This is a genomic window from Paraburkholderia sp. J69-1 (assembly GCF_905220255.1).
GTDB lineage: Bacteria > Pseudomonadota > Gammaproteobacteria > Burkholderiales > Burkholderiaceae > Paraburkholderia.
This window is the reverse complement of sequence record NZ_CAJMZG010000021.1, coordinates 115,344-173,014: the sequence shown is the minus strand read 5'-3', so window position 1 is coordinate 173,014 and position 57,671 is coordinate 115,344. Positions and strand designations below refer to the sequence as shown.

The following is a 57,671-nucleotide window of genomic DNA, read 5'->3' as shown; positions in this document are numbered from 1 at the left end:
GTATAGAGATTGTGCAGCGTATGCGTGGCGTCTTCCGCCGCGCACAGCGCGTGATACTTAGGGAAATAGAACAGCATTTCCGCGGGCGCTTCGGTGCCGGGCGCCATCTGGAACACGACATCAAGTCCGTCGATGGTGCGCTTTTCCCCCGTCTTCTTGATGATGTCGGTCGGCGGAATCAACGTGACCGTGCCGTTGGACGTGGTCTTGCCCAGGCCGCCGTCAATTTGCCCCTTATCGCTGCGCGGCAACAGCGAGCCATACATGTAGATGGCGCGCCGGCTCATGGCGTTGCCAGCGAAGACGTTTTCGCTCACCGCCTCTTCCAGGAAGCCGTCCGGTGCGTAGATCTTCACCTTGCCGGATTTGACGTCGGCTTCGTTGACCACGCCCTTCACGCCGCCGTAATGGTCGACGTGACTATGCGTGTAGATGACCGCGACCACCGGCTTTCTCGGCCGATGCTGGTAGTAGAGATCGAGACCGGCCTTCGCCACTTCGGTGGAGATGAGCGGGTCGATCACGATGATGCCGTTGTTGGTCTCGACGATTGTCATATCAGACAGGTCGAAGCCGCGAATCTGGTAAATGCCGTCCACGACCTTGAACAGGCCGTTGTTCATGTTCAGCTGGGCGTTGCGCCACAGGCTCGGGTTGATCGAAGGCGGTGCGTTCTGGGCCTGCAGGAACTGGTAGCCGTCGAGCGTCCAGACCGTCTTGCCGTCGGGTGTCTTGACGTCGATATTCGGCAACGTGGCAATAAAGCCGCGCTTCGCGTCTTCGTAGTCTTGACGATCGCTCATCGGCAGGGTTTTCAGCAAGTCGGCGTTTGCCTGCTGGGTCGCGGGCGTCGCGTCCTTGTTGGTTTCGGCGGCAAGCGTCGCGCCGAAGCTCACTGCAAGCGCCACGAGTGGCAGGAGAAAGCGGGCTTTCATGGGCAACCTCACGTGATGACCTCGGGTGTTGAACGTCGTCGTTTGATCCATTTCCCAACCGAATCTCAAACGCCGCGTGGCGTCGGCTCCTTGTCCGGCGCGCCTTGCGGCGGATGCTGAGCGCTTTCCTCCGTGCGGCCACTGGAGGAAACCGTGTGATCCTGCCCTGGCCCGGCGATTCTCAGGAGACGCCCGGCATTGGCCAGCACGATAAATGTGCCGATGTTGTGCAGCACGGCGATCCATACCGCGGACACCAGCCCGAGCGCGGCCACGGCAATCACCGCCGCCGTCCAAGCCACGCCGATCATCGCGTTGAGCGCCGCCGTGCGACGGCAGCGGCGGCCGAGCTTGATACAGGCGGGGATGCGGCGCAGGTCGTCGCCCAGCAGGACAACGTCGGCAGCGGCCACCGCGATATCCACGCCGCGTCCGCCGATCGCGATGCTCGTCGCCCCGGCCTTGATCGCCAGCACGTCGTTGATGCCGTCGCCCACCACCAGCGGATGACGGCCCAGCGCGAGTTGCTGCGTCACGAATTCGAGCTTGTCTTGCGGCAGCGCGTCGGCGATCAGATGCTCGATGCCAACTTGCGCGGCGACCTCCTGCGCGACGGCCTCGCGATCGCCGGACAGCAGCGTTTGATGCACGATGCCGAGTTCGCGCAGCTCGGCCATGGCTTCGGGCGCTTCGGGACGCAGCGCGTCCGCGAACACAAACCAGGCCAGCAGCCGGCCATCGAGCGCGACGCCCGCCACGGAACCCGCGTAGCGCAATTCGGGCAGCGCAAGTTCGTGCACGTATTTGCGCAGCAGCGCATCGCGTCCGAGCACCGCCAGGCCTTCAGGTGTTTGCGTCGTCACGCCCAGGCCGCGCCACTCGCGGATCGCGTCGTCGGCATCGCTCGCGACCGGTGCGTGACCGCGCTCGCGCGCGTACGCAAGCAGCGCGCGGCTCACGGGATGCGCGCTGCCGCGTGCCATGCGCGCGGCCAGCGTCAGCGCGCCTGCCGCATCGACGCCCTGCTGCAGCGCCACGTCGACCACGCGCAGTTCGCCGTGCGTGAGCGTGCCGGTCTTGTCGATGACGAGCGAGTCGAGATCGGCCACGCGGTCAAGGAACGCCGCATTGTGCAGCAGCAGTCCGTGGCGCGCACCCACGGCGATGCCTGCAATGGCCGTGGCTGGCGCGGCGAGCACGAGCGCGCACGGACACGCCGCGACGATGACGGCCAGCATCGCGGAGGCGTTTTCCGAAACGAACCACACGAGCGCCGCGCCCAGCAGCACCAGCGCCAGGTAGCCGCCCATGTAGCGTTCGAGCGCTTCCGTGATGGGCGGCTTGGCGCGTTCGGCGTGGGCCAGCAACTCGACAATCTTGCCGAGCGTCGAATGCTCGCCGACTTCGGTCACTTCCACGCGCAGCGCCCCTTCGATATTGATCGCGCCGCCGTAGAGCGCATCGCCCGCCGCCACTTCGAGCGGCAATGATTCGCCGGTAATCGGACTGTTGTCGACCGCCGAGCGACCGCCTCGCACGATGCCATCGGTGGGAATGCGTGCGCCGGGCGCGACTTCCAGCAGGTCGCCGCGCGCGAGTGCTTCGATGGCCACGTCTTCGACGCCGCCATCGGTCCGCACGCGCATCGCGCGCGTGGCGGCCAGCTTCGTCAACGCGCGGATAGCTTCCTGCGACCCGAGCACGCTGCGCTCTTCGAGCGCGTGCCCGAATGTCATCACGACTGGCAACAGCGCGGCCGTGGCCATGTCGCCCGTCGCCCACGCCGCGAGCATGGCGAGCGCGATGAGCCGGTCGGTCACGCCATGCAAGCTCGGATGCCTGAGGCTGTGCCAGGCGCCCATGAAGACCGGCCCCGCGACCAGCAGTGACGCCAGGCCCGCGAGCACGTCGGCCACCTGCGCGCCCTGGGCCGTGAAATAGCGGCAGCCCAGCGAGAGCAGCAGCAGTCCCGCTGCCGCAAGGGCAAGAACGATGCGCCGGGAGATCGCCGCACGCTCTTCGGGCGCCAGCGCGACGCCGGGAAGCGCTTCGAGATCCGGCACTCCTGCGGCGGCAGCATGGTCATGGTCGTGGCCGTGCTCATGCCGATGACCATGCGTTGCGGCGTCGATACGCGTGAGCGGTTCCACATGGGCATTCATGGCGCCTTCCCTGGGAGCACGAGGCTCGACGTGTCGTAAGGATCGATCGTCGTGACGTGGCCCGCCTTCGAAAGAATTTGCTGAATGCGGTCGCGATAGGCACGTGCAAGCAGCCCCAGATCACTGTTCGCGCCGAGCGGCGCTTCGAGCTGCAGGATCGTCTGCGTTTCTGTCTGGGCCCTCGTCACGCGTTCTGTCGCGCTTGCCTGCGCGCTTTGCAAGATCTGATCGGCGAGCTGCTGGGCGTCCTGGCGCGTGGTTTCCGCGGCAGTGCGCGCGTCGGCGACAGTGCGCTCGGCGCTCTGCAAGGAACTGAGCACCGAGTTGAACGCATCGACCGCCGCGGCGGGCACGCTTGCCTGCACGTCGATGCGCGAAACCTCGATGCCCAGCCCCGCGTGCTGCGCTTCCAGTGCGTGCAGACGACGCTCGATCGCGCCCGCGATATCGTCGCGCAGGTGCTCGCGGCGCGCGGCCATCTGTACATCGGAGGCCAGCAGTTCGGGCCGCGCGACGAGGATGGTGTCGAGATCGCGCGACGCGCCGACCTCAGCGACCGCCGAAGCCGTCAGGCGTTCGATTGCCGGCGCGAGCAGCGCCTGCTGCAACACGTAGTCGTACGGCGAACTCACGCGGTAATAGAGCCGCGCGCCTAGCTGCACCACCGCATCGTCGCCGGTCAACACGTAGCCGGAACCCGCGAGCGCATCGGACAGCCGTGAGCCGTTGGTGCCCATTGCGGCATCCGGATGAAAGCCCCAAGAGGACATGTCGTTGAAGGGCAAGTTCGTATCGGTGGGGGGCGCGTTGCGTGCGGGATCGAGCGCGCGGGCGCGCGGGTCGCGATCCAGCGAGGCAATGCGCTGCTCAAGCACGCGTGCGGGGCCGGGCAGCAGCGCCACCGTTTCGAACGGACGCGGCCATGCGATTAGCAGACCCGCGCCCTGCACGCGCACGAACTTGCCGAAGCGCATTACGACAGCCTGACTGTCGGGCGGCACGCGCTGCACATTCGAGAACATCCACGCCAGCGCGGCGAGCACGGTCAACGCGGCGATGAACCAGAACGCCCCGCGCACCGCCTGGATGCCCGGTGCCGTGCGTGAAGGTAACGAGGCGGTCGTACTCATGGCTGGCGGCGCGCGCTCGCGGCGGCGCGAGGATCATGCGATGCCGTGACGGCTTCGAGTCCCGCGGGCCCCTGCACGAGCACACGGAACGGCGCGGCGTCCGTGCGCACGATCAGGTTGGTGTTGCCGTTCACGACGCTCGAAAGCGTGTCGAGCGAGCGCAGCATCGTATAAAGCTGCGGATTGCCCGCGTAGCTCTTGCCGTAGATGGCGGCGGCATCGCGACGCGACTGGGCTTCAATACCGGCGGCCTGTGCGTTGGCATCGGCCACGGCGACGCGTGCGTCGCGGTCGGCATCGGAGCGCACCTGAGCCGCTTCGAGCTTGCCTTGCGCGGTGCGTTGCGCCGCGACCGTCTCGCGTTCGGCGCGCATGCGCTCGACGGTGGCGGACAGCGTCGCGGCGGGCAGCGTCAGACGTTCCAGCCCGACCTGGACCGCGTGCACGCCATAGGTCGCGTAAAGCTGCGAGTCGATCTGGCGGCGCAGTTCGTTCTCGTACTGTTCGAGTTTTACGTCGCTCGCATTGCTATTGACGAGTGTCGAGAGATCGAAGCCCGAGGTGATGGTTTGCAGCGCCGAGCCGAGCAGCGAGCGGATCTGGCGCGCCGCCTCGTCGGGTTCGTTGCGCACGGCGCGCACGAAGTGGCCGACATCGGCGCTGTTATCGGGCACGCGCCACGCGACGTAGGCCTGCACCAGGATGCGCAGGCCATCGCGCGTGCCCACGTCCTGCAGTCCGCTCGACGTCGTGTGCAGCCGCAGATCGACCGGCACGGCGGTTTCGATCGGCGCGGGCAGCCGCCATGCCAGTCCCGGCTCCAGCTCGACGCGCACTGGTTCGCCAAAGCGCGTGACGACGGCAGCTTCCCCTTCATGAACCTGCACCACGCTCGCAGTCGCCACTGCAACCACGATACACAGCAGCGCCAATCCCACGCGCCACCCGAAGCCCCATCCGCCGCCGCTTGCGTGGCCTTCGTGAGGCTCGCCGTGATGGTGATGCGCGTGCCCTGCGTGTCCCGCGTGGCCGTGATGAATGTGAAGATGTGAACCGCTCAAGGTCTGCTCCTCAGGCTCGGTACAGTCTCTCAAAACAGTCGCTGGATACAGCCACTCAAAACAGCTTTTTGGCCCCGGCAGCGTCGCCCGTATTGAACGAGCGCAGGTCGATCGTCGCGCGCTTGTCGCTCACGAGGCGATCGTCGATCACCGTCAGGTTGGCGTTCTGCAATCCCTGCTGCAGATTGCGCAGGTAGTACTCGAAGGCGAATGCGGGGCCGCCCGCCTGCTGGGCCGCGATGTCCGCGCTGAAGGTCGTCTGCTGCATGTGCGCCGCAGAAAGTGTTTCTGCAGCGCTTGCATTGGCTTCGGCGACGCTTGCCTGTGCCCGTTCGTGCGCGGTGCCCACGAGCGTGGCGGCGAGGCCACGGGCTTCGGCGACACTCGCCGCCGTGCGGATCTGCGCGGCCTGCACGCCATGCCAGGCCGCCGAGGCGCCCGCTGGCGGATGCACGCTCTCGATCACCACTGCCGTCACTTCGATGCCGCTGCCGAGCCGGTCGAGCTGCTGTTGCGTCGCGTGGCGGATCGCATCGGCAATCACGGTCTGGCGCGCTTCGACAAGCGCGTCGAGCGTGTGCGACGCGAGGTAACGCACGATCTCTCGATTGGCGATCGCGCGCGTGACGTCGGCGATATTCGCCGCGCGATAGAGCGCAGCGCGCGCATCGGCGTCGCTCGCCCCGATGCGGTAATCGAGCCGCACATCGGCGCTGACGATTTCGAAATTCTGCTGCTGCGCATTCGCGCCCGCGATCACCTGACTGGTTTCCCAAGGATGCGCCACGTCCCAAAGCCGGTCGAGCTGTTCAGGCGCGCGCGCGTCGGCGGGAATCAGCAGTGCGGCGACGCTTGCGTCATTGGTAACATCGGCAACACCGGCAGCATCGGTGATATCCGAAACCACGATTTGATGAACTGCGCCGTTGTCGATGACGCGCGCGAGTCCGAACGGCCAGGGCAGCCCAATGTGCAGGCCCGGTTGCCACACGGCGCGCGGTGCACCGAAGCGCTCGTAGACGGCGCGCTGCTCCGGTTGCAGGATCGTGACGCCGCTCAGCAGCCACCCTGCCGCCACAAGCGCGACACCCGCGGCGGGCAACATGCGCAGCGTGCTATGCACGACCCAGCTTTGCCGCAAGTCGATACCGAAGCGGCTGCGCAGCGATTTGCCGAGTTCGGCGGGCGACCTTGGCGGGCGCACGAGCCAGTGCACGGCGGTGCTGTCCACCAGCGTGAGCGGCGACGCTGACGCACGCGGCGGCGTGAACCAGGCCAGTGTGGCGCGCAAGGCGTGTTCGCCAGCAACAAGCGCGGGCAGCAGCGCTATCGCGATCGCCAGCCAGCGGCTATCGCCACCGCGCCACAGGTACAGTCCGGCGCTGGCCGCACAGGCCAGCGCGACGACGAGCGCGATGCGCAATGCCCCGGCGAGAACGGTATCGGCATGCTGTACCGGCACCCGCGCCGCGATCACGCGCTCGATCAACAGCGTGACGAACGCCATCGCGAGCACAGCGCCGCACGCCAGCGTCATGACGTTGCGCACCTGCGGACCCGCTGCGGCGGCGTGCCGGTCGAAGACGAACACAGTCGCGGCGCAAAGCAGCAACGACACGAGCGCGCCTGCCAGCACGCACCAGGGCCACCAGCGAACGGTGCGCAACCGGCACCATGCCCACCCCGCTAGCGCGCGCCACGTTACGCGCTTGAGCAAATTCCAGCTCGCCGGACGTGCATCGCGCGACGTTCGCTTATGCGCCGCATCCACCGTTGACATCACATTGCGCTCGCAACCAATCGCCACGAGCATCACGTTCAGGCACGTCGCTGCGAGCGGTGCGAGCCATCGCAACTCGGCCCAGCTCGAACGCAGACACACGATGAACGTAAGCATGCCGAAAAGCAGCAGGCACGCGCCCGCGATCAACCGATAAGGTTGCGCGTTTCGCGCAGAGATGCCGTCACGAAAATATGCATTGCCCATTTCGCAAATGTCTTATCCTGCATAGCCATTGCGAACGAGTATCGTCGGACGAGTTTCATGTCGCCATAGGGATTTCGGGCAAAGCGAATTGCCCTTTCGGGCAATTCAAACAGCCGCGCATTTATTTGGCCTGCGAAAACCACTTCCCGTAAATCTGCTCGTAGGTGCCGTCCTCGTACATGGCGAGCAAGGTTTCGTTGATGGACTTGCGCAGCGGGCTGCCGTTGGCGACGGCGATTCCGTATTTTTCCGGCCTGAATACCGGCCCCACGACAGTGAGCGCGCCATTGCCGCGCCGTGCCGCCCAGTATTGCAAGGTCGGCGCATCGTAGACGATCGCCTGAACGTCGCCGCCCATGAGCATACGAAAGCCGTCGTTAGCATTGGTCACGTCCACATAAGACAGGCCGCGCTGCGTCAGGTATTGCGCGGCAATTGTCCCTGGCACGGTGGCGATCTTCTTGCCTGGGAGATCGTCCGGTCCGCGTATGCTCGATTGCAAACGCGCCACCGTCTGCGACGACGTGACCGTTGCCGTGAGTTGCGCAATCAGCACCACGCCAATCAGCCACATCGCAGGCACCAGAATGCGCTTGAAAATGCCGGGCGTTTCACGTTCGCCGTGCTCGCCGGTGGCGATGATCAACATGGTCACCCAGATACCCTCGCCGATCGAACGCCAGTACGGCTTCTGAAAATTGGCGTCGCGCTTGCGCTCCATCAGCCACACGAGATTGGCGAGAACAAATACGATGCCAACCGTGATTGCCACGAGCTGCGCGATCGCCAGCCACGGCACGGATTTGAGCAGCGCCATGACGGAATTGTCGTTCTGCGTCCGCACCATGATCTGGAGGCCGGAATCGAAATATGGCAGCGAAAAGTCGACGCTCTTTTCACGCGTCGGTGTCATGGTGATGGCTGCGATTGCGACATCCGCGTCGCCGCGCTGGACAGAGGCAAGCAGTTCGGGTTGCGTGCCGACCGGCCGCCAGACGAAATCGGCATGCAGGCGGCGCGCGACTTCATTCCAGATATCGATGCTGAAACCTTCTGGCGTCGCGGTCCACGGAATCACAAAAGGCGCGACAGGCGCAATCACGACACGCAGTGGACTTTGCACTCCGGGCTGGGCGGCCGCTATTGCGGGCGCCGCTTCGCTCGCCCCGGACGGCAGCGCTGTCGGCATCGCTGCCATCGACAGGACGAGCAGGGTCGCCCGCACAACCTGCCGCCAACCTGGCTTGTGCATCGCATTTCTCCCGAAGCTGCGGCGAACCGGTGGAGCGCACGAGTCGCCGATCACGTTGCACGCCGCGCCTCGCGCGATCTAGAAACTCAGCGCAGGCCAAGCGATGCGCCAGTGATGTCCTTGCCAAAAGCATAGCGTGCGACGATGCGCAAACGCGAAAACAGCTTGGTGATCGCACCGGTATCGATTTCGATACCGGCGCCCAGCGAGGTCAACTGGTTGAAGCCGAGAATGTCCGCCTGACTGCCCAGACAGGTCGAATGCGAGAGTTCAAGCACGTATCGCAGCGGCCGATGGAACACGAGCAAGCCGGCCGGCGCGCGCCAGCGTGCATAGAGGTTAGTCGACTCCGCGTTGGCAGAGCCCCGCACCGCGCTCGAAGAGCCGAAGCTCTGGAGGTAAATATCCGTGTAGCGCAGTTCGAGATCGAATTCATAGGATTCCTGACGAGGATACCAGCCGATCATCAGCGACCCACCCAGGCCGTAAGCACTCATCGAGCCGTCACGAATGAAGTCGATATTGCTGTCGGTTTTACGGTTGATGAGGAACTGCGCGGCGCTCGCGTCGCTCAGGACTTCGCCGAGCGAAAAATTGAAGATCGGCCGGATCACCAGATCCTTCTTTTCGTTGAGCGGAAAGTCCCAGCCGATCCCCCCAGTTGCCGCCACGTTCGTCCATCGGGTGGGCAACGCGCGCTGCTCCTGTCCGTCCGAGACAACGAAGGTCGGATCGTAGCGTGAGCCGCCGATCGCGCCTTCCAAATAAAGCGGAAAGCTCGGGCTCAGGGTGAAGCCGCCACCTACCTGGGTCATATTCAACGATGGATCGCCGGTCGCGCCATTGCGGATCCCGAGCGAACTCGCGGAGAGATCGGGCGTCACCGTAAAGGAGAGCAGCGCCAGCACGCCGTTCGCACGTTTCTGAACGTCGGGCCCTGTCCACACTGGCGTACTTTGCGCCAGCGCTGCGCACGCGACGAAACCCTGCGCCAGCGCAACCAGCAACGCGCCGACGAACGACACGGCGATCCCGCCGGAGCGCCTTCGAAAGATATCGCCGGACAGCTTCTGCATGCTCATCCTTGGGTCGGGAGCCACACCGTAGCTCCATCCAACTGGGTAATTTAACAACCGGGGATAAAGATTTAAAGGCGATTGCCCCGAATTGCCCCGAAGGGCAATCGAATTGCCCCAACTCCCTATCGTTTGCGAACGCGCTCTGGATGACACTCCATGAACATACAGCGGAGCACACCATGGCAGAAATCGAAACGCTGGCCCGGCGGCGGGAGATCGGACGCGCAGCACGCGAACTTGCGCGGCGCTCGCAGCACGCTGAAATTGGCGACACGAATCGCGACCCCGTCGACCTGCTCAAGCAAAATAGCGCCGACCGTGTCAGCGCGCTCGTCCCGCTGCGATATGGCCGCATGGGCGTCTCGCCATTCACGTTTTATCGCGGCAGCGCCATCATTCAGGCGCACGATCTCGGCGCAACGGTGAATACCGGCATCGCGTTCCCCATTTGCGGCGACGCGCATCTTTCGAACTTCGGCGGCTTTGCCACGCCTGAGCGGCAGCTGATTTTCGATCTCAACGATTTCGACGAAGTCGCGCCCGGGCCGTGGGAATGGGACGTCAAACGCCTCGCGGCCAGTTTCGTGATTGCGGGGCAGCATATGGGCGTGAGCAACGGGCCGATCGCTGACTTTGTGGCGACCGTCGCGCATGAATACCGCGACCGCATGCACCAGTACGCCGAGTGCAGCACGCTCGAGCTCTGGCACGACATCGTCACCTTCGAGCGCATGATCGATACGGCCGCCACCGACGAAGGCCGGCGCCTGCTGCTCAAGACCAGGGAAAAAGCCGCCACGCGAACCAATGAAAGCATGCTTTCCAAAATGGCCGTCCAGAAGGACGGCCGCTGGTTGTTGCAGGATGCGCCGCCCGCCCTGTTCCATCCGGGCGGCCCCAACACGTTGCTCGGCAAGGAAGAAGCGTGGACAGATACCAAAGCCTGGGAGGGCAAACTGGCCGCGGCATTCGACGAGTATCTCCGCACGCTTCCCGCCGACCGCCAGGCGCTGATCGGGCAATTTCAGCTCCAGGACGTCGCATTCAAGGTCGTCGGCGTGGGCAGCGTCGGGACGTTTTGCCTCGTGATGCTGTTCGTGGACGGACATGGCGCGCCGCTATTCCTGCAGGTCAAGGAGGCGCGCGAGTCCGTGATTGCACGTTACTTCCGCTCCGAGCCAATTGCGCATCAGGGACAGCGCGTGGTGTCCGGGCAGCGTTTGCTGCAAGCTGCGAGCGACGCGTTTCTTGGCTGGACTACCGGGCCCGCAGGGCGCGAATTCTATTTCCGGCAATTGCGGGACATGAAGGTATCGGCGGAAGTCGAGCGCATGAGCAACACGCTTTTGCAGGGCTACGCGCGCATCTGTGGCTGGGCATTGGCTCGCGCGCACGCGAAAGCGGGCGGCAAGGCAGTCGAGATTGCAGCGTATCTGGGCAACGGCGAGCGCTTTTCCGATGCGCTGACCGAATATGCCTTTGGTTATGCTGTGCAAAACAATAAGGATTACGACGTTTTTATGCGTGCCTGCCGGTCTGGAAAACTGGAAGCGCGCAGCGACGAAGACATGGCCGCGGATTTCCGCGTCTGACCGGCAGCTGCTACGCACCGTATCCCTACGCCAGCGCGGTCGTGAACTATCGATCACGACCGTGCGTGGCCGCAACCCTGCGTTGCGCGCACTGACGCGTCACAGACGCACTACAGTGCGTCGCGCACGGCATCGAGCAAGTCCCGCCCAAGAAACGGCTTCGCCAGCAACATGCGTCCCCCGGCATCGGCAACCGCCTGGCGGGCGGCCGGCCCGTCAAAAGCCGTCACGAATATCGCAGGCGGACGCGATTGCGGAAGCCCCTCGTAGAATGCGAGCCCGGAAGCGCCTGGCAACTGGACATCGACGATCAGGCAACGCGCGGACGACGCCCACATGACGGCCCCTGGATCTTCAGCACTATTAAACTCATGCGTGTCGAATCCAGACAGCCGCAGGAGGCGCTCGACCGCGCGTCGCAATCCCGCGTCGTCTTCGACAATCACGATCAACTCGCCGTTTCCATCCATCATCCGCCCAGCATTCGTAAGCTCAGCGTTATGCGACTCTCGCCCATCCACTGACGCCGTGGGATCACGCCCTGTCGCCACAGGACATTCGCGTACCACGCGTCGCCGGCGCTCGCATGTGCGAGCTGCGTGGCGGCACCTTACGATTCGGTATTCACGCAGTCTTGCCTGAAAGCGGTAATACATCCATAGGGACTCGGGGCAATCGCATTTCCCTTTTGGGCAAAATCGGGCAATTGCCTTTTCTTTCGGCGCACTGGCCACTACATTACGCACTGCAACTGCGTTGTGCATTCACGCAAATTCATTCGCAAATGAACGTGTATTTTCATCCCCCTCGCTCGCGCACCGGGAGAATACGATGAAGAGAAGGGCTTTATGCATTGCGATCCTCACAGCGACGCTAGCCGCGCCGCCCCTTTACGCGCAGACTGCAGCGCCCGCCTCCACGCCCATGGCCGCAAGCAGCAGCGCGGCACAAGCCGTCGATCCTGCGGCTGTGGACGCGCTGAAAAAAATGGGCACGTATCTGCAGTCGCTCAAGCGCTTTAGCGTCTCAACCGAATTGACCGGCGAGCGTGTACTCGAAGATGGTCAGAAACTCCAGCATTCCGCGAGCGCCGATCTCGACGTGGATCGGCCCAATCGGATTCGTGCGGTCATGACGAGCGCGCGCAGCGATCGCGAGATTGTCTACGACGGCAAGTCGGTTACGTTTTATACGCCCGCCCAGCGCTACTACTCGACGGTGGCGTTCGACGGCACGATCGGCGCGTTGATCGATCGGCTGCATGAGCACTATGGCGTGGAGTTTCCACTCGCAGACCTGTTCGTGTGGGGCACGCCTGCGGCCCCAGTGGATCAGTTCGAGTCCGCCATGTTCGCGGGCGAGGACTACGTCGAAAACGATCTCTGCGAGCACTACGCATTCCGCCAGAAGGATCTCGACTGGCAAATCTGGATCACGGCAGACGCCCATCCGTTGCCTCGCAAACTGGTGATTACGCGCCGCGACGATGACGCGCGCCCGCAATCGGTTTCTATCATCAACTGGACGACCCGCCCCGAATTCAAGGATGCGATTTTCACGTTCAAACCTCCGTCAGGGGCGAAGAAGATCGAATTCGTCCCAGTCGCAACGAACACAACGAACAAGGGGTAGGCCCATGAAAATCCATTTTCAGCGCCAGCGCGCCCTCCTGCTCCCTGTCGTCCTGATCCTCGGTCTTGCCGTTGCGCATGTGCCTTCCGCAGAAGCGGTGGGCGGTCGCGGCGGCGGCCATGCAGCGCGGGAACGCCCTGCCGGCGGCGGCGCTCGTCAGGTCAACAGCGCACGCGCCGACGATCGCACGCGTAACGTGCGCAATACGAGCGTGAACAACGTCAACCGCAACGTCAATGTCAACCGCAACGTCAATGTCGATGTGCACAACGACTATCACCACGGCGGCTGGGACGACGACTACCATCCCGTCGCAACGGCGGCAGCAGTAACGGCGGCGGTTGGCGTGACGTCCGCAGTCGTTGGTTCAATCGTGCGCTCCGTGCCGCCCAACTGTGCACCGGTCAACTACCGGGGCATGATCTACCAGCAATGCGGCAGCACCTGGTATCAGCCACAAGGCTCGCAATACGTAGTGGTCAACGCACCGTACTGATCCATGGCAGGAGAGAACCATGTGCGCGGTCGTGGAAAAGATCAAGGAAGAGTTCATTAAAGTCCTGCCGCCTACGATCTTCTTTTTCGTCATTCTCCACATCGTCGCGCTGATCCGCGCGCTCATGGTCAGGGAGAGCGGCATCTCGCCGGAGACTACGGCGTCGGTGCTGATTTCATCGCTGATTCTCGGCAAGTCGGTGCTGCTCGCCGACATGCTGCCCTTCATCAACCGCTTCCCTGATAAGCCACTGGTCTGGAACGTGGGCTGGAAAACGCTGATGTATGCGATTGTCGCGCTCGTAATTCACTATCTGGAGCGTCTCTACGACTTCTGGAAAGAGACCGGTGGTTTTGCGGCTGCGAATCATGAACTGCTGGCGCATATCAGTTGGCCACGTTTCTGGGCAGTCCAGATTCTCCTTGTCACGCTGATCTTCAATTATTGCGTGATAGCCGAACTCGCCCGCGCGCTTGGCAAAAAGACGCTCAAGCGGATGTTCTTCGGCCCGCTTCCGCCGCGGCAAGGTTGAATGCTGCGCGATGGCAAGCGTACTCAGTGCAGACCGTGCAATCAGCGGGTCGCACGCGGCAACCACACAACAAACGACGTCGCGCGACCGTCTCGCGACGCGACGCTCACCCTGCCGCGATGCGCCTCCACGATCGATCGCACGATCGACAACCCAAGCCCCATTCCATGCTCCTTGGTCGTGTAGAACGGTTCGAACAAACGCTGCGCGAGCGCCGCATCGACGCCTGCTCCGCGATCCGTGACGCTGAACTCGACGCCGTGCTCCAGCAGCACCGATTCGATCGTGAGCAACCTGCGCCGCGGTTCGGTATCGTGCATGGCGTCCATCGCGTTGATGGCAAGGTTGAGCACGACCTGCTGCAGTTGCACCCGGTCGCCCAGCACCTCGACGTGGTCGGCAGCCAAGCGCGTATCGACCATGATGTTGCGGCGTCTCGCCTCGGGTTCGACGAGGGTGAGGGCACATCGCAAGGTTTCATCAAGCGGCAGCACACAGAACGTCACGCCCTGCTTCTGCAGCAAGGCGCGCAGGTGCTGCACCACTTCGTTGGCCCTGAGCGCGTCGCGTTTGACATCGGCCAGGATCTCTTCGAGTTCGGCGTGATCGACACGCGATGCCTTCACCAACAGTTCCGCAGCGTCTGCATTGCTCAGGATCGCGCCGAGCGGTTGACCGACTTCGTGCGCGATCGAAGCACTCAATTCCCCGACCGTCGCGAAGCGCGCGGCCCGTGCCAGTTCGCTGCGGCGCGCGACGGCTTCGGCTTGCGCGCGCCGCCGGGTGCGGCGCTGCGCAAGCAACGCGAGGATGGTGGCGCCCTGCGCGATCAGCACCACCAGCATCACCAGCATCGCGACGCGGTATTCCCGGAACAGCGAGCGCGGGAGATTGAGCAACAGGCAATCGGGTGGAAGCGCCGCAACAGCAAGACCATGGCACTCGATCTGCGCCACGTTTGCCGTGCAGCGCGCGGGCTGCTCGGGCTCCATCGAAGGTGCGGCTTGCACGCCGATACTCCACAGGACGAACACGCCCGCGCGAAGCCAGGCACCGACGAGATGCCCGCTTGTCTTCGGCCTGACCATCACGATGAAGCTCTGCCCGGACAACACGCACAGCTAGTCTCACGACCGTACATAAATACGCCCTGTCGTTCGAAGAATGCACAGCGGGAGGATGCGGCTTGCCCCGGCCTGTCACGATACCGTGCGATACCGCGCGAGCCGGCGCCCTTCTGCCGCGCGTTATGCAGCGCAAGCGTGTGTCTGCGCGTAACGCACTAGGTCGGCAAGCGAGCCCGCGCCGAACTTTCGCATCAGGCCCGCGCGGCAGCTTTTGATCGTCCGCTCGGACAGTCCGAGGTCGGCTGCGATCTGCTTGTTGCGCCGCCCTGCCACAATGCCGCGCAGCACGCTTTTTTCACGCTCGCCAAGGTCGTACGAGATCACATCGTTGGACGACTCCGGTGTCACCATCGTATGACTGGCGTCACTGGCCGCAGCTTCGCCGAAGCCCGAAGCCAGCGCGCCCAGCAAGGTATCGCGTTCGATAGGCTTGACGAGGAAATCCACCGCACCGGCCTTCATGGCCTGCACGGTTTGCGGTATGTCGCCGTATGCGCTCATGAATACGATAGGGAGCGCGCGCTGCTGGCGCGACAGCACCTGTTGGAGCTCAAGACCGCTCGGCCCGCCCAGCACCAGATCGAGCAGGAGGCAGCCCGTCCAGTCGTGCGGGTCACTCACGAGGAAGTCACCCACTGACGCGTATTCCTTCACCGAATAGCCGGAGTGATTAAGCACCCTACCCAATGCCTTTCTCATGGAGGCGTCGTCATCGACCACATGAACCAGCTTGTTTGCAGATTCGCTCACGGTTTGCTCCATTGTTGCAATAACCGAAACCGGTCAGACGTCTGAAGCCAATTTGCATGCGCACGTTATTTTTTCCTCGCGCCCCTCCCTGAGCTCTCGGAACTGTGCAGATGGAAAGCTTTATAGCAAGTTATTTGAAATGATGTTGTCTGGCCTCCCCAATACCGAACATAAATTCTTTCTGCATCTACTTTCTCCAATCGGCTCACAATATTATTCAAATAGTTTTCAAACATTTTTGTTGAAATTCTTCTCAATCTTTGAGAAAGCGGTTTTAGAGCAGCCTCACAGGTAGCATGAAAATAAATGGTGTAAATTCCGACGGCAAAAATTGATAACGCACGACATCTGGAAACCTTTATGACACCGCTCATTCATCATCCGGCGATCCTTTTCGTTGTGCTGTTCGTTTTGCTCTCGCTCGGCGCATCGCTCGGCGCGCTCCTGCTGCACCGCATCGCGCCGCTTTCCGAGGACGCGCGCGAAAACTTCAACGTGGTGCAAGGCGCAACGCTCACGCTTCTTGCGTTATTGATCGGCTTCACGCTGTCGATGGCCGTGAGCCGCTATGACCAGCGCAAGAACTACGAAGAGGAAGAAGCCAATGCGATAGGGACGGAGTACGTCCGTGCAGACCTGATCGGCGCGGCAGGCGGAGCAACCATCAGGCCGCTGCTGGCGCAGTATCTGCAACTGCGCATCGAATACTACAAGACCCGCAATACCGATGAACTCGACGCCAATAACCGCAAGACCGCGGATCTTCAAGGACGGCTGTGGTCGACGGTGCGCGACGCCGCCCTCGCCCAGCCCAATCCCATCACGGCGCTCGCCGTCGCCGGCATGAACGATGTGCTCAATACGCAGGGCTACACCCAGGCGGCCTAGATCAACCGTATTCCGCTCTCGGCGTGGATGCTCATGATCGTGATTGCCTTCTTCAGCAACCTGATGCAGGGCTACGGCATCCGTGCGGGCAGCGGGCGGCGCGTGTTGCTGTTCGTGCTGCCCTTTACCGTGTCCCTGTCGCTTGCCCTGATCGCCGATATCGACAGCCCGCGCGGAGGACTTATCCGGGTTGCGCCGCTCAATCTCATCAGTCTCCAGCCGTCGTTTTCACCGCAATAATCGCGGCCAACAACGCGCAAGGACCGCAATTTGCGGTCCTTGCGTTAGCTCGCCGCCTGCGGTGCATTTCCCACGAAGTGCTCAATCGAAGCCGCCCACGCCGCAGAAATGGAAGGTCAGATTTGCACCGGGACCGTCGTGGCGTAACGTCTTTACGGGTTGTTTGATATTGCAGTGGATTCTTGCGTACTGGATTACCATTGCCGCGGAGGGTGCGTTCGCGCTCGCTTCGTTTTGCGTGATTGATACGCGTAGCACTGCTCGCACACTCCGTGCTTGGCTATACACAGTTGGATCGCAAACCTAGGCCCAATTTCGGTTGCGCCCTCGAAAATGCAGTTTGCATGGGTCGGAAGTCGGCCAGCAAGCAACGTTCGATCGTTCTCTACATCGGACATCAGTGTGTCCGATTTGTGACGCAAGCAGCCCCTTACACGGGTAGCCCGAGAAGCCGGCCTGACTGTAGGTGACTCGAGCAATCAGTGTTGTTATCGTGAGCAACGTCCGCCATCTGCGAAGGGGGCAGCGATAATGAACGCGTCTCCAATGTGCGTCAGCCCGTCGTGAACCAGTAATGAATCACCAACGCCTATTGCTCTTCTTTGTCCTGCTCGTGCTGTCGCTTGGTGGCTGCGCGCTGGTACGTCCAGATTATGCGGCTCGTGTAGCTACTGGCACCACCGCGCACGACATCTGCTCGGAAACGTTCATAAGCGGACAACAGCCCGACACGATATTTGCTGAAACGATCGCTTCGCGACCGGGCCTCGACTTGATTGCTCCGCTAATCAACTATAGCGTCGACCGCTCGCAGCGGGAGGTCAGCGCGAGCCTCGCAGGCGCGTTCACCAGTCGCGCGGTTTTCCGGGGGACATGGGGCTGCACGATCGTCAAGGATGATGACGCTGCGTCGCTAGCGTTGCCGCAGCCACTATCTCCAATTCCCAAGGTTTCTCTGCCGATCGCTCTTGGTACATCACCCAAGCTGTCCCGTGCGCTTGACGATGAGTTTGCAGAAGAACCCTCCGAGGCGCTGCGCCGGACAAAGGCCGTTGTCGTGTTGTTTAAAGGCAGGCTGATTGCCGAGCGATACGCTCCCGGTTACGGGCCGGATACGCCAATACTCGGCTTCTCGATCAGCAAGTCGGTAACGAGCGCGCTTGTCGGTGTTCTCGTTCGCGAAGGGAAGCTGCGCATAGATGCTCCTGTGCAACTCGACAATGGCTCAGGCAGGTCAGTTCCGCTCTCGGACTTCATGCGCATGACGAGCGGCCTCGACATCGACGAGACCGGCAGCGGATTTGATCCATCGAACCGGATCATGTACGTCCACACGCGCGACATGGCCACAGCTGCGCGACGCGCCCGCGCCATCGCGGCGCCGGGACAGCGTTGGGCTTATAGCAGTGCAAGCGTTCATCTCGTCGCGCGCGCAGTACGCGACGCAGTTGGGGGCACCGCGGTCGATGTGCAACGCTTTGCCCACGACGAGCTGTTCATGCCGCTCGGGATGCAGCATGTAACGATGGAAATGGACGAAACTGGTACGCCAGTCGGCGCCCACTACATGCTCGCGTCGGCTCGCGACTGGGGCCGCTTTGGCGATCTGTACCTGAATGATGGCGTCGCGCCCAATGGACAGCGAATTCTACCGGAGGACTGGGTGCGCTGGTCGACCACGCCAACGCTCGCGACAAATTATGGGGCTGGTTGGTGGATCAACCACCATAGCCTCACAAGCAACGGGCAGGCTGACGGAATGCCGTTGATGCCGGACGCACCCGCCGACACGTTTTACGCGCTCGGCAATCTGGGACAGTACATAATCGTCGTGCCGTCGAAGCAAGTGGTAATAGTGCGACTTGGCGACGCCCAAACCCCGCACTTCGACATTGACGGAGCAGACCGGCTCGTCAAGGAAGTTATCAGCGCACTTCCCGATGCGTCGTCGTGAACGCCGCGCCAGCGGTCTGCTCATAGCACCTTGCCGGGCAACGGGCACGCTAATTTATCGGCGAGGTGCGGTGTGCTGTTGCCGGCTGTAGTAGCAGAACCGGCCAGTGGCGGCCTCCAGCGTCGAATAGCTGGTTCGGGTCGTTTGCAGGCAATTCCCCGCACACGTCAAGCGAGGCACGCGCGCTCGAGCCGAGACGACAGGCCGGTCTTTTGCTGTTTCGCCTACGCTGGGCACTGCGCAGTTCTGCACTAACCCAGCTCTGACCCAGGACATTGACGGGCCGCACCTGTCCCGCGTCGCTGCGCAAGGGCAATCGGCTCGCCCTGAGACGCAGCTTGAACGGTACGCCGGTTTAAATCGTACTTCACCGCGCTCCGCATCGATTCACCTCGCGGGGCGCGATAACTTTCTCTACGTCTCACAACGCGCGCGATTCAAGCACCATCATCACCGCGTCCTTGATACGTTCGCGCTCAACCGTATAGGTTTCCATCAACTGTTCGCGATCGTGCATGGCAATCGCGTTCAACAGAGACCGTTCGAGATGGGCATGCATCGCGTCATCCGGACGATTGGCTTCGGTTGCCAGCGCACGATAGCGATCGGTCAGCCGGATCAGCCTCAACGCCTCGCGACGGATGATTTTCTCCGGCGACAGGTCGAACAAACAGGCATAGAACGCGTAGTATTCCTCAATCCACGGCGAGCGCTGACGTTTGCTCAGGTGTTCGTCGAGCTTCGATAGCATGGCGTCCAGCGTGGCCGTCTGCGCATTGTCCGGCCACGCGATCGACAAAAACAGTTCTCTCTCGATCAGGAACCGCGCGCGATAAAGCTGCGCCGCTTCGCTCGACGAGAGCGGCGCCACGAAAAAGCCTCGATTCGGATCGTGCACGATGACGCCGACTGCAGCCAGCAGATTAAGCGCTTCGCGCACCGGCACCCGGCTGATATCGAAGCGCTCTGCCAGTTCGGACTGCCGCAATTGTTGGCCCGGTGAGAGCGTACCCAGGTTGATCAGCTTGCGGATATCTTCGGCAACCTGCGCGGGGATATCGATATCTTTCAGTTCGATTTTGCTCACGGGATTCGTCGTCTCTCTAGCGTTTGAATGCGTCGGTGTTCGCATCTCACAGCCGCTATTCTAAGGGCAGTGCCCGCGCGCCTGTTCGCCAGCCGCGACAACCGGCGAACAGGCGCGCGATCACATCCCGATCAGGCAATCCCGGCGCGGCGATCGCGGATCAGAAAGATGATGAACATCAGCCACGATACGCCCAGCCCGAAATAATCGAAATTGCGCAGCGGACGATAATCCGCATAGCCAAGCCCGGTCGAACCGATACATGCCGCCACCGTCAGCAGCAGACAGATTCCCACTGCGATTGCCGTTTCTTTTTTCATCTCGATCTCCTGATTCAGGCTTTGCCATGCCGCGCGGAAGACAGCGGCTGGCTCAAAGGCTCGGTTCCGGTCTCGTTTTTGAAGTAGCCCTTCCAGCCATCCCAAAGCCACATTGGTTTGAGTGTGGGACGGAAGACCGAAGCCATGTAGCCGCTATAGGCAAGCAGCAGCAGACCGTTCATCAGCAGTTCCTGCGGACCCGAAAAAAGCTGACGCGGCGTCGCGACAACGAAGGTGTTGAGCCAGAAGATGGTTACCGTAGTCGGCATTTCCAGAATGAGGGCAAGCATCACGAAGCGGTTCGTCAGCAGCATCGTGCCGAAGACGAACTCCATGTACTTGACCGCGGGATACAGGTGGATCGTCGTGGCGGCCGCAACGTATGCACCGCCGACGCCGGGAATCGGTGGTACATATCCGCTCGTGATGTATCGGATACCCGAGAAAAAGAGGTGGGCTCCGAAGTAGAGCCGCAGCCACATGATGACGTACTTCCATGGTGAGGTGCTGGCGCTGTTCATACACTGTCTCCTGAATACTCGTTAATAAGTCTTCCAACCACGAACCGTGGAACGCCGGGCGAAAGCGCTGCGCATAGACTCCGCTTGCCCCGGCGAATCCGGGTCGCAACTCACTCACCCACACTGACCGCCGGTTTTCCCGGCGTGCCGATGCGGGCGAGCAGCGTCTCGTCGACGTCCACACCGTAGCCGGGGCGCTCGTTCGGGTAGGCATGGCCTCGATGAAAGCGTTGTCCGCCCAGTGCGAGATCCTCGCCTGCGGGAATTTCATCGCTATTCCATGCTGCATGCACCGCGAGCGGCCCGGCGCTTTCGCTCATGAACTGGCAGGCCCACTGATCGGCGACCCACAGATGCGTACTCGGACAGGCCTCGATCCCGGAGCCGATCAGGGTGCTGCAAAACACCGGCAGGTCGTAAAGCCGGCAAACGGCCAGGAAGCGCTGAGCCTTCAGCAGGCCGCCCACCTTCTGCACCTTGAGAATGACGCCATCGGCGCTGCGCCGCTCGGCGATTTCGCGCAGATGGTGCAGTTCCTGCGCGCCTTCATCCGCATAAATCGGCGTCTCGACACGCTCGCGCAAACGCGCCATCCCATCGCGATCCCAATGCGGCAACGGTTGCTCGACGAAATCGAGCCGATATCGATCGAGCCGCCTGATCGTGCGCAGCGCTTCTTCATAGTTCCAGGAGCCATTGGCGTCCAGCATGATGCGTGCGCCATCGCCTAGTGCAGTGCGCACGGCCGCAGCCGTTGCGATGTCGTTCTCAAAGGTGCCGCGGCCTACTTTCAGCTTGAATGCCGCGTAGCCTGCCTCCCTGGCGGCCACAGCCGTGCTGGCGACCTGCTCCGGCTCGCCTGCCGACAGCACCCAGCCCAGCGGCACCGCCTCGCGCGTGCGGCCGCCAAGCAGGTCATAGACCGGCACTCCCAGCGCTTTGCCCTTCAGGTCGTGCAGTGCGCAATCGACCAGCGCCTTGGCCTGATTGTTATCGCGTGCCAGCGTGTCCATCGCGCCGACGATCTTTTCGATATTGCGCGGATCCTCACCAAGCAGGATGCGCGGCGCGAACACGTCGCAGATCATGCTGACAATCGACGCCTGGCTTTCGCCGCGATACCAGGACGACGTGTCGCCGGACTCCGCCACGCCCACCAGCCCTGTATCGGCATAAACGCGCAGCAACACGGTATTCAGGCAGGTGATCGTCACGTTCGGTAGTCGAAGCGGCTTCTTTAACGGCATCGACAATGGAATACATTCGATTCGGGTGATTTTCATGGCAATAAGAGGAGCGAGGTTCGAATAGACGTGGCGCGCGCCACGATGTGTTATCAGGCTTCGGCTGCGCGAGCGCGAATCGATCGGCTGACGCGCATCAGCAGCACGATCGCAAGGCCAACAGATACGACGTAGCAGGCAACGAACGCGTGACCGAGCGCGCCCGCCCCCGCGAACAGCACACGCGCCACGAGCGCGACAACCGTGGGCCCGAGCGCAAGCCCGAACAGATTCGTCACGAGGTAGTAGATCGCGGTGAGCTTGCCCATCATGTTGCCGGGCGTGAGATTGGCCATCGTCGCCCCTCCCGCGACGGCGAATACCGCAAAGAAGAACGTCTGCGCCGCATACGCCAGGACGCCCAGTTGCGCGGATTCGATCCACGGAAACGCTGCGGTAACGAGCGCAGCAATCGCGGTCGAGACGATCGCCACGCGCACCGGCGCGTCGACCATCCCGCGCTTGCGCAGGCGATCGGCAATGCTGCCCCAGATCAGCAGTCCCGCCGGAGACGCGATCAGCCCGACGGCCCCCAGCGTCTGACCGATAACCGGGCGGCTATAACCCATGGTTCGCGCGATGATCTCGGGTAACCACGCCATCTGACTGCCGATTGCAATGCCGTATAGGCAGATCGCACACCACAGCGGCAGATAGACGCTTTTGTGCGCCCAGGCATATCGCAGGGCATCGCCGTAGCTGACCTTGTCGGCGCTCACGGCGTCGCGGCGGGTGGGTTCGCGCACGAGCCAGAGCATGAGCGCAAGCGGGATGCCAAGCAGGCCCGGCACCACCAGCACGAACTGCCACGGCTTGAGCAGACCCAGCAGCGGAATCCCGGCGAGATGGCCCGCGGCCGAAAACTTCAGCAAATAGCCGCCCAGCACGAGCGCGAGGCCTGTGCCCAGCAACGGCCCGATGTTGTAGATCCCGAATGCCAGGCCGCGACGCTCGGGCGGAAATGCATCGCGGATCATGGATGCAGCGGCGGGCGGCAGCACAGCTTCACCAACACCCAGACCGATGCGCGTCAGGAACAGAAGCAGATAGGTCTGGCTCAGACCGCACAGAATCTGCACACTCGACCACAGCAACATCGCGCCGCCGAGCAGACGCTTGCGACGCCAGTTATCGATGAGATAACCGGCCGGGATGCCCAGCACGCTGTAAAGCAGCATGAACGACAGCCCAAGCAGCCAGCTCACCTGCAAATCCGATACGCCCAGATCCTGCTTGATCGGCCCGACCACCAGCGAAATCGCGCCACGATCGATGAACGACACCACATAGACGATCGTAAGGATCACCAGCAGCGGCCAGCCACCAGCGCTTACTGCCCCTTCGGCGACAGTGAAAGGCGCATGCGATCCGCCGGCGCGATCGGCGGAACGAGGCGGTGCGTCGTGCGCAGTGGGGTTCTCGTACATTGCTGTCTCCTATGAAGCGATATTTTTTATGTGATTGACTTCTGTATTGGGTTTCGCTAGCGGTCCCACGCAGGCTCATCGACCGCTGCGCGCGCCGCAGTCGTACCTGAGACGATGAATTCGGCAATATCGCCCATCGAGTTGTAGTAAGGACCCCATAGCGACCCACACTCACCGACGGCATAAAGACGCGGAATCGGCCGGTCGTCATGGTCGAGCACACGCTGGCGCGCATCGTGTTTCGGGCCGCCGTGCGTGTTGAGATAAGTCGGGAACATTGGGCCGACTGCGTAATACGGCCCGGTATCGAGCGACACGAGAAAGCTGCTACGTCCGTGGTCAGGATCGTTGCCCTGCTCACAATGCGTGTTGTAGCGTGCGACCGTGTCCTTCAGCGCCTCCGGATCCAGGTGACCGGCACGCGCCACTCCGGGGATGTCAGGCCAGGAGCATTTGAGCGCCAGTTCCTCCAGCGTGTTCGCGCTGATGATCGAGCCTTCATCCAGCTCGGCGAGGTTATCGGCGCTCCAGGCAGGCGTGCGTGAATTCAGCGTCGTCATGGCCGCGCCACCTGCGCGAACTTTCTCATCGAAAATCTGGAATACCGGAACGTGGCTGAATTCCGGCACCTCCGGCGTGGTGGCGAGCCAACTGTCGCGATTAGCCAGGCCGTGACGCACTTCGGCCGTATCGGTCGTTTCGTTGTGAAAGCGCTTTGCATGCCGGTCAACCCATATCAGGCTGCCGCCATCCTTGAACGCCCCCGAGTTGTAGCCGAATCCGGCAATGCGATTCAGGTCGTGCGTCACATAAACATGCCCGCGCTTCGACTTGATGCCCCAACTGAGCGGTCCCGCCACGGCATTCATGTGCCAGAGTTGCGCGCCCACCGCCTGCGCCATACGAATACCATCGCCCGTCAGATTCGGACTGCCAAGAAAATAAACAGGACAAGGCGTGATGAATTGACGACACATCGATTCGTCTGCCTCGAAACCGCCGCTGGCCAGCACGGTCGCCTTGCGGGCCTTGACAGCCAGTGTCTCTCCGTCGGCCGTGCGTGCCTCGACACCGAGAATCTCGCGCGTCACCGGATGTTGCACGAGTCGCGTGACCGTCGTGCTGCACCGTACGCGCGCGCCGCGCTGCTCTGCCACCGCCGCAATCGCGTTATACAGTCCCGCACCACCGGGCGCCGACACCACGCTCATGCCCTGCACGCTCTCGCTGCCGGGCGCACCGGGAAACTCGGGGAAAAATCCCGGCGCCCTGAATGGCTTCGGATTGTCCTTCAACGGCAGGCCGAGTTTGTGCTGAAAAGCCGGGATCGCCTTCAGCCCCTGTACAAACTGTTTGAGCACGCTTTCATCGGTTTGTCCGGCGCACAGCCAGTTCATGTACTCGAAGGTAGCCTGCTCGTCGTTCGACGTCATGATGAGGCCACCGGCGACGCACACCGAATTGCCGCCACCGCGCTCGCCCTTTTCGAGGATCAGCACATCGGCGTCCAACTCCGCCGCACTCAGGGCGAAGGACGCGCCCGCGCCGCCGTATCCCACCACCACCATATCGGCTTCCAGGTCCCAGCGGGGGGTGGACCACGTCACCGTCAGTTCATTGTTCTGCATCGATTCTCTCGCGACAAACGGATGGGTACACTCAGGCGGCCTGGTTCACCGGCTGTTCAGCCGAACGCAGCCGGTCGTAGATTTCGTTGTAGCGAAGTACCGGTGCATCCATGGCGAGCATGATCATCTTGCTGTCCGGCGAACGGCCGATCAGCTCCTGCTGTGCCTCGATGATGAATTTGTCTTCCTGAAACGCCGCGTCGGCAATGCCGAAGCAATGTGCCTTGAGATCGGCGCCCTTGGCCCACGGGCCGAAGTTGTAGAAGAACTTCGACTTCGTCGCACTGACGGGCGTGATCATCTGGTTGGTGCAGCGCGCGAAGATGGGGGCTTCAACGGGACCGTCGCTGCCCATGCGATCCTGAACGCCGGGCGCGTAGGAATGAATCGTCAGGATGAACACGCCGGGAACGAGGAAGGTGCTCACCACACGGTCGTCGGACGGCACTTCGCCGAAATACGGATTCGACTGACGCCCCGCGTGCCAGCGGTCGGCCTGCACGCCTCGCTCGAGCACCGCCATGCCTCGCTTCGTCTCGCTCTCTTTCATCAGCTTGAGCGATTTCATGTTGCTGCCGCCGAAGGTCGATTCGTGCACAAACGGCGCGTGCGAGAGATCCAGCAGATTGTCGGAGATCAGTTCAGCGTTTGCGTCGATGTCGAAGCTCGCGCAGACCATCGCCCAGTCCGCGTCGTCGGGGCCGATAATCGGCGGAATCAAGGCAGCGTCCGCTTTTTTCGGATCGCCCATCCAGACCCATGCTGCGCCGTGGCGCTCCTCGATCGGATAAGCACGCACGCAGACTTTGGCCGAAATACGCTCCTGGCCGGGGATTTCGGTGCAACGGCCGTCAGCGGCAAACTTCAAACCGTGATACATGCAGCGTAGTTCATCGCCCTCCTTGCGCCCAACGGTCAGCGGCACGAGCCGATGCGGACAGCGGTCTTCCAGCGCGGCCAGCGTGCCATCCGACTTGCGATAAATCGCAAGCGGCTCGTCCATCACCGTGAATGGCACGATTGCGTCAGCGGAAAAGTCCGCGGCCCATCCCACCATGTACCAGCAGTTGCGAAGGAACATCGTTTGTCTCCTGATCGATTGATGCGGCCTGCCATGACGGCAGATCCATCGCCGAAATAAAAAATAGTATTCAATTTAGTATTCATCATGTTATGCGGAGTCTCCGGTGAGCACAAGGATGTGCGTCGGGGGGTATACCCGCAAAAAACGATGAAGTTCAGAGACCTCGTGCTTCGAGCGAAGCGAGCAGATGGCGTTCGACTTCAGCGCGATCCGCAAGAAAGACCGCCAGTAAGGCATCGCGATCCTGTTTCGCGAGCGCTTCGACAAGATGGTGTTCAGGCGTAGCGGGAAACCCGGCGCCCCACGAAGCCGCGGGTGCAAGCGCGCGGTAGCGATCGGTCTGGCGCATCAGTCGCATGGCCTCCCGCGCGATCACGTGTTCAGGTGAAAGTCCAAAGACGAACGCGTGAAACCGGCCATGCACGCGCAGCCAGTCGGCGCGTGCCGCCACGGCCAGTCCACAATCCAGAATCGCCAGATCGTCTTGCAGAATCCGCAGTTCAGCCCGCGTAGGCCAGCGCACCGTTCGTAATAATTCAGATTCCAGAATTCTTCGGATCAGATAAATCTGCCGCGCCTCGACACTCGAGAGCAATGCGACCTGGAACCCGCGATTCGGATCGTGCTCCACGGCCGCTTCGGCCACCAGCAGCTTCAGGGCTTCGCGAACCGGCGCACGGCTTACACGGAAACGTTCCGCTAGCTGGAGTTGCGGCAGCGACGCGCCGGGCGCGATCACACCATCGTTGATCATTTCGCGAATGCCAGCCGCAATCTGTGACGGCAGATCGGGCACCCTTCGAGCTGGCTGAACGGGGCCGTCGGCGAGCGGCTCGTCGTCTGGCGGTGCGCTGGCGCCAGACCTCGCGACCTGAAGCGCTTCAATGCGTGCGCCGCGCAGCAATTCAGCGCTCCCAGTACACAGCGTTTGCCGTGCCATGCAGCACCTGTTGCTGCTGCGCTTCCGACAACAGGCCCACGGATGCCCGCGCGAGCTCGACCATATCGCTGTAGTTGCCTTTGGACTGCGCCACGTCGGAGCCCCACATGACCCGCTGCGCGCCGAAAGCGCTCACGACTCGGGCCACCACGGGCGCGGCGGGCAGATCCAGCGCGGCAAGCTTGCCCAGGTTGATCATCGAATACAGCAGATAAACGTTCGGCTGGTCATCGAGTGCGAGCAGCGCTTCGTCCACGCCGTGGTGGGGCGCGCCCGACTCGCCCACGATATTGGAGAAGTGATCGAGCACGACGGGCGTATCGGGGAAGGACTTGAGCACGGGCAGCAGCGCGCGCAAGGCGGCCTCGCGATTCCAGCGGTAGAAGTGCAGGCGCACGGAGCCGCCGAGTTCCGCGACGGTTTCCCACGCGCGCAACGCCGCTTTCGACGAGAACCAGCCCGGATCCGCGCCTTTGTGCGGCTCGGTCAGCCGGATTCCCACCGAGCCGCGTTCGCGCACCCAGTAACGCACTGTTTCGCCGATGTCATCCGCAAGGGCATCGACCATGCACAGCGCGCGCAGACGTTCGGGATACGCCGCGGCCGCATCGCAGACGTAATCGTTGTGAAATCCATAAATATGGGCACGTTGCACGGCCAGCGCGCGCTCGACGCCATTGGCGTCGAGCAGCGCAATCAGCCGCTCGGCAGTGACCGGGTTGTCCAGCGCACCGTCTTCGAGCGTACCGCTCAATGGCGACGGCGGATATCGGCCCACATCGGCGGAAATCAGATGGGCATGACTGTCAATCATGGTGTCTCCATGGCATGTTGTGTTCGGGTTGCGTGTTACGGCCGGCGCGCGGGCTTAGCGCCACGGGTCTACGCACACATGGATTGCGCCTTCGACGCCTCGCCCGGCCGTCGCGAGAATCGCCTCGTGGGTCTGCGCCAGTCCGAACGTGTGCGAGCACACCTCGTCGAGCGGATAACGGCCCGACGCGATATAGCGCAAAGCAAGCTCGACGGCGGCGTAGCTGCGCCCGCGCGGGGCGCGCACGGTTAGATAGCGCTTCTTAATTTCACCGATCGGCACCTGCTGATGCAGGCCATTCAGGCTCAGCCACGCGCCCTTGGCGGCGAGCGCGATGGCCTGCGTGGCCACCGAGCCATCGGGGTCGCCCGTGGTATCGACCACCACGTCGACGCCCCGCCCGTTCGTCACGCGCATGACCTCGGCTTCGAGATTCTGGTCCTGCACGTCGATGGCATGATCCGCGCCCATGCGCAGCGACAGATCGAGGCGGCTTCGATCGCGTGTCATGCCGGCGAGGATGACCGTGAGCGAGCCGGCCGCCTTCGCGGCAAGCACGCAACCCAGACCCTGCTGGCCCGGCCCGAATACCAGCACGGTTTTGCCCGGCCCCGCGCCGCCATCATTGCAGGCCCATTGCACGCCATTGCCGAATGGCACGGCGAGCGTGGCGTGCGTCGCCGGCATATCGTCAGGAATACGATGCATGACGGTATTGAGCGGCAAATGCATGTACTGCGCGTAACCACCCCACAGATGCGGTGCGATCTCGCAGGTGGACATGCCGAAGCGCAGCGTATTCAGACGATCCTTGACGTTGAAAAAGTCGACTTCCATGCACAGACGGAAATCGCCCTTCATGCACCACTCGCAGTGCCAGCACGGCAGATATTCGTGCAGCGCCACGCGATCGCCAGCCTTCACGCCCCATCGCCGCGCCGCGACCGGCCCGACGGCTTCCAGCGTGCCGACGTTCTCATGGCCCATGATCAGCGGCGCGTGATCGGGCTTGCGGTAGACCTCCGGGTCGCTGCCGCCCACGCCGCTCGCTTCCACGCGCAGGATGCCCGTATCGGACTTCAGCTCGGGATAATCGAACTGGCGCAGTTCGGTTGTTTCCGCAGCAGTCTTGACCGCCGCCCACACTTTCTTTGACATCGTTTGTCTCCAGTCCAGATTGTTCTCGCCACCTTCAGCGCGCACGAAATACCCGCAGCGCGTTGCGACAGAAAATGTCGTCCAGCGCCTGCGCCGACTGCCCAGCCAGACTCTGCATAGCGAACTTCAGCGCATTGCCGTAGCCCTCGCGTGCACTCACCACGGGGAAATCGCTGCCCCACATCAGGCGTCGCGCGCCGAATGCCACTAGCGCCAGCTCCACCAGCGGATGGCTGCGCCCGCCGAACGGCTCGCCATCGCGCAGTGCCGTGGGAGAGCGCGGCATGAGTTCGCCCATGCCGGGCAACTTCAGCATGACGTTCGGCAAACGCGCGAGGCTGAACACGGCTTGCCGCAGCGCTAACGCTTCGTCGGTATCGACGGGCGCACTCGATCCGCCAAGGTGTTCGAGCACGACCGTGATTTCCGGCAACGCGGCAAGCAGCCTGGCAAACGCGGGGGCGGCAAACGCCTGCGCCGATCCCACGCAGCTCACCGGCAAGCCGCATCGCTGCGCCGCGCGCCATACATCAGGCAGCGTACCGTCGGGCAGGCACGCACCGGGGCGCAGACGCACCCCGGCCGCGCCCGCGTGCGCCAGACGCTCGACAGTTGTGCCCACCTCCGGCGCCTGCGCATCGACCCATACGACACTCAGGAATCGCTCGCCGTAACGCGAAACGCAGTCTTGCTGATAGCCGTTGTCGACCTGCCCGATCATCTGGGTGAGCACGGCGGTTTCGACGCCATGCCGGTCCATCTGATGCAGCAGCGTCTCAACGGGCTCGTACCAGCACGGCGAGACATGCGCATGGCTATCGACGATCATCGCCGCCTCCGGGCGCATCACGCCGTCAGCGCTACATCGGGATTGAGCGGCACTTCCTGCTTCCAGGTGCGCTCGTTGGAGAAGATCACGGTGGCCGCGCGAATCTGCTGCCAGGGGATCGGCGCGCTCAGCACGAGCGGAACCTCGTTGCGCTCTGCAAGCGCCCGCGCCGTGCGGATCATCTGACGCCGCCACGCGACCACGGCCACGTCGGAGGTGCCCAGATGCTCCTTGGTGCGATCGAGGATGCGGCCCTGCGTTTCGCTGACCGCGTGATCCTGGGTGAGAATGCCCTTGATGCCCGACATCGACGCGGTCTTCATCGCCTCGCGGTCCTGCTCGTACCAGTTGTCGATATTGAGCTTCTTGCGGAAGTTTTCATCGACCCAATGACCGCCCTCTTCGATTCGGTAAGCCACGTCGACCGGCTGCGTTTCGTCGAAGAACCACTGGATATGCCAGGTCGATTCGTCGTCACGCGGCACGAAGGCATTGGCCATACGCCTATTCTTTCGCACACCGAAACCATCGGGTGGAATTAAAGTGAAAAATGGCAACACCACTTCCGTCACGCGTGCGTGCAGTTTTCCTTCTTCGCGGAAATTACGCACGCCGGCGTAGCGCAAGCCATATTTCGTGTATTCGACTTCGATCTTCGGTTGCAGATCGCGTTCGTGGTCGTACTTCGCAGGCGCACTCCACGGTTGCTCGCGATGCAGCACGCCCGCGTGCGCCGAATCGATCGTGCCTTCCACCGCCTGCGCGTAATTGCAGTCTTCGAGCACTTTGAACGGCACGACGTTCTGAGCCGGATAAGCGAGAAATTCGAATTCCGGGAATGCGGGCGTATGCGCTGCGTCGCCCATATACGTCCAGATCACGCCCGCGACTTCGCGCGTTGGATAAGCCAGTGCGCGAATCCGCGAGCAGAACGCCGATCCCGCCGGTTCGGTCGGCGTATCGAGACAGGTGCCATCGGTGGCGAACTTCCAGCCGTGATACAGGCAGCGCAGGCCACCCTCAGAATTGTCGCCCAGCGCGAGCGAGGCGCGGCGATGCGGACACTGTTCGTCGAGCAGACCGACCTTGCCGTCGGTATCGCGAAACGCGACCAGATCTTCGCCCAGCAGGCGCAACCGCACCGGTTTGCCGCCGGGTTCACTGATTTCTGAGGCGAGCAGCGCCGGAATCCAGAATCGGCGGATCAGATCGCCTGTGGGCGTGCCACGGCCGACCTGCGTGAGAATCGTGTTGTCTTCGCGAGAAAGCATGGTGTCTCCTTGCCTGCATTGAATGGGGAATATGGGGGATGCCTGCCGGTGGTCCGGCCGGCGCGGTCAAATCAGCGCGATGGCGTGGTTCAGCCGCTCGCAGGCGGCCACGGTGTTGGCGTCGTTACCCACCAGATCGTGGGCTTCGATCACGAGTTCGCGCAGCCTCAGCAGACGCTGCAATTGCGCGTCGACCAGGCCCGTGCGCGCGGCCGCCGCGACGTCGGCGTCCAGCAACCGCCAGACTTCATCGAGTTCGGACTCGCGGTAGATCATGTGTTCGATCTCCTTCGAAGCGCCGATGCGTTCGGCCAGTTCGCGCAACGTCGCAACCGTGTAGTTGTCGATGGAGGTAAGATCGTCGACGTAGCGCGCGGCACCGGTATTGAGGTCTTGAAGCGTCATGACGATGCTCCGTTTCTAGCGGCCCTTCGGGCCAAATTTCGACGGCGGCAGATCGAGCGCGACGCGGCCGTAATTCGTCATCGCGCTATCCCACGTAAAGGCGAAGTGCTGCGCCGCCGAATTCGTGTCGCGCCAGACGCGCTGCAGTTCGGACTTGTTGTAGATGCCCGTGCCGCCCGCCGCCTCGAACAGACTGTTGACGGCCTTGCGCGCCGTTTGCGCCGCGTAGGCCCAGTCGCGCGGCACGCGTGCCCATTCGAGTGCGGAGATGGCTTTCGGGTCGTCCGCCGTGTCGACACGGCGTGCATCCTCACGCACCAGCGCAAAGGCCGCATCGACTTCGGCAACGGCCAAGGCGAGCCGCGCCATCGTGGCCGACTGCTCCGCCATCTGCTCGCTATCGAACGATTTGAGGCGCGGCGCCAACCCTTCCGAAAACGAACGGATCGCCGCGCGCGCCATGCCAAGCGGCGCGCCGATCAACGAAAAGGGCGTCACGTTCTGGAACGGCATGCGATAGATCGGCGCCCTGACCGACCCCGCCGTTGCCTCCTGACCCGACATCATTTCTTTGACCGACACCGAGCGATGCGCGGGAATAAACGCTTCGGCGATGCGGATCGAACGGCTACCTGTCCCGCGCATACCAGCGGTGTGCCAGTCGTCGACGATCTCGATATCCGCGCGCGGCACCACGAAAAAGCGCGGCTCGGGCGGCGCGTTCTCGCGCTGCACCGCGCTGCCGACGATCACCCACTGCGCGTGATCGATGCCCGAGCAGAAGCGACCATCGCCGTTGACAAGACGGTAGCCGCCCTCCACTTCCGTGACCGTGCCGCCAAGGCGAAACACTGTTGCCGTCAGGGTGCGGGCGTCGCCCATATCGCCCAGAACATCACGCTGGGCTTCGAGCGGAAAGAGATTGAGCATCCAGCTATGGCCTGCAAGCACGCCGTAGACCCAGCCCGTGGAACCGCACGCTGAGGCGATTTCCGCGGTCACTTCTACGAGGGTTGCGAAGCCTAGTTCCGAGCCGCCGAAACGTTTGGGCGTGACGACATTGAAGAGGCCGGATTCGCGCAATTCGGCGATGGTCTCGGCTGGCACGATGCGGTCGGCTTCCGTGCGTGCCGCGCGCGACCGGATGCGTTCGTGCAGAGCGCGTGCGCAAGCAATGGCATCCTCATGATTATCGAGTCGCGGCAACGTATTGGACTCCTGATCAATTGAATTCGCAGGGGATGTGTTCACAATGTGTCTCCTCAGTGATAAATCAGGCGCCCGCGCGCATCTTGTCTTCAACCTTTTCGCGCGCGGCTATGTCCAGAAACCAGCGATAGTGGCCGCCCTTCGAGATCGGCGGCAACCCGGTCGCGACGGTGTACCAGTTCGCGCCATCGTCTTCGCTCGCATAGACTTCGCCGGTCGCCGTGCCTGCGATCAGCATGATCCGGTCGTCCCAGTGATAGAGGCCCATGCCTTCGATATTGCCGACGATCTCCTCAGGCAGACCGTTGCGGATGGGTTGCCAGGTCACGCCGCCATCCGTGCTGCGCAGCACCTTCGCGTCGGCGCTGCGGCGCGCGGCCCACTCGCGCGGCGCGTTGCCCGGACCGCCCAGATACAGCACGTTCTCGTCACGCGGATCGATGAACATCGCGTCGGGGTAACCGATCGCATCGGCGCGGGTCATCAGGTGCGTCCAGCTTTCGCCCGCATCCGCGCTGTAGTGCAGTCCTTCGCCGCCGCACATGAAAAGCTGCGCGGGGTTCGAGCGGCGGATCAGCACGCGATGGTTGTCGTGATAGAACTTGTCCTGCTCGGATTCGTAGCTGCGCGGCTCGGCCCATGTGCGTCCGTCGTCTACGGTCTTGAGCAACGCGCCCTGTTCGATACAGACATAGAGCGTTTGCGGCTCATCGGGATGAAACGCCACGTTCTTGACGTGCGCAATGTGCGGCGGGGGCGGAAACTCCCATCGCTCCTGACCTGGCACTTCGAGCATCGCGCTCACCTCAGTCCATCGCTTGCCAAGATCGTCGCTGCGATAAAGCGCGGAAGGCTCCGTACCCGCATAGAGCACCACGCCTTGCGCACGCGGCTGCGCCGCCAGCGTATAGATATGCGCGCTCTTGATGCCTTCAAAGCACGGTTTCCAGTTCACGCCCAGATCCTCGCTCACCCAGAGGCCGCCGTTGCCATGTGCACCGGCAAACAACAACTTCGACTCCGGCTCGTAGAGCAACGCGCTCACATGCAGATGTTCCAGCGCCGAGCGCGTCAAGCGCCAGGTGTCGGCTTCACCGCTGCGCCCGAACACCTGCATGCCCCGCAAGGTCGCAACCAGCAGCGTTGTGGCCGGGCCTTCGCCGTGAGTCACCGTGCCGCCGTTACAAGACAGGATTGCGATCAATTCTTTCTCCTCCTATGGATGCGCCTCGACGAAGCTCAATGCCCGTCCCAACGCGATTGACTCATCACGGAATCCTCGGGATTTCCCTCGCCTGGATTCTTTGACTTTTTTCTTGTTAGTCGAAATAATATGCAAAAAAGAATTTCAAGTCAACAAACTCACCGCGACAACAACCGGCTGACGGTTTTGAGCGCTGGAGAGATCGAGATGGCGTGCGTTAGCCGACGTTACTGGATTCCGCGGCGCCAGACGATCGAAATGGACAACTGGAAACGGAGACAGCCATGAACGAGCCTCAAGCCCGTGCCGACGATCTGATGACGCTGCGTCTTGCGTCGATTCACTATCTGGCGCGTGACACCCTGGCGTATGCCTTCGAGCGCCCGGACGGCGCCCCGCTGCCGTCCGGCGCGCCCGGCGCGCATATCGGCCTGCATCTACCCAATGGCCTCGTGCGGCAATATTCGCTGCTCGACGGCAGTACCGATCCGCGCTTTTACCAGGTGGGCGTCAAACGCGATGCCAAGAGCCGCGGCGGCTCGCAATACATGCATGAACAGTTGCGCCCCGGCGATCTCGTACAAATCGAAGCGCCCCGCAACAATTTTCCGCTCGACGAAAACGCCGCCCATACAGTGCTGATCGGCGGCGGCATCGGGATTACGCCGATTCTTTGCATGGCACGCCGCCTGAAGGCGCTTGAGCGTCCGATGTCGCTCTACTACTCGTGCCGCGAGCGTGTGGATGCCGCCTTTGTCGAAGAGCTGACCGGATTCGCCGACATGCATCTGCATATCGACGCCGAAGCGGGCGGTGTGCTCGATATCGCGGCGCTCGTGAACCGGCAGCCGCCCGGCACGCACTTCTACTGCTGCGGCCCCGGCCCCATGCTCGCGGCCTTCGAAGCGGCCAGCGGGTCATTGCCGCGCGCGCAGGTCCACGTCGAATATTTCACGGCGAAGCAGGAAGCAGCGCTGGAGGGCGGCTATACGGTCGAGTTGCGCCGCAGCGGCAAGTCCTTCGCGGTTCCCGGCGGCAAGACCATCCTCAACGTGCTGCGCGAAGCGGGCATCGATGTCGCGTATTCCTGCGAGGAAGGCGTATGCGGCGCCTGCGAAACACGTGTGCTGGAAGGGCAACCCGATCACCGCGACGCGATTTTGTCCGAGCCGGAAAAGGTCGCCAATAACACCATGATCATCTGTTGCTCTGGCTGCAAAGGCGACCGGCTGGTCCTCGATCTGTAACGCCACGGCAAAAGCGCCCTGCTTCAACCCTTGCGTTTTCGCGGCCCGTTGCCACGGTGCGAAGGCCGCGCACGCTCATTCCCAACATTCACAAGGAGACACTGATGATCATCGATTGCCACGGCCACGTCAGCCCGCCAGCCGAGTTGTGGGTCTACAAAGCACACATTCTTTCGCACCGCGGGGAACACGGCCGCCGCATGCCGGAAGTCAGCGATGAGGAAATCCTGCACTACGCGAACCGCAAGGAGATGGGCCCGGCGGGACATATCGACATGCTCGACCGCGTTGGCACCACCGTGCAATTGCTCTCGCCGCGCCCGTTCCAGATGATGCACAGCCAGAAGCCCGGCAAGCTCGTGCACTGGTTCACGGAAGAAACCAACAACATCATTGCGCGCACCGTGAAGCTGCTGCCCAAACGCTTTATCGGCATAGGCGGTTTGCCGCAGGTCGCAGGCGAGCCGATCGAAGACGTCCTGCCGGAACTGACGCGCTGTGTAAAAGAACTCGGTTTTCGTGGCGTGCTGCTGAACCCCGATCCCTATGAGAACAGCGGCAGCGAAGCACCGCCGCTGGGCGACCGCTATTGGTATCCGCTTTACGAAAAGCTCTGCGAACTGGATGTGCCCGCCCACATTCATGCAACGGGATCGCATTCGGCGCGCTCGCCGTACACAGTGCATTTCATCAACGAAGAAACCATCGCCGTATTCGGTCTGGTGAATTCCGACGTCTTCAAGGATTTCCCCAAGCTGAAGATTCTCGTGTCGCACGGCGGCGGCTCTATTCCCTATCAGATCGGCCGCTTTCAGTCGGGTGCAATGCGAGCGGGACGCGACTTTCTCGCCGGCATGCGAAATCTTTATTACGACACTGTTTTGTATTCCGAAGAATCATTGCGCCTGCTGATCAGGACGGTAGGCGCCGACCGCTGCCTGTTCGGCGCGGAATGCCCAGGCGTCGGTTCAGTGGTGAATCCGGCCACGGGTAAGACGTTCGACGATATCAAGCCCTTTATTCAAGGCTTCGATTGGCTTTCGCCCGAAGACAAGGACGCGATTTTCTTCGGCAATGCCCGCGATCTGTTCAACCTCGACCTCTCGGCGTATCGCTGAGCCGTCGTTCACCGGAGCTTATCGATGGCGAAGATCGTTCTGGGCATGGGCACGTCGCACGGCCCCATGCTCGTCACACCGCCCCACACATGGGATTCGCGCGTGCCCGACGACCGGCGCAGCACGCATCATTTCGAAGGCCGCCAGTGGCGTTTCGACGAACTCGTCGAGCATCGGCGCACAGAGAATCTGCACGCACAGATTACGCCGGAGGTCTGGCGCGCACGACATGCCGCGTGTCAGGCCGCAATCGGGCGCATGTCGCAGATTCTCGACGACGCGCGCCCGGATGTGGTGGTGATCGTCGGCAACGATCAGATGGAGATCTTCGACGATACCTGCGTGCCGTCGTTCAGCGTCATGTGGGGCGAAACCATCGTCAACAACATGATCAGCGAGCAGAAGATCGCTGCGTTGCCGCAAGGCGTTGCGCACGCCATGCCCGGTTATATGCCGCAGACCGCCAGCTATAGCGGCGTGCCGGCGCTTGCGCGCCACATCATTGAAACGGCCATCGCTGAACGCTTTGACGTGGCAGCGCTCAAGCGGCTTTCCGAAACCGAAACGCCACACGCGTTTGGTTTCGTGTTTCGCCAGTTGATGAAAGACCGCGTCGTGCCCACCGTGCCGGTGCTGGTGAACACCTTTTATCCGCCGAATCAGCCGACCATCGGTCGCTGCTACGAATTCGGGCGCGCGCTCGGACGCGCCATCGCATCGTGGGACAGCGACCTGCGCGTCGCCTTGATCGCCTCCGGCGGACTCACGCATTTCGTGATCGATGAACGCGTGGATCACGCGATTCTCGCCGCCATGAAAGCGCACGATCCTGCGTCCGTCGAAGCGCTGGGCGAAGCGATTTTCCAGGCCGGCACGTCGGAGATCAAGAACTGGATTCCGGTGGCGGGAGCGATGGACGAACTCGGCTTCGACATGGAACTGATCGACTACATCCCCTGCTACCGCACCGAAGCGGGCACCGGCAACGCCATGGGCTTTGCATGCTGGCGCCCGCAACAACCTTGCTGATCGAGGAAACCGGTTTATGACACAGACAAACGAATACGTGCGGCGCTTGCGCAGGCTCGACTCCTGCGCCGTTTCCGATGCACTCGACAAACTCGAGCTGGGCGGCGTGGTCAGCGGCGTGCAACAAGCCGCGGGCAATGGGCGGCTGGCAGGCCGCGTCATCACGGTCAAGCTGGGCACCGGCGCGCCCGCGCCCGGCGAGCCGCGCCACCTCGGCACGACAGCCATCGAACTCGGGGGCCCGGACGACGTGATCGTCGTCGAGCAGCGTACTGGCATCGAAGCGGGCAGTTGGGGCGGCCTGTTGTCGCTCGGCGCGAAGGTCCAGGGCATCGCGGGCGTAATCGCGGATGGTCCCGTGCGCGACATCGACGAAGCCCGCGAGATGCAGTTCGCGGTTTTCGCCAACACCTTTACGGCGCGCACCGCACGCGGGCGCATCGTCGAGAAGGCGACCAACGTGCCGATCGAGGTCTTCGGCGTGACGCTGCATGCGGGCGATTACGTCGTGGCCGACCGCAGCGCCGTGATTTTTATCCGCGCGACTGACATCGAACGCGTGCTGGACAGCGCCGAAGCCATCGTTTCGCGCGAAGCCCGCATGGCCAAAGCCGTGCTTGCGCACACGCCCATCAGCCAGGTGATGGGCGGCAACTACGAATTCATGCTCAAGGACTGAACCATGGAAACGCTCAAGCAGGACAACAACGTTGCGCGCGCCGCGCGGCTCGACACCGCGACGCTCAGCGATGCGATGGACCGCCTCGGCGTCAACGGGCAGTGCCGTCTGATCAAACCACGCGACAGCGCATTCAGGATGACGGGGCGCGCATTCACGGTGCTATACGGCCCGGCGGCCACGCCGCCTGGCACCGTGGGCGACTTCATCGACGATGTGCCGCCCGGCGCCGTGGTCGTGCTCGATAACGGCGGACGCGCCGACGCCACGGTCTGGGGCGACATCATGACCGAGATTGCGCATCGTCGTGGCGTCGCCGGCACGGTGATCGACGGTATCAATCGCGATGTACATCTGTGCCTGTCGCTCGGCTATCCGGTGTATTCGCGCGATCACTGGATGCGCACCGGCAAGGACCGCGTGCAGGTGGAAGGCGTGAACGTGCCCGTCAATATCGGCGACGTGCGTGTGGCGCCGGGCGACCTGCTGTGCGGCGACGCCGATGGCCTCGTGGCCATCGCTCAGGAACACGAGGAACGCATTCTCGCCGTCGCCGAGGAAATCGACGCGGCCGAAAATGCGATCCGCGCGGCCGTGGCATCCGGGATGCGTCTCGATGAAGCGCGCCGCCAGCACAAATATCACCAGTTGCAAACGCGCAAGCACGGGGAGGCAGCATGAGCCCAGACAATCAGCGCCTCGACCCGGCCGGGACGACCCAGCTCGATATCGATCGCGTCAGCGCCTCGCTCGTCGAATCCGCCCGCGCGCTGCCCAGCGCCACGCTTCACGAAGCCGCAGGCAAGCGCGGCGCCCTGCCCGCAGCGATCAAACCGGTTGCGCCGGGATTCAAGGTCTGCGGCGCGGCGGTCACGGTTCACGCACCGGGCGGCGACAACCTCTGGCTGCACCGCGCCATCTACACCGCGCAACCGGGCGACGTGCTGGTCGTTTCGGTCGGCGATGCCTACGAGTACGGCTATTGGGGCGAAGTGATGTCCACCGCGAGCCAGGTGCGCAAGCTCGGCGGGCTGGTGATCGACGGCTGTGTACGCGACCGCGTGCTGCTCGAACAGATCGGCTTTCCCGTTTTCGCGCGAGGTCTGGCGATCCAGGGCACGGGCAAGGACTTCGGCGCACGCGGCTGGATCAACGCGCCGACGCGCGTGGGCAACACCACCGTGCATGCCGGCGATCTGATCGTGGGCGATGAGGACGGCGTGGTGTGCGTCGCGCGCCAGCAGGCCGCGCTGGCGATCGACGCGGGCCACGCACGCGAGGCCGCGGAAGCCGATCAGTTGCGCCGACTGAAAGCGGGCGAAACGACGCTCGGCATCTTTGGCTGGCAATGACATCCCACCGCAACGAGGCCTCAGCAGGCGCACTGCGCCGGCTGAGGCCGGAGCCGACCATGACCATCGACATCACAGAATTCAAGGCCGCCATGCGCTGTCTGACGGGACATGTCTGCCTTGTCACCACCTGCTCGGCCGATGGCCAGCGCAGCGGTCTGACCGCGACCGCTGTTTGTTCGGTCAGCGCGGAGCCGCCGACCTTGCTGGTCTGCGTGAACCGCAGCAGCGCGTCGTCCAGCGCGATTCGTGACGCGGGGCATTTCGCGGTCAACGTGCTTGGCAAGGCCGGCATGGCGCTCGCCAATCGATTCGCCAGCCCACTCGCACCCGACGAAAAATTCGCTGAAGGCCGCTGGATCACGCTCGACACGGGCGCGCCGGTGCTCGACCACGCCCTCGCCAGCTTCGACTGCCGCGTGGAGCGAGCGATCGAAGCCGGCACGCATCTGGTGCTATTCGGCGCGATTCACGCCGTTCAGATCACGCCGACAGATGACACGCCTCTGCTTTATGCGCGTGGCGCCTATGGCTCGTTCGCATCTGCGCAAACCGTGCCGGTGGCCGATCTGCTCTGGATTTCCAGTTGGGACCCGGAGGAAGTCCGCCAAAGCTGATTGTTCGACACGAAGCCATTGACGCACCGATACATCGACACACGTTTTCCCGTCACACAACATCGCGATAGACGAAGTCAAAGACAAAGTGAGGAGACACCATGTTTCGGCAAGACAGCAGGAGGCACTATCGGCTTTCACACACCATGCTCGTGGCCGGCGCGCTTGTCGGCTACGCAGGCGCCGCGCATGCGCAGGCGATGTACACCATCGGCGGGTTTCTGGACGAGAGCGTGACCGCGTACCGGGATTCAAACGGTGCGCGGCTCGTCCAGATGCAGGATTCGGCGATCTTTCCCACCAAGATCTTTTTTCGCGGTGCCGATGATCTCGGCGGCGGCCTCAGTGCCAACTTCAGCCTCGATTCGATGATCGGCCTGAGCAACGGCAGTCTTTCACCGCAATCGCACGGCGCGCTGTTCGAAAATTCCGCGTGGGTCGGCTTGCGTCAGAGCAGCCTGGGCAGTATCCGCATGGGGCAACAAAACGACTTCAGCTTCGACTATTTTCTGATTGGCGGCATCGATCCCGCGACCGGCATCGCGGGCGGCATGTTGAACTTTCGCACCGGGAGCTTTGGCGCAGATCTGCTGGGCGTCAAGGGTCCGGGACAGATCGGCGCGGCGATCACAGGCGGCCCCTATGCACCGATCATCACCAATGGCGTGCCGACCGGACTCGGCGCCATCAATTGGGACCGCGTGGGCGGCACGCGCATGTCCAATGCCGTCAAGGTCGTCTCGGACGAATACGCAGGGTTCTCGATCGGTGCAATGTACAGCTTCGGTGGCGTGGCGGGCGACTTTTCGAACGCATCCGGCAAGAGCGCCGTATTGAGCTACCGCGCGCACGAGACGCATGCCGCTGTCGTGTATACCGAGCAGAACTACAGCGCAATAGACGGCGGTCACGGCGGTATTGCCAATCTGCTCGCCGGTGTGCGCACCCGCATCTCGGACTTCAAGCTGAGCGCGATGTACAGCCAGGCGCGCAACACCTACACCGGCGCGCGGATCTACGCGCTGGCAACAGGTGTTGGCTATGACTTCACCTTTGACTGGTATCTGGGCGCGGCCTACACCTACTCCAACGGCAACAGCCAGCTGAAGAACGTGACGGTCAATCAGGCTGCGTTGCAGTTGACCCATGCGCTGTCGAAGCTGACCTCGATCTACCTGACCGGTGTGTTCCAGCGCACCAATGGCGCTTACGCAGCCGAAATCGGCAACACTGTGGCGTCGGGCAATATCCAGTCGGTGGTGGCGCTCGGGATGCTGGTGAGGTTCTGATAATGAGCGAGGCGCGGTAACGCGCCTCATTCACATTAAACGCCGCGTGCCTGCAACACCGCCATGAGGCCCGTCAGCACGATATTGCGGCCTTTGTCATACGCGTCCAGCAGCAGTTGCCGGTTCTGCGTGGCCAGCGCCTTGATCAGTTGCTCTTCGATTCTCGCATCGAGGTGCGCGCCCTGCGCCGTGATATCGGTCGCCAGCGAGCGGTAGCGATCGGTCAGGCGCATGAGCCTGAGCACCTCCCGCTTGAGCACCTTGTTTTCCGACAAATCGAAGATGGCGTCATGAAACGCGCGATGGCGCTCGATCCAGGCATCCCGAGCACCGGCCGCGAGCAACTGGTTCAACTCCTCCACCATGGACTCAAGCAGCTTGAGATGCGCCTGCGTGGGCCACACGACTGTAGCCAGCAGTTCTGCCTCCAGCAGATGGCGCATACGGTAAAGCTGGCGCGCCTCGTCGCTGGAAAGCTGGGCGACGAAGAAGCCGCGATTCGCGTCGTGCTCGATGATGCCCTCCGCCGCCAGCAGCTTGAGTGCCTCGCGCACGGGTACGCGGCTGATGCCGAAACGATCCGCGAGATCCGATTGGCGCAGCTGGAGACCCGGCGCCAACGTGCCGCGATTGATCAATTTGCGGGTTTCCGCCGCGATCTGGGACGGGAGGTCGATCCCGTTGAGCTCTGCACTTGCCACGATGCCCGCCAATCCTGAATTTTATACAATCTAGAATTATATCTGGATTGCCGGGCAGTGAAATGACTTTGCGCACCGCCGCGGCGTGCTGGTCAGACGCGGGTCAAAAACGCATCTGCATACCAACGCCCAGTGCAGAGACGTTCTCATCGCGCATGGTCGGCGCCGGCAAGCCGCCTGGCGGATAGATCGACTGAACCGCAACGCCGCCATTCAGCAGTTTCTTGTAGAAGGCATACAGGGTCGTCGATTTTGATAAGTAGTACGTATAGCTTAGCGCGAACGAACGCAAGCTCCAGTTGCCAGGCGTCGCTTCGTTCTCGTCGCTCAGGCCACCGTACGCGACACCCAGAGCGCCAACACTCCCCGTTGGCACGTTAAAACCGACCTGCCAGGCCTTATCGGTGTAACCCGGATTGTTGCGGCGCCATTGATAGGTGCCGTAGAGCGTGACCCACTTGAACGCGTACTTCACCCCGAGCGCCTGCTCCAGCGTGTTGCTATCTGCACCCGGCGCGACCGTAAGGCTGCGGCCGAGCCCGTAGCTGGCGACCAGTGAACCGTTCGTATACCAGAGCGTGCCGATTTCGTATTTCGTATTGGTCGCAGCGCCCTGCCTGGAACCGAACGAATAACCGAGGGTGCCGCTAATGCCATGCCACGAGGGCGAAGCGTACTGAACGGCATTGTCTTCGCGGGCGGGATCGAGCAGCGGGTTGAAAATCCATGGCCGTGGCTCCTCCCCGGTAATCGAGCCGAGCACGGACCCAGCCGCCATCAGGATCGGATCGAATGTGACGCCCCACGTATATCCTTCGGTCTGGAGACGCCCGGCGATCAGCGAACCCCACGGACTATCGACACCCACATACGACTGGCGCCCAAACAGACGCCCGCCCTCGCCCGATGTTCCATTGTTGATGTTGAAGCCGCTTTCGAGCACGGCAATCGCCGACAAGCCACCACCGAGATCCTCCTTCACACGCAGCCCCCAACGCGAGCCTCCTGCGCCGCCCGAATTCAGGCTGCTTGCGCTCGTCGTCGAGTTCTTGAAGTAGCCGTAAAAGACATCGGCGACACCGTAAAGTGTCACGCTCGACTGCGCCTGCGCCGCCGCGCAGGGAAGTAACGCCCCGATCAGGCATCCCATCACTTTTTTGTGCACTTTCGTCTCCTGTCTCCAGACTTTTGTCGAACACTGGACGCCGCGCAAAGCTTGAACAGGATTCACGCCAGGGGCACCAGAGCCTATCTCTTTTAAAGTATTCTTTTTTGAATACTATTATCGTAGTCACTATGGATAGGCGGGTCAACGAACAATCACGTTCGTAGTGGTTTACGACCAGTTATGGATAGTGTGAAGAATGGGAGCGCGCTCGCCGCGCAGTTTTGATCGGCTGGGGAAACAACGCAGGGATACCGTTATGGAGTAACGCTCCCTGTTCGCCCGGTTACGACCGGCGGAGAACTGGTCAAACCGGAGACTGCTGTCGGCCACGAAGCGACGCTGGCCCGATCGGTCCGAGCGGCCGAGACTCGGCCATGAACGGGCCTTCGAAATAGCGCCGCGTTTCGCCGGTCCGTCCGATCGCAGAACCGTAGCCTCATCTCCGCCCATTATCCAAGTGGCCCACCTTCGGGCTTATGAGTCCGATAGCGGCATCACCTGCCTCGTATCGCCGCCGTACGTTGACTTGTGAGCGGTCGCGAGATTGAATGCCTTACTCATGTGCTGGATCTGATGGGCAATTCAGAGCCGAAGTGTTCAATTGCGAATTCGACGAAACTCCTGAGTTTCGGCGTCACACGACGATCTGGCGCATAGAGGAGGTGTAGCGGCCTCGATCGCACCGGGAAGTCTGGCAATACCTCAACCAGTTTGCCCACATTGAGCGCCTCCCGCACTAGCTCCTCTGGTTGCAGCAGCAAGCCCATCCCGTCGATCGCCGCGCGTAGCAGCGGCTCGCCGTGATCTACCGACAGTCGCGAGCGAACAGGCACCTGCAAAGGGCCATCGGGCGTTTCAAAAGTCCAATGATCGGACGTATCTACGCGACTATAGATCAGGCAATCATGCTCCCGGATATCTTGCGGTGAGCGAATCGGTGCCGTCGAGCCCAGATACTTCGGCGCGGCGCACAACAGGAATCGGTAGGGGCGGAGCCGGCGCGCCACGAGCCGGTTTTCGGCGATCTCGCCGACCCGAAACACGACGTCGTAGCCTTCCTCCACGAGGTCAATCGTGCGGTTATTCAGCGAGAGCTCGACGCGGACGTCTGGGTAGCGGCGGAGGTAGTCGGACAAGCGGGGGGCCAGACTGTGCGTACCAAAGCTGACGGGCGCATTGATCCTCAGCAAGCCGGAGGGCACGCTACGCGTGACCGCAGCCATGTCCTCGGCACTAGCCACTTCGGCCAGGATGAGCTTCGCTCTCTCGTAGAACTCTTGTCCGAACTCAGTCAGGCTCTGGGTGCGCGTGGTTCGCGTAAGTAGCCGCACGCCGAGACGGCGCTCGATCGCCTGGACGTGCCGCCCAACCAATTGCGACGACATTCGCATTGCTTCCCCTGCCGCCGTAAAGGAACCAAGATCCACGGCTTTTACGAACACGGCCAGTCCCGTTAAACGATCCATTCGAACCATTCCGTTTCAAATGCATAACAAAAACGGATATTAATCCATTTACTGCTGGAATCCATACTACCGGCAATACTCCGCCCCACCACAAGTCCTTCCCATGCCCCACCAAACTGGCAGTTCGCCCTCCAATTTCGTGCCGGTCGGCACCGACCCACACCAATGGCCCTCAACCACCGAATCTGGTGCTGCGCTACCGCCGGCTGCAAGGCATGCCGCTTTGGAGATGCTTAAGTCCGGGTCCGGTGGTTTCAGTGTTGGCATGGGACAACGCGACCTTGCCGCGCCACTGTTCCATTTCGGAAAGATTGGAGCCGAGACGCGTTACCCAATCGCGTCCGCATCGAAATTTCTGACCGCGGCCACGATCATGAGCCTCGTGGACGACGGAGCACTCACGCTTGACCAGCCCATCTCCGAGTGGCTGCCTGCTCTGCCGGAGCATGCGGGCGGGCTAACGCTGAGGCAATTGCTGTCGCAGACGTCGGGCCTCGCTGGCGTCCACGGTGAGCTATACGATCTCGAACAGGACCATCGCATCTCGCTCAACGACTCCGCCATGGAGGTCGCCGCGCGCCCGCTCCTTACCGAGCCAGGTACCGTATTCGCCTATGGCGGGCCCGGATTCCAGGTAGCTGGAGCAGTCGTGGAGGCAGTGACCAAACAAAGCTGGGCCGAGGTCTTCCGCACCAGGATTGCCGTGCCAATCGGTATGAAAAACACCGTCTGGACACACCTGCGGCTCGGCACGACGGCAACGCCGCCCGTCGCTCAAACGCTCAATCCTGTTTTGCAAGGTGGCGCCGTCGCAACGGCCGGCGACTACCTAAGGTTCCTGAGCATGATCGCTCAGGACGGCCGCTTCGACGGCACCCGCGTTCTGTCATCGGCGGCGGTTGACGCCTTACTCAAGAATCAAACGGCCACGGCGCGGATGACACCGACCGGCGCAAATGTACTTGTCGATGCGCGCTATGCGCTGGGCAACTGGTGCGAATCCTGGGACAGCAGCGATGCGGGCTTGCTCAATTCGAGCATCGGCATATTCGGCGTCTACCCGTGGATTGAACGGCCAACCGGTCGCTTCGGCATCGTATTCCCGTGCGTGCGCGAAAACGCATTCCGCTTCTGGCCGCAGATCGAGACGATCCGCGACGTGCTACTTGGTAGGTCACATAGTCGCGATGCCTAACCGAATAGTTCGTTTTCTCGATCCATCCCGCCCAACCTCAGCCTCGACATTCAGTATGCGACACTCGCTTTTCAGCCCCGTCAAACTCGGCGCCATTACCGTTCCCAACCGCGTGTTTATGGCGCCCATGACGCGCCTGCGTGCGACGGAACTGGGGGATCTGCCAACGCAGCTGATGGCCGAGTACTACGGACAGCGGGCCAGCGCTGGACTAGTCATCACGGAAGCAACCGACATTTCCGCGCAAGCGCGCGGATACGCAGGCTCGCCAGGAATTCATACGGAAGCACAAGTAATCGCGTGGAGGGCAGTTACGGACGCGATCCATGCGAGAGGTGGAAATTGCAGCGCGCAACTATGGCACACGGGCCGCAACTCGCACGTGTCGCTCCAACCCGACCATGCAGCACCGGTGGCACCCTCCGCGATCGCTTCGGGTGCACGAACCTCGCTACGCGATTCGCAGGGAATGCCAGTGCGTGTAGGCACTTCGATACCGCGTGCACTCGAAATCACCGAACTGCCGCGCATCGCTGAGGATTTCGCCCTCGCCGCCCGCAACGCACGTCGAGCTGGTTTCGACCTCGTAGAGATCCACGGAGCCCATGGCTATCTGCTGCACCAGTTTCTTTCGCCAGTATCGAACAGGCGAACCGATTCATACGGGGGCACCATCGAACAACGCGCCCGCTTTCCGCTCGAAGTGGTTGATGCTGTCATCGCAGCCTGTGGCTCAGATCGAACTGGCATCCGCCTGTTTCCCTCCGGCGCGTTTCGTGGAATCCTCAGCAACCTCGATGACGGGCAGCCTGTCGATACGACAGAAGACTCGCTCTATGTGATCGAACAGCTCGCACAACGCAACCTCGCCTACCTACATCTATCGGAGCCCGACTGGACGGGAGGGACGCCGATGACAGAATCCTTTCGCGCGGCAATTCGCCAGCGTTACCCAGCGCCAATCATCGCGGCCGGTGCCTATACGGCGGCAAAGGCTGAGGCGATGTTGGACAAAGGGTATATCGATGCGGTGGCATTCGGTCGTGACTTTCTCGCGAACCCGGATCTGGTGCATCGGCTCGCGAACAGACTTCCGCTGAATTCTCCGCGCAAGGAGTTTTTCTATGGCGGCGGAGCCGAAGGCCTGACCGACTATCCGTCTTATGGCGATGAGGGGAATGGCGCCAGTTGAAACCAGGTAGCAGCCTTGATGCCTGCGCAGTCCCCGCCTGAGGGCCCGCGAGGACTTGTCCGCGCGGTAATTCCTGGTCGCGACTGGGGACGGTCGCGTAGCAAGCTTGTCCGCCCTCCGACAGCTGGCGCGTGCAGGTTGCACGGAGTATTTAGGCTTCGTTGATCGCGGCCGGAAGACTTGCACGTGAAATCACGCGCGCTTAGTTTTATTCTAAACCTGAAGTTGGCAGATACGACATCGCATGCGGGACAAGTTTGGCCTCGTCGTCCGCTGTACACCAACTTTCGGTCATTGATCCGAGTCCAATCGTAGGGCCGCTTCGGGTCGAATCGCGACGGTCGTCCACGACTGTTCGCGGACGTGACGATGCAATACGAATGAGCCCGTGTGCGGCCAATAATAGCCGGCAACAATCCGAAGCCAGATCGTCTAGTATCAGAGCGATCGGATCGGTTCACCTTGTGGTGGAGACGCCGAGAAATTTGAAGCATCCTTGCTGGAATGGACCGTATGCCGCAACACGTCGATCCACGCATCACTCCCTGGCGCGCAACTGTGGCGTATGTCGCCGCATTCATTGCTGGAAGCCTGACAATTGCAACCGTTACTTTTGTGACCTGGTTGATTGAGAATGGCTTCAACCCCTCACGCGATCGGCATCTCTTTGTTGCGACATTCATCTTCCCTTTCTTGGTCGCTGGCGTCGTCTCCCTCGCGGTGCTGGCACCGCTCTTATCGCCGATCTATGCTTTTTCTATCATTGCCATTCAGAAATGGCTTGATCCGGTGCTGGCTGGCCGTCATCGGTCTTGGCACTGTCTTCGCCATACTGGGGTGGATGGCGGTTTCCACATACCACTGCGTCATTTCGACTTGCTCCCCCTATCACTGACGTCGATCAGCCACATTCCGCTTGCGCCCATGATCGAAATAGTTGCGATCGGCGCCGCAAGTGGCATGACATGCCGAAACATCCTGCTGCGTTGATATAGCAACCAACTTTTTCATTGTCGACCGTACTCAACTGTCCATGGGTATTGCAAGGCGGATCCTTGAAGGAGTGCTCTCGATTGTCGGCATGATGCAGGCACGCCAACGTCATGGACATATTCAGCGGCTGGCGTCACCGACCAGAGCGTATGTCCCCCAGCATAGGAGAAATCGATTCTCAAAGTGGGGCTTGGGTTGGCGGCGGTAGCCAGTTGATCAGTGATGGCGGCCCGCTAGAAGCATGGCAACGGCCATCACCATGATGACCTGCACCAGTGTAGTCGTCTGGTGATACGCAGCAATTCCTACACGCAGAATTGGGGATCATCTGCAGTCGTTGGACGAAACACACGCACACACACCACCGCATCACGCATTAGATAGCGCGCCTGGCTCTACAAGTGTTGCAATCTGGCCGCTACCGCCGCCACAGAGCAGGTCTCCCTCCCGATGACCAATCCGCGGATTCGCCTGCACGCCAACGCTCCCACATCAGCGCTTTCTGGGTCGTGGAGTAGTAAATTCTCGGTCGCTGCTTCATTTCCAGCGCCTGCGCTGAATTTCACATCACCTTCCAGAGCTGGTCGGGATTCGAGCTGGCGTCGCGTGCGAATGGATCGGCCGCATCCACCACGCAAATGTCCTCGATGTGCTTCGGCCAGACCGGTATCTTGCAGCTACGCATGGCCAACCACCGGGTGAAGGAAAATAGCAGCAACGCTGGCGACAAGATCAATTGCACAAGGGTTTGGCCCGGCAGATTCAAGGCCAGCCGCAACAAGCCGAAACGCCAGCTTTCTCGCCGCGTGGCAATGGGGAGATATGCAAGCGTATATGGCGCGATTTCGCCCGCTCCATCCTCCATATAGCGCCGCACATACTCCCAATACCGGAGGAGTTCCTCTTTCTCCGGCCAGGCCAGCGCAAAACAGAATGTCTCGACCACGGTCACGCCATCGTCGTCGAGCACATGTCCGCGCACATCCCACGTTTGAATGCCAAACGGTCGATTGCCGCGCCCCAGCGTGAAAAAAACCGTATCCCACGGCACGGAGAGCGCCGTGCCATCCAGCCGGAAGACATGCACCATGCGCAGGTCCCGTTGCAGGCGGATCGGATAATGAGTAAAGCGAAAGCACTCCCTGAAGGCGAGCCATACGAGCGCGGCGATCAACGCGATATCCAACAGCAGCGGCGCGCCGCCGAAGAGCAGATTGGCCGTGCGTTCTTCGGCGGCGCCCATCAATCCGTCGACGAAGAAAATATCGGCGCAAACCCAGCCTATTCCCAAGCCAATGATCAACAAGGCGCTGGTCACGAAGGTCAGCGCGCCTTTCCAGCCATAGTATTTGTCCGCGACCTCCAGGTAGCGGCTATTCACGCTGATCGTCGAGCTGAAATAATTCGGCGACACGTCCAGGCGTATTGAGGGATCGAGCCGGTTGCGGCGTTCTTCGTCCGTTAGCGGGCGATTGATCTTGTATTTGTTGATAAGACCGGTGTATTCCATCGTTCAGCCTTTGATTGCGACATCCAGTTGCTGCATTTCCATCTCCGACGTCTTGTACTTCAATTGCGCGTTTTTGGCTCTGCCCCAATAAGTCAATTCCAGCCAGTCCTGGATCTTGTTATTGACGAGCAATGCCATCACGAACGCCCAGGCGACCATGAAGCCCACCACGAGCAGCCCCCAACCGGTCCAGCCGATGAACAGCAGCACCGTCGCCGCCGCGCCCAACAGACCGGACACCGCATACGCAGCCGCCGCGCCATTGTGGCCCGCCTTGTGCTCCTCATAGGCCCGCCAGCCGTCCCACGCGGCCATCATGATGCCGGCCGCCACGCCGACGATGCGGCCCACCATGCTAAAGATCTTCGCGCCGGCCTTCATGGCCGCCTGCCCCAGGCGCACCCCCGTGATCGACAGACGCGTGAGGCCGCCTTCGATGGCGTCCGCGACGGCGCCGAAGATCGCCAGGCCCTGTGTATAGACGCGCCGCCGCATCTCGTTCTGGTGCACGGCCAGCGCACTTTCTTCGCCCTGCATGATGGAATGCATGGCCCAGCCGTTCGCAAGCAAGGCCAGCACGGCAAAGGTGAAAGGCAGGTTGACCTTGATGCGCTCGCTTCCCCTCACGACGGACTCGCGATAGTCCGCCAGATTGAGTTCGTCGACTTGTTCCGGTGTACGAATGGTTTTCGCCAGCCATTTCGCCTGATCGTCGACGCCCAGATTTTTTGGCATCTTGCTGACTTCGTCCGGGTCGAGCATCAATAGCCAGGTCTTCTTGTCGCGCCCCTCGGTGTCGACGCCGCAGATCTCCTGGCGCCGGAGTTCATCGGCGACGGCTTTTTCCATCTTGTTCTTCGGGATGGACTTCGCCTTGCCGCTCAGCTTGAGCATATTTTTGATCAGCGAAGCGCGAAACGCCTTTTTGCCGCCTTCGACCGTCACCAGCACAAAAGGCTTTCGCGCGGCCACGCCCAGCGCGACGAGTCCCGCGTAGATGCGCTTGTTTTCGCCGACCAGTTTCAAGGTCGCCGTAATGGCGCCCGCCACGAGACTCGCCAGCCGACCGACTTCGTCCTTTTGCGCTTCGAGCAGCTGATCGAACGTAGTCTTGCCGATGCTCATCAACTTGTCCCACGGCAACTCCGCCCATGTCACGCTGCTTTGCGCGGCGCTCTGGATCGCCTTCGCCTGCGCATCCTGATGCAGACAAAGCGCACGCAGCAAGATATTGCGCTTGTCGGTCAGGTCGCCCTGCAGCCACTGGTTGTAGAGATCCGCGCTGCAGCGTTTGTCCTGCGTGCCGGCGATGCATTGGCCGAATACCGTCGTATAGACGATTCCGCTGGCCACCACGGCGGGGTCGAAATTGCAGTCGAAGTAGCGATAAAACCCCTCGCCTTTGAGCAGATCCCGGTGCGCAATCGCCAGAGGACCAATCACACTCTGGTCGAACGACTGCAACGCGGTATTGAAATCGTTCTGCCACGCCGTGCGTTGCGTTTCCCAATACAGGTGGTCGTATTTCTTCCATTCGTCGTCGCCGGCCTGGCGCAATTCGTCCGCCGTAATGGCCCGGTCGCTGGCCGCCAGCGCCGCGTTACCGGGAATCGGCACCCCGCCTAGCATGCCGCCGGGCATCATATAGCCGTTCTCGTCGCGCTGGGCGCGGCTTTCGCGCTCATCGATGAAGTCCTGCTCCGCCTGCATCCGGATCGCGTCGCGGATCTGCTCGATCACGCCCGACAGCGCCGTTTTGCGCGGCCGATCCTTGTCGTGGCGTTCGTCATTCATGAAAGCCTGCATGCGCGTGCGCATGAGCAAGGCGAGTTCCGCGGCCAAGCCGGCGGGGTCGGGCACGCCAACCATCACGGCTTCATAGGGTTTCGCCACCTGCTTTCCCCATTCCATCAGGCCGCTTGCCTGATCGCCAAGGAAATTGAGCGGCTGCTGCGAATAACCCAATGCACGGTCCGATGCCACCGTCACCTCCGGCAGCCACGTAGCGGACAAACGAGCCTTGAGCTCGGCCAGTTGCGCGCGTGCCTGCGTCGCCTGGTTCTGCGCGGCTTTGGCCGCCGCCCCACTGGACGGATGCGCCATCTGCTTGAGTTGCTGCTCCAGTGCGGCGACCTGTTTGACGAGTTCGTCATGTGCCTGGGTCGCATGCGCGTCCGGCTTCAGGACTTTGGTGAACTCGGCTACGTTCCTCAGATGGCTCAAGGTATCCAGATGAGCGACTGCTTTATGCGCGCGCACGTCGGCCATGTCGATACAGCGCATGTGCCTTTTGCGGTATTCGGCCTGCGCGTGCGCGGCCAGGACGTTTTCCGTCCACATCACATCCGAAAACGCCAGCCAGATTTTGCCCGCCTGCGCCGGATCCTTGACCGTAATGCAGCGCGCCAGATACGGATCGGCCTTGCGAACGCAGGCGTCGTTGAACGTCTTGACCGGAACCTGCGGCGACGTTTTGGCGTGAATATCGAAGTGATAAAGCAGCCCTTGTTCGTTGACTACGTAGGCGGCCCATTCGCCTCTCACTTCATCGAAGACGTACAGATAGCCCGGGCGCAGAATCCGCAGCGTGTATTTGGCGCTTTCGCCGGGCAAGCTCACCGCGCAGGCGTCGAAGGGCGTAACGATGTCCGGCGCCTTGCCGCCCAGATCGGTACGCGCCACGGCGTAGCGCAGCGGCAGAATCGGCAGGCCACTCCTGTCGCAGAACGGGCAGCTTTGCACCGGTGGGGTGGCGGCAGCGGTCATGTGTACTCCTTCGTGTGTTCCAGTTCGCGGCCGATCCGTTGCAGGGCCGTTTCATCCAGATGGCGGCAAGCGCCGACATAGCTCAGTTCGCCCGCTTGCGCACGCGCGAGACACGCCTGCAGTTCGGGATGGGCGTGGATATCGGTATGAAAACGCGCGGCTTGTGCAGCATAGAGCTGGCGATCACTGGCGTCGGCCAGCCGGTGCTGCGTCCACGCCCGTTCGATGAGCCCGTCGATGCGACGGGCCAGCGGCGCGTCGATGCTCGCTTGCGGCGCGGCGCGGCGCAGGTGCTTCAAGGTCTCGTTGATATCGCCGAGCCTGAGCAAGGTCTCCCATTGCGGCGGCAACAAGAGCAGCCGCATTGCGTCGTTCGCGCCAGGCGTGCGCTCGCGGCATTGCCAGGCGCCGTCGGCGCACGGCCAGACCCAATGCTCGATGACGCCCAGCAAGCCCGCCCATTGCGACGCGTCGAGCAACCAGTCGAGGTGCCACAGAACGCGCGGGTCATGCAGCCGAACCACGTCGTACCTGCCGCGGGCGTGATGGTATTGCACCATCTGCCGCGCCAGGTGATCGCGCACCCTCGCGGGCTCGGCCTCGCTCCGAAGCAAGCTAGAGAAAAACGGCGTGCCGCATTCCGCTTCCCATCGGCCAGCGCGGGCGCGCACGAGGTCTCGCGCGTGAGCATCCATTGCCCGCAGTTCGATCAGGCGCGGAAACAGATCGGCGTGGGCTTTGAACCGCTGCGGCACGATGGGCTCGGTGCGCAGGTCCTGCCACTCGGACTCATCCACCTGAAGAGGATTGATCAGCGCATAGGCATACGAACGAAACTCGGTCGCGTCCAGCAAGGGCAGCCCCATATCAAGCCCCCATCATGGTGCCGGCGCCTATCGCGTCGGCCCCTCGGGCCGTGTACTCGCAGAGCTTCGGTTCGCTGCGCGCGATGGCCGCCTGGGCCTGCGCGCTGGCCGGCCCGGTCAAGGTGTGGCTCGCAGCATGAAACTCGACGGTGCCGGGCGCGCCGATCTCGATGCCATTGCCTTCCATTTTCAGGTACGCCCTGGCCGCGCTGAGCAGCACGCGCTTTGGCGCCTGCAGATCGACGCTGGCCTGGGCGCTGGCCAGCGTCACCGCTTTCTGCGCCGAAGCACCGAGCGTTCCGCCGTTCTGCGCCTGCACGCTGACCGCTCCGCTCGCGGCGTGCAGTGCGATCCCCTGCCCTGCAACGGGACGCCCCTTGGCGGCTTCGCCCCGCGTGTAGAGCGCGATGCCCTGATTGGCCACGAGACTCGTCTTGCCCGCGCTGGTCAGTTGCAGGTCCTGGCCGGCGCTCAACACCGTCGCCTTGCCCGAGACCCAGACATGGCTCTTCGCCGACATCGCCGCGAGACCTTGTTCTCCATGCAGCACCAGGTGCGGGCGGCTCCACGCCACGGCGCTCCCGCTGCCACCGCCTTCGCTGGCGCCGCCGCTGCTGCGCACTGCGCCCAGCGCCTCGCGCACCTGTCCGATGCCGGTGAGCGCTTCGAGTTGTGCGGCCTGGCCAGTCCCGGCCGCCTGGGCGCCCCACTCCGCGCCATGCATGTCCGCGGTATCGGCGAGGTTCTGCAATGTCTGCTGGCTCTGTGCGAGCACCTGAACGGCCGTGACCGCCTCCATCTGGCTGCCCCCGGCTGCGGAACTGATCAACATGCCCGATCCGCCGCGCAAGGCTCCGGCCGCGTCGGTCTTCAGTTCGACGCCGTAGCCGCGGTCGGCCAGGCGCTGGTTGTCCTGAATCTGCTTGATGTGACCAAGCGTCAAACCGCTGTTGCGATCCGAGGTGTACAGGTGCGCCGCGGACTGCCCTGCGGAGTCGTCGAGCAGGAACTGCCGGTAGCCGCCGGTGCCTTGCTGGCTCTGCCCCAGATCCTGGGTCTTGAAGCCGGTCAACGCCGCTGCGTGCCCGTTGCCGGCGAACCAGGCCGCCGCGTTGCCAGTGCTCCGGCTCGGCCCGCCGGCCTGGGCGTTGTGCTGGGCGTCGGCGTTGCCCTGCCCGTTGTAGAGCGCGGCCACCGCCACCGGCCGATCGGGCTGCCCCTCCAGCCACTCGGTCCACACCTCCTGGCCAACACGCGGAATACCCGCGCCGCCCCAGTTGTCACCGCCAACCGGCGTCAACATGCGTGTCCACGTGCCCGCGCCATGATCGGCCGGCGCATTGGCGGCATGGGGATGATCCTCGCGGCTTGCGGCGTTCTGGCCGCGCTGCGCATGAAGCTGGATCCGTATGCGGTGATCGCGGTCGGTATGGACGGGATTGCCGCTGCCCACCGTGATCGCAGTCTGCGCGCCCTGCGCAATGGCCACAGGGTGCGAGCGCGCGCCATGACCGTCGTTTGCGAGCGGACGATAGGTTTGGGTCGCCGGGATTGCGTCGAACCGGTTCCGGTAGACCCGGTCGCCATCGGTCAACGGGCCGCTGCCCTGCATGTCCGATGCCAGCGCGGCGTGCGACACAGGCGTCGCGCCGCTGTCATCGTGCGTGGCCTGCGCGTCGAGCATGCTCGGGATCGTGCCGAGCTGCCGTGCAATCGCGCTGTGCACGTTCGCATCGACGTTGGCCCGCGCTTCGTGCTCGACCCGCAAGCAAATGAACGCGTCCGTCGTGCCGAGCGTCGGATGTTCGCCGAGCGCGAAGCGCAAACCCGGGCGCATGTCCCGGCGCGTGCCGGCGCCCGCGCTGCGCGCCGCGTCGACGCGCTGGGCGTCCAGTTGCTGCTGCGCACGCTGGTCGCCCACGGCGCTCGTCTGGAACGCGTAAGGCCCGGCGACATCCCGATCGACGCCAGGCACCACCGCACCGCTCACACGCGCGCCGGTGGGCCGTGTCGACAGACTGCGGTGATCCCAGCTCGCCCGCACGACTTTGCCGATGCGCCAGCGCTGCGCCGGCATGAAATGCTGCACGCTCCCTTGAGGCTCGCCGTCGCTCGCCTGGTGGAAGCCGATCACCTCGGGATTGTCGGGCGTGAAGCGCCGATTTGAATCGGCCAGCACGAGCGTGTGCGTGCCGAAGCTCGTGGACCCGGCATCGGCCTTGTGTTCGAACCAATAAAAAATGCCCTCTTCCGCCCACAGCCGCGTGAGGAAATCGAAATCGGACTCGCCCGCTTGCGCGGTCAGACTGCGCTTGCCGTAATTCGAGCGATCGCCGAGCGCCCAGCGCCACGCGGGCGCCACCACGCCGCGCGTGTGATAACCGAAAATCTGCTCGCTGATGTCGATGACGCTCGCGGCCTGGTAGTTGTAGCTGTCCACGCGCTGGCGCAACAACGCGAGCCAGGGTTCGACGACCAACCGGTAACGGGCAAGGCCGCCGTTATAGCCGACCAGTTCGGCCGCGACGATATGGCCGTGGAACGGGCGGCGCGCATCGCCGCCTTCGGCCGCCAGCCACTCGATCAGCACCGGCGCACCAATCAACTGGACAAGCGGCAGATCGGGACGCCCGGACAGCGCGCTCACCTGCAAACGGAAGCCGCCGTGATCGACGGCTTCCCAGCCTTGCAGGCTTTCCGCGACCAGCGCCTGCGCGCCCAGCGACGTGGTCACCCTCAGGAAGCGGTTTTGCTGCGACCAGCCGCCGAACAGCGCCTCTCCAATATCCGCAGTCGTCACCATTTCTCTATGCCTCGAATTCGCTGCGGCGGTCCGCCCCGCCGCGTGATATCACTGCGCCTGCAACTCCACCGGCTGCGCCTCGTCCATCGGCGTACGAATCTGGCCTGCCAGCTCGTCCGGCGCGAGAACATCGACACTCATCTGCCCGACGAAGCGGTAGCTTCCCGGCGTCACTCGCTGCGACGTCGAGCTCGTGCTGAACCCGACAGCCGAATAGGGAACCTCGAACGTCAACGTGAGCGCTTCGCCCGGCTTCACGTCGATTGCCGCGCGGTAGGCACGCGACGCCTCGCCCAGATAGCGGCTCACGAGACGCACGCTAAAAGCGGTGCCGGCGGCGTTGAATGCGACGATCTCCACATTGCGCAGATCCGGGCGCGCGAGGTCGGGCGACCACGTGTCCGGACCCGCGATGCTGAAGGCCCTCTGACCTTCGTTCCTGAATGTGAGGTCGACGAAGAATCCCTCGCTGCCGGCATGCGCGGCGAACACGGGATGGATCTTGATCTCCGGCTGACCGTTCTTGAGGGCCTTGTCGGCGAGTTGATGGAAAGGACTGAGCCGCGCGGTAAACGCGTCGTCCTGCCGGTAGCCGTAAATGCCCTCATGATGCCGGCCGTTTTGCTCGAACGAAAAGGCAAAGACCGCACCGGCGCCCAGATACCCGCTGGGCGCAAACGTACGGCTGCTCAACGCGGCTTCCAGCGCTTCGATCTGCTGCTTTGCGCCGGCGTTCTCAGCGCTCAGCACGTATTTGCCGATGCCCGTATACGTCGTCGCGGGCGGGAAGCCGAATTCGCGTCCGAGCGCGTAGTACGCGATCGTGCCGTCGGAGACCTTGATGGTCATCGACGGCATGCGGTCCATCATGCCTGGACCGTCGCGCAGCTCGAAATAGTCCGACGGCGGCTTGCCGTTTGCCATGTCTGTCACTCCGAAAAGGAATACGGAAACCAACGCCAACAACGCTGTCCGATTCATTTCAATACGTCCCATTCAATACCGTTCTGGTCTTCGAACCAGTCGCGGAAACCGTACATGTAGTACTTCTGGATTTCGGGACTCTCCGTGTACATCCCTTTGCCCATCAAATTCGTCTCGGTGCTGCGTTGCCAGTTGTCGTTCAACTGGGCCATCTGCACGTCGACGAGTTTCTGCGCGTTGATGTAGCCCTTGTACACGGTGCCGGCATCCAGAAAGTACTCGTCCGGCCAGCCGTACAGGTGGCCCGTCTCGTGGGCCGACGCATGCTGCGTGGCGATCGGCTTGAACCAGTTGTCCGATGAACTCCAGGCCACCTGCACTTCCCCCCAGTTCCCGGAGTCGGGCCGGCTGGTGGTCGGATAGATATTCACCTTCTGGTGACTGCGGCCCGAAGAGACCAGTTTCACCTTCATGGCAATCGCCACCTTGCAGGTGCACGCACCGCCGCGCGGGCAGGCTTTTGGGCGCAGGTAGTAGTTGTTTTCGTTCAGACGGCTTTCGATGCGCTTCTGCATGCCCACCGGGTCGCTCAGCCAGCCCTTGCGATCGATCGGCTTGAGCTTGACGCCCTGAGCCGGCCCGTTGGTGTTGTACGGAATGGAGGTGGGCTGGCCAGCCGCGTTCAGCACGGGCTGGTTGTCGGCACCCAGCAGGTACTGATCCTTCGGCACGAGCCGGATGATCACCGTCGCGCTCAGC

Annotated in this window: 52 protein-coding genes (2 of these 52 cut by a window edge); 18 read left to right on the top strand and 34 right to left on the bottom strand. The window is 62.5% G+C overall.

Annotated features, from left to right (window positions below; all coding sequences use genetic code 11):
• The 7 genes from U5A67_RS31235 to U5A67_RS31205 all read right to left on the bottom strand — a co-directional run.
• Positions 1 to 935, bottom strand: partial view of an alkyl/aryl-sulfatase gene (locus tag U5A67_RS31235; RefSeq protein WP_321817381.1) — the start only. The gene continues 1,039 nt to the left of window position 1, outside the view; the window shows 935 of its 1,974 coding nt (coding positions 1-935); its start codon is at positions 933 to 935; the stop codon falls past the left edge of the window.
• A gap of 65 nt (positions 936 to 1,000) precedes the next feature.
• Positions 1,001 to 3,097 (bottom strand): cation-translocating P-type ATPase, encoded by a 2,097-nt coding sequence (locus U5A67_RS31230; RefSeq protein ID WP_321817380.1) that lies wholly within the window; start codon positions 3,095 to 3,097, stop codon positions 1,001 to 1,003.
• Positions 3,094 to 4,227 carry an SPFH domain-containing protein gene (locus tag U5A67_RS31225; protein WP_321817379.1) on the bottom strand — a complete coding sequence of 378 codons (1,134 nt, stop codon included), beginning with the start codon at positions 4,225 to 4,227 and terminating at the stop codon, positions 3,094 to 3,096. The genes U5A67_RS31230 and U5A67_RS31225 overlap by 4 nt, the downstream gene beginning before the upstream one ends.
• A complete protein-coding gene (locus U5A67_RS31220; RefSeq protein ID WP_321817378.1) occupies positions 4,224 to 5,288 on the bottom strand; it encodes a protease modulator HflC in 1,065 nt (354 codons plus the stop codon). The genes U5A67_RS31225 and U5A67_RS31220 overlap by 4 nt, the downstream gene beginning before the upstream one ends.
• 55 nt (positions 5,289 to 5,343) lie before the next feature.
• Positions 5,344 to 7,185, bottom strand: a complete 1,842-nt coding sequence (locus U5A67_RS31215; protein WP_321817377.1) for an SPFH domain-containing protein — start codon at positions 7,183 to 7,185, stop codon at positions 5,344 to 5,346.
• A 211-nt stretch (positions 7,186 to 7,396) separates the two neighbouring features.
• Positions 7,397 to 8,527: a transporter substrate-binding domain-containing protein gene (locus tag U5A67_RS31210; RefSeq protein WP_321817376.1), complete on the bottom strand. Its 1,131-nt coding sequence runs from the start codon at positions 8,525 to 8,527 to the stop codon at positions 7,397 to 7,399.
• 86 nt (positions 8,528 to 8,613) lie between these two features.
• Positions 8,614 to 9,759, bottom strand: coding sequence for a hypothetical protein (locus tag U5A67_RS31205; protein WP_321817375.1), 1,146 nt, complete (start codon positions 9,757 to 9,759; stop codon positions 8,614 to 8,616).
• A gap of 26 nt (positions 9,760 to 9,785) precedes the next feature.
• Here U5A67_RS31205 and U5A67_RS31200 point away from each other — a divergent pair, with 26 nt between their 5' ends.
• Positions 9,786 to 11,198 (top strand): DUF2252 domain-containing protein, encoded by a 1,413-nt coding sequence (locus U5A67_RS31200; RefSeq protein ID WP_321817374.1) that lies wholly within the window; start codon positions 9,786 to 9,788, stop codon positions 11,196 to 11,198.
• A gap of 110 nt (positions 11,199 to 11,308) precedes the next feature.
• On the opposite strand, the gene U5A67_RS31195 is transcribed toward U5A67_RS31200, so the two are convergent.
• On the bottom strand, positions 11,309 to 11,671 hold the full coding sequence (locus tag U5A67_RS31195; protein WP_321817373.1) for a response regulator: 363 nt from the start codon (positions 11,669 to 11,671) through the stop codon (positions 11,309 to 11,311).
• A 358-nt stretch (positions 11,672 to 12,029) separates the two neighbouring features.
• Between U5A67_RS31195 and U5A67_RS31190 the strand changes: the two genes are divergently transcribed.
• From U5A67_RS31190 to U5A67_RS31180, 3 genes are read left to right on the top strand one after another with little or no spacing between them, the layout of a single operon-like run.
• Positions 12,030 to 12,830, top strand: coding sequence for a DUF2092 domain-containing protein (locus tag U5A67_RS31190; protein WP_321817372.1), 801 nt, complete (start codon positions 12,030 to 12,032; stop codon positions 12,828 to 12,830).
• Positions 12,831 to 12,834: 4 nt separating this feature from the next.
• Positions 12,835 to 13,326, top strand: a complete 492-nt coding sequence (locus U5A67_RS31185; RefSeq protein WP_321817371.1) for a hypothetical protein — start codon at positions 12,835 to 12,837, stop codon at positions 13,324 to 13,326.
• Positions 13,327 to 13,345: 19 nt separating this feature from the next.
• Positions 13,346 to 13,858 carry a hypothetical protein gene (locus U5A67_RS31180; RefSeq protein WP_321817370.1) on the top strand — a complete coding sequence of 171 codons (513 nt, stop codon included), beginning with the start codon at positions 13,346 to 13,348 and terminating at the stop codon, positions 13,856 to 13,858.
• A 41-nt stretch (positions 13,859 to 13,899) separates the two neighbouring features.
• Here U5A67_RS31180 and U5A67_RS31175 read toward each other — a convergent pair whose 3' ends face one another.
• Both U5A67_RS31175 and U5A67_RS31170 read right to left on the bottom strand, forming a co-directional pair.
• Entirely contained in the window at positions 13,900 to 14,814 is a 915-nt protein-coding gene (locus U5A67_RS31175; RefSeq protein ID WP_321817369.1) for a sensor histidine kinase, read from the bottom strand.
• 291 nt (positions 14,815 to 15,105) lie between these two features.
• On the bottom strand, positions 15,106 to 15,735 hold the full coding sequence (locus U5A67_RS31170) for a response regulator transcription factor (RefSeq protein WP_321817368.1): 630 nt from the start codon (positions 15,733 to 15,735) through the stop codon (positions 15,106 to 15,108).
• 360 nt (positions 15,736 to 16,095) lie between these two features.
• Here U5A67_RS31170 and U5A67_RS31165 point away from each other — a divergent pair, with 360 nt between their 5' ends.
• From U5A67_RS31165 to U5A67_RS31155, 3 genes are all read left to right on the top strand, one after another.
• Entirely contained in the window at positions 16,096 to 16,623 is a 528-nt protein-coding gene (locus U5A67_RS31165) for a hypothetical protein (RefSeq protein ID WP_321817367.1), read from the top strand.
• A 33-nt stretch (positions 16,624 to 16,656) separates the two neighbouring features.
• Positions 16,657 to 16,863 carry a hypothetical protein gene (locus U5A67_RS31160; RefSeq protein ID WP_321817366.1) on the top strand — a complete coding sequence of 69 codons (207 nt, stop codon included), beginning with the start codon at positions 16,657 to 16,659 and terminating at the stop codon, positions 16,861 to 16,863.
• A 574-nt stretch (positions 16,864 to 17,437) separates the two neighbouring features.
• Entirely contained in the window at positions 17,438 to 18,817 is a 1,380-nt protein-coding gene (locus U5A67_RS31155; protein ID WP_321817365.1) for a serine hydrolase, read from the top strand.
• Between the two features lie 421 nt (positions 18,818 to 19,238).
• On the opposite strand, the gene U5A67_RS31150 is transcribed toward U5A67_RS31155, so the two are convergent.
• The 15 genes from U5A67_RS31150 to U5A67_RS31080 form a co-directional block, all read right to left on the bottom strand.
• A complete protein-coding gene (locus U5A67_RS31150; RefSeq protein ID WP_321817364.1) occupies positions 19,239 to 19,949 on the bottom strand; it encodes a GntR family transcriptional regulator in 711 nt (236 codons plus the stop codon).
• An 86-nt stretch (positions 19,950 to 20,035) separates the two neighbouring features.
• Positions 20,036 to 20,224: a hypothetical protein gene (locus U5A67_RS31145; RefSeq protein WP_321817363.1), complete on the bottom strand. Its 189-nt coding sequence runs from the start codon at positions 20,222 to 20,224 to the stop codon at positions 20,036 to 20,038.
• Positions 20,225 to 20,238: 14 nt separating this feature from the next.
• The gene (locus tag U5A67_RS31140) at positions 20,239 to 20,745 is read right to left on the bottom strand and encodes a hypothetical protein (protein ID WP_042297888.1); all 507 of its coding nucleotides are present in this window, start codon (positions 20,743 to 20,745) and stop codon (positions 20,239 to 20,241) included.
• A gap of 110 nt (positions 20,746 to 20,855) precedes the next feature.
• On the bottom strand, positions 20,856 to 21,992 hold the full coding sequence (locus U5A67_RS31135; RefSeq protein ID WP_321817392.1) for a mandelate racemase/muconate lactonizing enzyme family protein: 1,137 nt from the start codon (positions 21,990 to 21,992) through the stop codon (positions 20,856 to 20,858).
• Positions 21,993 to 22,081: 89 nt separating this feature from the next.
• Positions 22,082 to 23,455 (bottom strand): MFS transporter, encoded by a 1,374-nt coding sequence (locus tag U5A67_RS31130; RefSeq protein ID WP_321817362.1) that lies wholly within the window; start codon positions 23,453 to 23,455, stop codon positions 22,082 to 22,084.
• A gap of 56 nt (positions 23,456 to 23,511) precedes the next feature.
• Positions 23,512 to 25,083: an FAD-binding protein gene (locus U5A67_RS31125; protein ID WP_321817361.1), complete on the bottom strand. Its 1,572-nt coding sequence runs from the start codon at positions 25,081 to 25,083 to the stop codon at positions 23,512 to 23,514.
• Positions 25,084 to 25,114: 31 nt separating this feature from the next.
• Positions 25,115 to 26,164: an aromatic ring-hydroxylating dioxygenase subunit alpha gene (locus U5A67_RS31120; protein ID WP_321817360.1), complete on the bottom strand. Its 1,050-nt coding sequence runs from the start codon at positions 26,162 to 26,164 to the stop codon at positions 25,115 to 25,117.
• 157 nt (positions 26,165 to 26,321) lie between these two features.
• On the bottom strand, positions 26,322 to 26,963 hold the full coding sequence (locus U5A67_RS31115; protein ID WP_321817391.1) for a GntR family transcriptional regulator: 642 nt from the start codon (positions 26,961 to 26,963) through the stop codon (positions 26,322 to 26,324).
• 109 nt (positions 26,964 to 27,072) lie between these two features.
• Positions 27,073 to 27,921 carry an amidohydrolase family protein gene (locus tag U5A67_RS31110; RefSeq protein ID WP_321817359.1) on the bottom strand — a complete coding sequence of 283 codons (849 nt, stop codon included), beginning with the start codon at positions 27,919 to 27,921 and terminating at the stop codon, positions 27,073 to 27,075.
• Between the two features lie 54 nt (positions 27,922 to 27,975).
• A complete protein-coding gene (locus tag U5A67_RS31105) occupies positions 27,976 to 29,079 on the bottom strand; it encodes a zinc-dependent alcohol dehydrogenase (RefSeq protein WP_321817358.1) in 1,104 nt (367 codons plus the stop codon).
• Positions 29,080 to 29,113: 34 nt separating this feature from the next.
• A complete protein-coding gene (locus tag U5A67_RS31100) occupies positions 29,114 to 29,908 on the bottom strand; it encodes an amidohydrolase family protein (RefSeq protein WP_321817357.1) in 795 nt (264 codons plus the stop codon).
• Between the two features lie 17 nt (positions 29,909 to 29,925).
• Positions 29,926 to 31,179, bottom strand: a complete 1,254-nt coding sequence (locus U5A67_RS31095; RefSeq protein WP_321817356.1) for a Rieske 2Fe-2S domain-containing protein — start codon at positions 31,177 to 31,179, stop codon at positions 29,926 to 29,928.
• A 66-nt stretch (positions 31,180 to 31,245) separates the two neighbouring features.
• Complete coding sequence (locus tag U5A67_RS31090; RefSeq protein ID WP_321817355.1) at positions 31,246 to 31,584, bottom strand: hypothetical protein; 339 nt, start codon at positions 31,582 to 31,584, stop codon at positions 31,246 to 31,248.
• A 15-nt stretch (positions 31,585 to 31,599) separates the two neighbouring features.
• Positions 31,600 to 32,790 (bottom strand): acyl-CoA dehydrogenase family protein, encoded by a 1,191-nt coding sequence (locus U5A67_RS31085; protein ID WP_321959777.1) that lies wholly within the window; start codon positions 32,788 to 32,790, stop codon positions 31,600 to 31,602.
• A 67-nt stretch (positions 32,791 to 32,857) separates the two neighbouring features.
• Complete coding sequence (locus tag U5A67_RS31080; protein WP_321817353.1) at positions 32,858 to 33,997, bottom strand: glycosyl hydrolase; 1,140 nt, start codon at positions 33,995 to 33,997, stop codon at positions 32,858 to 32,860.
• 284 nt (positions 33,998 to 34,281) lie between these two features.
• Here U5A67_RS31080 and U5A67_RS31075 point away from each other — a divergent pair, with 284 nt between their 5' ends.
• The 8 genes from U5A67_RS31075 to U5A67_RS31040 all read left to right on the top strand — a co-directional run bounded on the left by U5A67_RS31075 (position 34,282) and on the right by U5A67_RS31040 (position 41,328).
• Complete coding sequence (locus U5A67_RS31075; protein ID WP_321817352.1) at positions 34,282 to 35,244, top strand: PDR/VanB family oxidoreductase; 963 nt, start codon at positions 34,282 to 34,284, stop codon at positions 35,242 to 35,244.
• 104 nt (positions 35,245 to 35,348) lie between these two features.
• Positions 35,349 to 36,362, top strand: a complete 1,014-nt coding sequence (locus U5A67_RS31070) for an amidohydrolase family protein (RefSeq protein WP_321817351.1) — start codon at positions 35,349 to 35,351, stop codon at positions 36,360 to 36,362.
• Positions 36,363 to 36,386: 24 nt separating this feature from the next.
• A complete protein-coding gene (locus U5A67_RS31065; protein ID WP_321817350.1) occupies positions 36,387 to 37,391 on the top strand; it encodes a protocatechuate 3,4-dioxygenase in 1,005 nt (334 codons plus the stop codon).
• 16 nt (positions 37,392 to 37,407) lie between these two features.
• A complete protein-coding gene (locus U5A67_RS31060; protein ID WP_321817349.1) occupies positions 37,408 to 38,070 on the top strand; it encodes an RraA family protein in 663 nt (220 codons plus the stop codon).
• Between the two features lie 3 nt (positions 38,071 to 38,073).
• Complete coding sequence (locus U5A67_RS31055) at positions 38,074 to 38,751, top strand: RraA family protein (RefSeq protein WP_321817348.1); 678 nt, start codon at positions 38,074 to 38,076, stop codon at positions 38,749 to 38,751.
• Positions 38,748 to 39,422, top strand: a complete 675-nt coding sequence (locus U5A67_RS31050; RefSeq protein WP_321817347.1) for a 4-carboxy-4-hydroxy-2-oxoadipate aldolase/oxaloacetate decarboxylase — start codon at positions 38,748 to 38,750, stop codon at positions 39,420 to 39,422. The genes U5A67_RS31055 and U5A67_RS31050 overlap by 4 nt, the downstream gene beginning before the upstream one ends.
• A gap of 59 nt (positions 39,423 to 39,481) precedes the next feature.
• On the top strand, positions 39,482 to 40,039 hold the full coding sequence (locus U5A67_RS31045) for a flavin reductase family protein (RefSeq protein ID WP_321817346.1): 558 nt from the start codon (positions 39,482 to 39,484) through the stop codon (positions 40,037 to 40,039).
• A gap of 101 nt (positions 40,040 to 40,140) precedes the next feature.
• Entirely contained in the window at positions 40,141 to 41,328 is a 1,188-nt protein-coding gene (locus U5A67_RS31040) for a porin (RefSeq protein WP_321817345.1), read from the top strand.
• A gap of 35 nt (positions 41,329 to 41,363) precedes the next feature.
• On the opposite strand, the gene U5A67_RS31035 is transcribed toward U5A67_RS31040, so the two are convergent.
• The 3 genes from U5A67_RS31035 to U5A67_RS31025 all read right to left on the bottom strand — a co-directional run bounded on the left by U5A67_RS31035 (position 41,364) and on the right by U5A67_RS31025 (position 44,663).
• Positions 41,364 to 42,032, bottom strand: coding sequence for a GntR family transcriptional regulator (locus U5A67_RS31035; RefSeq protein ID WP_321817390.1), 669 nt, complete (start codon positions 42,030 to 42,032; stop codon positions 41,364 to 41,366).
• Between the two features lie 100 nt (positions 42,033 to 42,132).
• On the bottom strand, positions 42,133 to 43,194 hold the full coding sequence (locus U5A67_RS31030) for a porin (RefSeq protein WP_321817344.1): 1,062 nt from the start codon (positions 43,192 to 43,194) through the stop codon (positions 42,133 to 42,135).
• Between the two features lie 560 nt (positions 43,195 to 43,754).
• Positions 43,755 to 44,663 carry a LysR family transcriptional regulator gene (locus tag U5A67_RS31025; RefSeq protein ID WP_321817343.1) on the bottom strand — a complete coding sequence of 303 codons (909 nt, stop codon included), beginning with the start codon at positions 44,661 to 44,663 and terminating at the stop codon, positions 43,755 to 43,757.
• A gap of 103 nt (positions 44,664 to 44,766) precedes the next feature.
• Here U5A67_RS31025 and U5A67_RS31020 point away from each other — a divergent pair, with 103 nt between their 5' ends.
• The 3 genes from U5A67_RS31020 (at position 44,767) to U5A67_RS31010 (ending at position 48,040) form a co-directional block, all read left to right on the top strand.
• Positions 44,767 to 45,858: a serine hydrolase domain-containing protein gene (locus U5A67_RS31020; RefSeq protein ID WP_321817342.1), complete on the top strand. Its 1,092-nt coding sequence runs from the start codon at positions 44,767 to 44,769 to the stop codon at positions 45,856 to 45,858.
• 55 nt (positions 45,859 to 45,913) lie between these two features.
• Entirely contained in the window at positions 45,914 to 47,050 is a 1,137-nt protein-coding gene (gene nemA / locus U5A67_RS31015; RefSeq protein WP_321817341.1) for an N-ethylmaleimide reductase, read from the top strand.
• A 513-nt stretch (positions 47,051 to 47,563) separates the two neighbouring features.
• Positions 47,564 to 48,040 (top strand): hypothetical protein, encoded by a 477-nt coding sequence (locus tag U5A67_RS31010; protein ID WP_321817340.1) that lies wholly within the window; start codon positions 47,564 to 47,566, stop codon positions 48,038 to 48,040.
• Positions 48,041 to 48,605: 565 nt separating this feature from the next.
• Here the strand turns inward: U5A67_RS31010 and U5A67_RS31005 are convergent.
• The 6 genes in view from U5A67_RS31005 to U5A67_RS30980 are tightly spaced (at most 53 nt apart) and all read right to left on the bottom strand, a layout consistent with a single transcriptional unit that may run on beyond the window.
• Positions 48,606 to 49,553 carry a DUF6708 domain-containing protein gene (locus U5A67_RS31005; RefSeq protein WP_027819747.1) on the bottom strand — a complete coding sequence of 316 codons (948 nt, stop codon included), beginning with the start codon at positions 49,551 to 49,553 and terminating at the stop codon, positions 48,606 to 48,608.
• A gap of 3 nt (positions 49,554 to 49,556) precedes the next feature.
• A complete protein-coding gene (locus tag U5A67_RS31000; RefSeq protein ID WP_321817339.1) occupies positions 49,557 to 52,319 on the bottom strand; it encodes a T6SS effector BTH_I2691 family protein in 2,763 nt (920 codons plus the stop codon).
• Positions 52,316 to 53,173 (bottom strand): DUF4123 domain-containing protein, encoded by an 858-nt coding sequence (locus tag U5A67_RS30995; RefSeq protein ID WP_321817338.1) that lies wholly within the window; start codon positions 53,171 to 53,173, stop codon positions 52,316 to 52,318. Before U5A67_RS30995 ends, U5A67_RS31000 begins: the two co-directional genes overlap by 4 nt.
• A 13-nt stretch (positions 53,174 to 53,186) precedes the next feature.
• Positions 53,187 to 55,988: a type VI secretion system Vgr family protein gene (locus U5A67_RS30990; protein ID WP_321817337.1), complete on the bottom strand. Its 2,802-nt coding sequence runs from the start codon at positions 55,986 to 55,988 to the stop codon at positions 53,187 to 53,189.
• Positions 55,989 to 56,036: 48 nt separating this feature from the next.
• The gene (locus U5A67_RS30985; RefSeq protein WP_321817336.1) at positions 56,037 to 56,912 is read right to left on the bottom strand and encodes a hypothetical protein; all 876 of its coding nucleotides are present in this window, start codon (positions 56,910 to 56,912) and stop codon (positions 56,037 to 56,039) included.
• A 53-nt stretch (positions 56,913 to 56,965) separates the two neighbouring features.
• On the bottom strand, positions 56,966 to 57,671 hold the 3' end of the coding sequence (locus U5A67_RS30980) for a type VI secretion system Vgr family protein (RefSeq protein ID WP_321817335.1). 2,957 nt of this gene lie beyond the right edge of the window; 706 of the gene's 3,663 nt are visible here — the last part of the coding sequence; the start codon falls outside the window, past its right edge; its stop codon occupies positions 56,966 to 56,968.

Bases quoted from the DNA above. Each gene is read 5' to 3' on its own strand.
- U5A67_RS31165 (WP_321817367.1), top strand. From the start codon at position 16,096: ATGACACCGCTCATTCATCATCCGGCGATCCTTTTCGTTGTGCTGTTC.
- U5A67_RS31160 (WP_321817366.1), top strand. From the start codon at position 16,657: ATGATCGTGATTGCCTTCTTCAGCAACCTGATGCAGGGCTACGGCATC.
- U5A67_RS31020 (WP_321817342.1), top strand. From the start codon at position 44,767: ATGCCCCACCAAACTGGCAGTTCGCCCTCCAATTTCGTGCCGGTCGGC.
- U5A67_RS30990 (WP_321817337.1), bottom strand. From the start codon at position 55,988: ATGGTGACGACTGCGGATATTGGAGAGGCGCTGTTCGGCGGCTGGTCG.
- U5A67_RS31000 (WP_321817339.1), bottom strand. From the start codon at position 52,319: ATGACCGCTGCCGCCACCCCACCGGTGCAAAGCTGCCCGTTCTGCGAC.
- U5A67_RS31180 (WP_321817370.1), top strand. From the start codon at position 13,346: ATGTGCGCGGTCGTGGAAAAGATCAAGGAAGAGTTCATTAAAGTCCTG.
- U5A67_RS31055 (WP_321817348.1), top strand. From the start codon at position 38,074: ATGGAAACGCTCAAGCAGGACAACAACGTTGCGCGCGCCGCGCGGCTC.
- U5A67_RS31145 (WP_321817363.1), bottom strand. From the start codon at position 20,224: ATGAAAAAAGAAACGGCAATCGCAGTGGGAATCTGTCTGCTGCTGACG.
- U5A67_RS31230 (WP_321817380.1), bottom strand. From the start codon at position 3,097: ATGAATGCCCATGTGGAACCGCTCACGCGTATCGACGCCGCAACGCAT.
- U5A67_RS30985 (WP_321817336.1), bottom strand. From the start codon at position 56,912: ATGGCAAACGGCAAGCCGCCGTCGGACTATTTCGAGCTGCGCGACGGT.
- U5A67_RS31040 (WP_321817345.1), top strand. From the start codon at position 40,141: ATGTTTCGGCAAGACAGCAGGAGGCACTATCGGCTTTCACACACCATG.
- U5A67_RS31125 (WP_321817361.1), bottom strand. From the start codon at position 25,083: ATGCAGAACAATGAACTGACGGTGACGTGGTCCACCCCCCGCTGGGAC.
- U5A67_RS31155 (WP_321817365.1), top strand. From the start codon at position 17,438: ATGAATCACCAACGCCTATTGCTCTTCTTTGTCCTGCTCGTGCTGTCG.
- U5A67_RS31135 (WP_321817392.1), bottom strand. From the start codon at position 21,992: ATGCCGTTAAAGAAGCCGCTTCGACTACCGAACGTGACGATCACCTGC.
- U5A67_RS31010 (WP_321817340.1), top strand. From the start codon at position 47,564: ATGCCGCAACACGTCGATCCACGCATCACTCCCTGGCGCGCAACTGTG.
- U5A67_RS31195 (WP_321817373.1), bottom strand. From the start codon at position 11,671: ATGATGGATGGAAACGGCGAGTTGATCGTGATTGTCGAAGACGACGCG.
- U5A67_RS31100 (WP_321817357.1), bottom strand. From the start codon at position 29,908: ATGATCGTCGATAGCCATGCGCATGTCTCGCCGTGCTGGTACGAGCCC.
- U5A67_RS31140 (WP_042297888.1), bottom strand. From the start codon at position 20,745: ATGAACAGCGCCAGCACCTCACCATGGAAGTACGTCATCATGTGGCTG.
- U5A67_RS31210 (WP_321817376.1), bottom strand. From the start codon at position 8,527: ATGCACAAGCCAGGTTGGCGGCAGGTTGTGCGGGCGACCCTGCTCGTC.
- U5A67_RS31070 (WP_321817351.1), top strand. From the start codon at position 35,349: ATGATCATCGATTGCCACGGCCACGTCAGCCCGCCAGCCGAGTTGTGG.
- U5A67_RS31200 (WP_321817374.1), top strand. From the start codon at position 9,786: ATGGCAGAAATCGAAACGCTGGCCCGGCGGCGGGAGATCGGACGCGCA.
- U5A67_RS31025 (WP_321817343.1), bottom strand. From the start codon at position 44,663: ATGGATCGTTTAACGGGACTGGCCGTGTTCGTAAAAGCCGTGGATCTT.
- U5A67_RS31130 (WP_321817362.1), bottom strand. From the start codon at position 23,455: ATGTACGAGAACCCCACTGCGCACGACGCACCGCCTCGTTCCGCCGAT.
- U5A67_RS31215 (WP_321817377.1), bottom strand. From the start codon at position 7,185: ATGCTTACGTTCATCGTGTGTCTGCGTTCGAGCTGGGCCGAGTTGCGA.
- U5A67_RS31050 (WP_321817347.1), top strand. From the start codon at position 38,748: ATGAGCCCAGACAATCAGCGCCTCGACCCGGCCGGGACGACCCAGCTC.
- U5A67_RS31150 (WP_321817364.1), bottom strand. From the start codon at position 19,949: ATGCGAACACCGACGCATTCAAACGCTAGAGAGACGACGAATCCCGTG.
- U5A67_RS31120 (WP_321817360.1), bottom strand. From the start codon at position 26,164: ATGTTCCTTCGCAACTGCTGGTACATGGTGGGATGGGCCGCGGACTTT.
- U5A67_RS31190 (WP_321817372.1), top strand. From the start codon at position 12,030: ATGAAGAGAAGGGCTTTATGCATTGCGATCCTCACAGCGACGCTAGCC.
- U5A67_RS31185 (WP_321817371.1), top strand. From the start codon at position 12,835: ATGAAAATCCATTTTCAGCGCCAGCGCGCCCTCCTGCTCCCTGTCGTC.
- U5A67_RS31005 (WP_027819747.1), bottom strand. From the start codon at position 49,553: ATGGAATACACCGGTCTTATCAACAAATACAAGATCAATCGCCCGCTA.
- U5A67_RS31095 (WP_321817356.1), bottom strand. From the start codon at position 31,179: ATGCTTTCTCGCGAAGACAACACGATTCTCACGCAGGTCGGCCGTGGC.
- U5A67_RS31045 (WP_321817346.1), top strand. From the start codon at position 39,482: ATGACCATCGACATCACAGAATTCAAGGCCGCCATGCGCTGTCTGACG.
- U5A67_RS31065 (WP_321817350.1), top strand. From the start codon at position 36,387: ATGGCGAAGATCGTTCTGGGCATGGGCACGTCGCACGGCCCCATGCTC.
- U5A67_RS31090 (WP_321817355.1), bottom strand. From the start codon at position 31,584: ATGACGCTTCAAGACCTCAATACCGGTGCCGCGCGCTACGTCGACGAT.
- U5A67_RS31075 (WP_321817352.1), top strand. From the start codon at position 34,282: ATGAACGAGCCTCAAGCCCGTGCCGACGATCTGATGACGCTGCGTCTT.
- U5A67_RS31060 (WP_321817349.1), top strand. From the start codon at position 37,408: ATGACACAGACAAACGAATACGTGCGGCGCTTGCGCAGGCTCGACTCC.
- U5A67_RS31110 (WP_321817359.1), bottom strand. From the start codon at position 27,921: ATGATTGACAGTCATGCCCATCTGATTTCCGCCGATGTGGGCCGATAT.
- nemA (WP_321817341.1), top strand. From the start codon at position 45,914: ATGCGACACTCGCTTTTCAGCCCCGTCAAACTCGGCGCCATTACCGTT.
- U5A67_RS31105 (WP_321817358.1), bottom strand. From the start codon at position 29,079: ATGTCAAAGAAAGTGTGGGCGGCGGTCAAGACTGCTGCGGAAACAACC.
- U5A67_RS31225 (WP_321817379.1), bottom strand. From the start codon at position 4,227: ATGAGTACGACCGCCTCGTTACCTTCACGCACGGCACCGGGCATCCAG.